The organism is Candidatus Corynebacterium faecigallinarum (genome assembly GCF_052264515.1).
GTDB lineage: Bacteria > Actinomycetota > Actinomycetes > Mycobacteriales > Mycobacteriaceae > Corynebacterium > Corynebacterium faecigallinarum.
Map to the genome: position 1 here is coordinate 1 of NZ_JBQQOC010000018.1, position 57,671 is coordinate 57,671.

A 57,671-nucleotide genomic window follows, 5' to 3' on the forward strand; every position below is an offset into this window, starting at 1 on the left:
AGTTTAATGGCCTGCCCCGCTACGGTGCCCGGTAGTCCAGTGCCGTGGGGGCCTCTTCACGCTCGTCAGCGACATCGTCCTCACCGTCTCCGGGGCGGGGAATACGGTTACCACCGCACTCGGGGTAGGTCCGTTGGCCAGCGCGTCTGAGAAAGGATCAAATACCCGACTGTCACCGGAGTGCAGAGACCGCGTCCGTCATCCTCCGGTGCGCTTCGGTGATCGCTGCCGGAACTCGACTGAACAGTCCCAAGTGCTCGGACCTTGCCAGCATCTCCTCGTTCCACCGCGCCGGGTCGACACGGAGCAGCCGGTCACGGTCGACAGGGCTGAGATCTGCAGGTTCCAGGCCACGGAGATTCAATTCTCCGGCGGAAGGCACCATACCCACAGGCGTGTTCACCCCGTGGACATCCCCTTCCCGGTATTCCAGGATCCACAACAGCGCACGAAGATTCTCCCGGAATCCCGGCCACAGGTAGTGCCCGTCCTGTGGGTCGCGCTGGAACCAGTTCACGTGGGCGATCGTCGGAGGATCAGAAAGCTTGTCGAACATGTCGAGCCAGTGCTGCAGGTAATCTCCTTCACCGTACGACATGAACGGTCTCATGGACATTGGGTCGTACCGGAGGCGGCCCTCCACACCTTCTGCAGCGAACGTCGCCTCAGCCCCGAGAGTGAAACCGTCATAGACGCCGTCAGCCACGCTGTCGACCACGCGGGCAAGCGGCTCGCGGTCCCGGGTCCGTCCACCGAAGATAATCAGGTCGACGGGTACACCCGCGGGATCGTCGGCATCGTCGGCGATTGTGGTGACGTTGGAGAGACCACTCGTGAAACGACCGTTCGGATGAGCCCACGGGTTGCCCTCCTCGCCGGGAGCGCGGTCGTCAATCAGTGTCCCTGTCCAGTCTCTCCATCCGGATGTGTCTTCAGGCGGTTCTGGTGTCCGGCCTTCCCACCACACCTCCCCGGTGTCGTCGTTGTACGCGACATTGGTGAAGATGGTCCCGCTTCCCGGTACCACAGCCTCCATAGCTGCAGGATTGGTCCGATCGTTGGTGTCGCGTGCTACCCCAAAGACCCCGTTCTCCGGGTTCATCGCGTAGAGGCGCCCATCCTCACCCACCCACATCCACGCAATGTCATCACCGTAGAAACTCACCCTGTACCGTTCTCCCAGGGCATCCGGCGGGAGTGTCATCGCCAGATTGGTCTTGCCCGAGGCGCTCGGGAAGCCGCCCGCAACGTGCCAGGTCTTTCCCGTCTCCGTGTCGGTGATCCCCATCAGCATGAACTGTTCTGCAAGGAACTTCCCTGACTCTCTCCCATCATAGGACGCCAACCTCAAGCCGTGGGCGATCTTACCCAGCAGGGCATTTCCACCATACGCAGAACCGTAATGCAGGATCATGCGCTCATCGGCGATGGTGGCGAACATCCGCCGATCCTCCGCAGTACCCTGCCCCAACCTGTCGAGATCTCCGGTAACGTGCACACCACGGACGAAGAAGTCCCCTACGCCTGTGATGTAGTCGGCACCAACGCGTGCCATTCGCATCATCTGGAGAACGACAGTCCGGTCGTCAGTGAGTTCGACGCCGACGCCGTACCGCGCGAGTGGGCTACCGGGCACAGCCATCAGATACGGGACCACATACATCGTTTTCCCTCTCGATGCTCCGGCCATACACCCGACGATGTCACGCTTCACCTCGTCTGCGTGCCTCCAGTTGTTGTAGATTCCCCGGTCAGCAGGATCTGACGTCGCGACGATGGTGCGTTCCTCGGAACGGGCGGTGTCGCGGATATGCGACCGGGAGTAATAGCGGCGATCTCCGGCATACCGGAGTTCTCCAGCCTCAAGTGCCTCGTCTGTGAGACGCTGGTCGTCATCGGCGTCGATGATCTCGATGCGGTCCGGCTCGGTAATCTCCGCCCATTCGCGGATGAAGTCGTGAACTGCAGCGTTCTTGATATCCGCTCCAGTTATCTCCCCGGTGTAGGTCATATCTGTCTTCCTCTTTCCTGTTTTATCGTGTCAGTGAGACTCGCCCCGTCAGAGCATGCAGCTCACGCAGCCTTCGACCTCGGTTCCCGCCATGGCCGTCTGGCGCAGCCGGATGTAGTACAAAGTCTTGATGCCCTTGCGCCAGGCGTAGATCTGCGCCTTGTTGATGTCACGCGTGGTGACCGAGTCCTTGAAGAACAACGTCAACGACAGCCCCTGGTCCACGTACTTCGTCGCCACCGCATAGGTGTCGATGATCTTCTCGTAGCCGATCTCGTAGGCATCCTCGAAGTACTCGAGGTTGTCGTTGTCCATATGCGGCGCCGGGTAGTAGACACGACCGATCTTGCCTTCCTTGCGGATCTCGATCTTCGACGCGATCGGGTGAATCGACGACGTGGAGTTGTTGATGTAGGAGATCGATCCCGTCGGCGGCACTGCCTGCAGGTTCCGGTTGTACAACCCGTCAGCCATCACCGCCGCCTTCAGTTCGGCCCAGTCCTCGTTGGTGGGGACGTGGATCGAGGAGCTCTCGATGATGGCCGCGACCTTCTCGGTGCGCGGCTGGAAGGTCGCGGGGTCGTAGGCGTCGAAGAACACCCCGGAGGCGTAGTCGGAGTTGGCGAAGTTCCGGAACGTCGTGCCACGCTCGCGGGCGATGGCGTTGGACGCCTTGAGGCATTCGTACATCACCGCAGCGAAGTAGACGTTGGTGAAGTCCAACCCCTCGTCCGACCCGTAGTGGATGTGCTCGCGTCCGAGGAACCCGTGCAGGTTCATCTGCCCCAGTCCGATCGCGTGCGATCCGTCGTTGCCCTCACGGATCGACGGCACCGAGTCGATGGCGGTCTGGTCCGACACCGCGGTGAGACCACGGATGGCCGTCGCGATGGTCCGGGAGAAGTCCTCGGAATCCACCGCAGCGGCGATGTTCAACGACCCCAGGTTGCAGGAGATGTCCTCACCGACCTGAGAGTAGGTAAGGTCATCGTTGAACTCGCTGGGGGTGGCGACCTGGAGGATCTCCGAGCACAGGTTGGAATGCGTGATACGCCCCTCGATCGGGTTCGCCCTGTTCACCGTGTCCTCGAACATGATGTACGGGTAACCGGACTCAAACTGGATCTCGGCGAGGGTCTGGAAGAACTGGCGGGCGTTGATCTTCCTCTTGCGGATCCGCGGATCCTCGATCATCTCCTCGTAGTGCTCGGTCACGGAGATGTCGGCGAAGGGGCGCCCGTAGATGCGCTCGACGTCGTACGGGGAGAACAGGTACATGTCGTCGTTACGCTTGGCCAGTTCGAAGGTGATGTCCGGGATGACGACACCCAACGACAACGTCTTGATCCGGATCTTCTCGTCGGCGTTCTCGCGCTTGGTGTCGAGAAACTTCATGATGTCCGGGTGGTGGGCGTTCAAATACACCGCACCGGCCCCCTGACGTGCACCGAGCTGGTTGGCGTAGGAGAAGGAGTCCTCCAGCAGCTTCATCACCGGGATCACACCGGACGACTGGTTCTCGATGTGCTTGATCGGCGCCCCGGTCTCACGCAGGTTACTCAGCAACAGCGCCACACCACCGCCACGCTTCGACAACTGCAGCGCGGAGTTGATGGAACGGCCGATGGACTCCATGTTGTCCTCGATGCGCAACAGGAAGCAGGACACCGGCTCGCCCCGCTGTGCCTTGCCGATGTTCAAAAAGGTCGGCGTGGCCGGCTGGAACCGGCCGCCGATGATCTCGTCGACAAGATGGCCGGCCAGTGTGATGTCACCGTCGGCCAGACCCAGCGCGACCATGCATACGCGGTCCTCGTAACGCTCGAGGTAGCATCGTCCGTCGAAGGTCTTCAGCGTGTAGGACGTGTAGTACTTGAAGGCACCGAGGAACGTCTTGAAACGGAACTTGTGGGAGTATGCGCGCTTGAACAGCGCCTTGATGTCGGCGAACTCGTACTTGCCGAGCACCTCCGGGTCGTAGTACTTGTTGTCGACCAGGTAACCGATCTTCTCTTCCAGGTCGTGGAAGTAGACGGTGTTCTGGTTGACGTGCTGCAGGAAGTACTGGTTGGCGGCCTCACGGTCCTTGTCGAACTGGATCTGACCGTCGGCATCGTACAGATTGAGCAGCGCATTGAGCTGGTGGTAGTCCAGCTGATCTGCCTGCATTGTGGTAGTCATCAGTACTCGCTCTCCGATCCGGACTCTGCGACCGTCCAGTTGAATGACCTGTCCCGGTACAGCGCCGGTGGCCCGGGGGAACCCGGGATCCAGGTGGCCTGTACCGGGCAGATGAACAAGGCACTTCCTGCAACGGGGATGGTCCTGGTCACCCGAGTGAGCAGGCACCCGTACACACCGTCGACCTGGGGAAGCCCCCCGAGACCGGTCTGCCACTCGACCTGCGCAAACCGGTCCGCACCGTGTTCAGCGCATGTCCGTGCAGCCTCGACTCCCTCGGTCGACATCGCGTGGACGAGGACCTGCTCCGCGGCAAGAAACTGCGGCAGCACCGACGCACTCTCCCGGAGAGAGAAAGCGACTGTCGGCGGATCCGAGGACACCGACGTCAACGACGACACCGTCGTACCGACCGGACTACCGTCCGCGTCCCTCGTCGTGACGATCCATACGTCCTGCGGAACGCTCCGGAACAGCGTCCGGAATCCTGCGGCCGTCACCGTCATTCCGAGGACCCCGGGGTCTCGTCGGTGATCACCGTTCCTGCCTTCTTCCCGGATGCCAGGGAGAAGATCGTGTCCAGGTGGATCAGGACGGCACGCTTCGGTTCCTTCATTCCGTTGGCGGCAGCGAACTCCAGGCAGTTGTCCCACGCCGGGCCGTCAGTGACCGCTTCGGCACGGCCGAGGAAGCGGTAGCCGTCGAGCGCCTCACGGTCGATCACAGCCACGGCGACGCGTGACCCTGCCTCAATATTCTCGAGGTGCTGGCCACCGGTGTTCTCGTTGTAGATCAGGGTGTGGTCGTTGTAGACACGGAGCGACCGTTTCGGGCCGATATTCGGGGTTGTCGGGTCACTAACCGTCGCAAGGATCGGCAGCTGGGTTCCGAGCATGCTTTTCATGGGTTCCGTGATCTTTGTCTCGTGGGACATCAGTTCTCCTTCGGTAGTGGGGACAAGGTCACGTCGGCGATCGTAGCACGGTGTTCATTACATGGTACATTGAAGTTCATGCCATTGAACTTCGACTCACGGCGCGGTCCGCTGCTCGTGTACTTCTCTTCGGTGTCAGAAAACACGCGCCGGTTCATCAGCAAAGTCGGTCTCCCATCAGTCCGGATACCCCTGCGACGCGGTGAGCCCCCACTCGCGGTCCGCCAACCATTTGTTCTGGTAACCCCGACCTACGGTGGCGGCGCCGCAGAAAGAACCGTCCCTCGCCAGGTAATCCACTTCCTCAATGAGCCGGAGAACAGGCAGTGGATCCGCGGCGTCATCACCGCCGGGAACACGAACTTCGGTGCCGCCTACTGCGCCGCAGGGCCGATCATTGCAAGGAAGTGTGAAGTACCGGAGCTCTACCGCTTCGAGCTTCTCGGCACCCGACGCGACGTGGACACCGTCCGCGACGGCCTCCTGCGCCAGTGGGACCGACTCTGTGCCGGCCCCCGACCACTACCCCAGCCATAAAGGAGAATCCATGACCTACATCGACCATTCCCAGACTCCCCCGCAGTGGCAGAACGGGTCGGATGTGCCCCTCCGTCCAGTGAACTGGAACCGGATCCAGGACTCCAAGGACCTGGAGATCTGGCAGCGATTGACGAGCAATTTCTGGCTGCCGGAGAAGGTCCCGCTGTCGAATGACCTCAGCAACTGGTGGAGCCTCACCGACCGGCAGCGGACGCTGACCACGCGGGTGTTCACCGGGCTGACCCTCCTCGACACCGTCCAGGCGACCGTCGGCGAGATCAGCCAGATTCCCGACGCCCGCACCGAACACGAGCAGGCCGTCTACGCCAACATCGCCTTCATGCAGGCGGTTCACGCCCGTAGTTACAGTTCGGTATTCAGCACCATGTGCAGCTCAGCCGAGATTCAGGACGCCTACACCTGGTCCGTGGACAATACGGTACTTCAACGCCGTGCCACCGACGTCATGGCCCACTACCGGTCAGACGATCCTCTGAAACGCAAGGTCGCGGCGACCCTGCTGTCGTCCCTACTCCTCTACGCAGGGTTCTACCTGCCTCTGTGGTACTCCAGCCGAGGGGTGATGATGAACACGGCGGACATGATCCGTCTGATCCTGCGCGACAAGGCCGTGCATGGCTACTACTCCGGATACAAGTACCAGCAGGGCCTGGAGGCACACCCTGAGCGCGCTGGAGAAATGGAGGACTTCACCCTGAATCTCACCGCGGAGCTCCTCGCCCTGGAGCGCGAGTACTCCGAGGACCTCTATCAACTCGTCACCGACGAGCCCGGCAACAGGCTCAGGTACTCCGGGGTCGATGCCTTCGTCCACTACAACGCAGACAAGGCCCTGATGAACCTCGGATACGCCCCGCAGTACGACAAGGAATCCGCAGGAGTCGAACCGGAGATCCTCGCCGCACTGTCACCCGAATCCGCCGAGACCCACGACTTCTTCAGTGGCTCAGGCTCCGCCTACGTGATCGGGCGTACCGAGGCGACCGAGGAGACCGACTGGTCGTTCTGACCGCCCTAACTGCCGTCTCGCTACTTCCCCCAGCTGTCCGAGGAGTCCCCGAAGCGGTGCTCCAGCTCACGGCGGAACGTCTCCACCGCAGTGATCAGCCGGTTGTCCGAGTCGCCGACATTGTCCCGTTCCAGGCCGATCATCGGGAACCGGATGTCCGTCGGGATCTCGGAGTCATGCAGGCCGTTCCGACGGGCCAGGATGATGACCTCTTCCGCCGCCGCCAGTGCCGATGGTGCCGAGGGTGCCGAGGGCGTCTCTGTCGGGTTCGTCACCGCGGCGAATGTCGTCGCATGCGGTTCCTCACGGTGTGTCGCCTCCTCCTTGTGCGCCGGCTTCCCCTCACTGACCCGTCCCTCGGCCCACAGGCGGTCCTGCTCGTCACGGGACACCGGACGCTCCACGTCCTCGAAGAGGTACGGCGCCCGTGACCGCATCTTCGCCACGAATGCACCGGCGACATGCCCGATGTCGAACGCGCCCCGCCGGTTCGCGATCTCCGCGTGGAAGAGCACCTGCAGCAGGATGTCCGACAGTTCCGTGCACAGCTCCTGCTGGTCGATCCCGGACTCGTCCTCACCGGGTCCCACCTGGTCGATGACCTCGGCCAGTTCCTCGGTCTCCTCCCGGAGGTAGGCCAGCAACGAGTGGTGGGTCTGGGACTGCTCCCACTCCCCCTGTCGCATCGCACGGGTCATCAACGCCACGGCATCCTCGACCTCGTCCATCACCGACGACGGCACCTCGGTGCGCGAGGTCCGACGCAGCCCGGCCACCGCGGCGGTGTGGTCGTCCGTGCCGACGATCTCCCCGTCCACGACGCCGCCGCCCGAGTAGTCCACGGCTGCCGGTTGCTGCCCGGTCGTCGCAGTCAGCGCCGGGTCCGACGCCGCCTCGATCTCCCGGTCCCCGGCCATCTCCATCAGCAGACTCGGCGCCTTGACCAGCTTGTCCCCCCGCTCGAGGCGCTCCATGACGGCTTCATTGGCGAGGTCGGTGGTGACGATCACCTCGGTGTCGTCCACCGTGTGCCCGCCGAGGTCGGCGATGACCCAACGGATCCGTACGGGCACCTCCTCGGTGTAGCAGACGTCATCACCGAGCAGCGGTACCGCCTCCACAGGCAGCATCGCGGGGAACCTGGGATCCAGCAGCACGACTGACATGGAGGTCAGTGTACCGGGTCACCGTCCGGTCTCAGCGGGTAACCGGCTCCGTGTGTCCGGCCACCGCTGTGACGTCGCGTCGCGGCACGCCCGCCAGGTCGGTCAACACATTGGCGCACCACTGGACCAGGTCGAGGTCGCGCAGGGCGACGGCCCGCATCCCGGACCCCTCCTTCGGCACCGGGACCAGCACCGTCTTGGGTGTCGCCCGGTACGTCGCCGCGGGGAACAGCCGCTTGAGACGCACCTGCCCGGAGTCTGCCAGCGTGATCGGGGAGAAACTGATCTTCGCCCCGGTCTGGACGACCTCGGTGACGTCCAGGTCCCGGCACACCATCCGCAGGCGTGCGACGACCACGAGCCGCTGCACCTCCTCGGGGATGTCACCGTAGCGGTCCCGCAACTCCTCCAGCACCTGCTCCAACGCCTCGTCGTCGGTGGCTTCGGCGAACTTACGGTAGGCCTCCAGCCGCAGCCGCTCGCTGGCGATGTAGGTCACCGGGATGTGCGCGTCGACGGGCAGGTCGATCCGGATCTCCCGTCGTTCCGCCGTGTCCGAACCGTCCACCGTCTCCCCGTCCGCCATCGCACGGAAGGCCTCGACAGCTTCACCGACGAGCCGGACGTAGAGGTCGAAACCGATCCCGGCGATGTGCCCGGACTGCTCGGCACCCAGGACGTTGCCCGCACCACGCATCTCCAGGTCCTTCATCGCCACCGCCATGCCCGCGCCGAGGTCATTGTTCTGCGCGATCGTGGTCAGCCGGTCGTAGGACGTCTCGGTGAGCGTCTCCCCCTTCGGGTAGAGGAAGTAGGCGTAGGCGCGCTCACGCGACCGCCCGACCCGACCACGTAGCTGGTGCAGCTGGGACAGGCCCATATGGTGGGCGTTCTCCACGATCAGGGTGTTGGCGTTGGCGATGTCCAGCCCGGTCTCGACGATGGTCGTGCACACCAGCACGTCGAACTCCCGGTCCCAGAACCCCTGCACGGTGGTCTCCAGCTGTTCCTCGCTCATCTGACCGTGGGCGACGACCACCCGCGCCTCCGGGACGAGCTGCCGGATCCGCGAGGCGGTGTCCTCGATGCTCCTTACCTTGTTGTGGACGTAGAAGACCTGCCCGTCGCGCAGCAGCTCCCGGCGGATCGCCGCGGCCACGTGCTTCTCGTCCTGTGAGCCGACGTAGGTCAGCACCGGATGCCGGTCCTGCGGCGGGGTGAGGATCGTCGACATCTCACGGATGCCCGCCATCGACATCTCCAGGGTGCGCGGGATCGGTGTGGCCGACATCGTCAGCACGTCGACGTGGGTACGCAGCGACTTGATGTGTTCCTTGTGCTCCACACCGAAGCGCTGCTCCTCGTCGACGACGATCAGCCCCAGGTTCTTCCACTGGATACCGGTGCCCAGCAACCGGTGGGTGCCGATCACGATGTCGACAGTGCCGTCGGCCATTCCCGCGAAGATCTCCGTGGACTCCTTCGGCGAGGTGAACCGGGACAGTTCCCGGATCTGTGTGGGGAAGTCCTGCATCCGGTCGATGAACGTGCGGTAGTGCTGCTGCGCCAACAGCGTGGTCGGCACCAGCAGGGCGACCTGTTTGCCGGACTGCACGGCCTTGAACGCCGCACGCACCGCCACCTCGGTCTTGCCGTAGCCGACGTCACCGACGATCACCCGGTCCATCGGCACCGGCTTCTCCATGTCACCCTTCACCGCCTCGATGGCGTTGAACTGGTCCTCGGTCTCGGTGAAGGGGAACGCCTCCTCCATCTGCCGCTGCCACGGCGAGTCCGGGTCGAAGGCGTAACCGGGTGCGGCCTGCCGGGCCGCGTAGAGCTGCACCAGCTCCCCGGCGATCTCCCGGACCGCCCCGCGTGCCTTCTTCTTGGTGTTCTTCCAGTCCGACCCGCCCATCTTCGACAGCGACGGTTTCTCGCCGCCGACATAGCGGGACAGCAGGTCCAGCTGGTCCATCGGGACGTAGAGCTGGTCACCGGGACCACCCCGCTTCGACGGGGCGTACTCCAGCACCAGGTACTCGCGTCGGGACGCGTCCGGCCCCTTGCCGATCGTCCGCTCGGTCATCTTCACGAACTTGCCGATGCCGTGCTGGTCATGGACGACCAGGTCACCCGGGGCCAGGGCCAGCGGATCCACCCGGTTGCGCTTCTTGGCGGGTTTACGGCGCCCGGTCGCACTGGCCTCGACACGGTTACCCGTGACGTCGGACTCGGTGATGAACAGCAGCTCCCGGGTGTCCAGCCCGGCATGTGCCGCGGCCTGGTAGATGCTGACCGTCCCGGTGGCGGGCACCTCGTCGGGGGTGTGCTTCGACCGCCGCATCCTGCCCTGCCCGGTGATGCCGTCAAGGTCCACGCCCACGGCCTCTGCTGCGATCCCGGCCTCCCGGAACCGCCGCAGCATCCGGGCCACGATCGTCGGCGACGGTGCAGCGTAGGCCACCCGTCCGCCGTCCTCCACCCGACGACGGATCGTGGACATCAGCTGGCCGATGGCCTCCATCTCTCCGTGCGGTGCCGGAGCGACGTCGAAGTCGAGCAGCAGCGGCTCAGCATCCCCGTCATCGCCGTCGTCCCAGTCCGCCACACCGGTCGGCGACAACGTCCACCACGGCACCCCCAGCGCGTCCTGCGTCTTCTGCAGCGACTCCATGCTCCGGTACCCCGCCCGGTCCACGTCCCGGTCACCGGAACCGTCGGCGATGGAGCTGACGTCCACCGGAGCGGCACCACCCATCGCCGCGACCTCCCACCCCGCGGCAAGGAACTCGCGACCGGTCGCGATGAGGTCCTCGGCGCGTCGCTGCACGGCGGCCGGTGCGAGCACCACGGTATGGGCGCCGTCGGGCATGAGCTCGGGAAGCGTCTGCATCGGCCCGTCGTAGAGCAACGGGATCAGCGACTCCATGCCCTGCACCGGGGTGTGCTGGCTGATCTTGTCGAAAGCCTCCGCCAGCTCCGGGTTCCCCGCGTTCTCCCGCGCCAGCGACTCCGCCCGCCGGGCGACGTCGTCGGTGATCAGGAGCTCCCGGACGGGATGGGCGAAGACCACCTGCGTGACCGCCTCCGGGATCGTCCGCTGGTCCCCCACCGAGAATGCGCGGACCTCACTGACCTCGTCGCCCCAGAACTCGACACGCACCGGCATCTCCGCGGTCGCCGGGAAGATGTCGAGGATCCCGCCGCGGGTCGCGAACTCCCCACGGCATCCCACCACGTCGGAGTGGGTGTAACCGAATTCCACCAGACGCTTCTGCACCTCGGCGAAGTCGAGTTCCTCGCCTTCCACCAGCCGCACCGGTTCTACCTCCCCCAGGCCGGCCATCACCGGCTGGACCACCGAGCGGGTGGGGGCGACGAGCACCTGCACCTGGCCGTGGGCGAGCCGGTAGAGCGCCTGACGACGTTGCGACACCGTATCCACCCCCGGCGACAGCCGCTCGTGCGGCAACGTCTCCCAGGACGGCACCAGCGCCACCGTGTCCCCCAGCATCGCGGTGAGCTGGGCCGTCAGGTCCTCGGCCTGGCGCCCCGTCGCCGTCACCAGAAGCACCGGGGCATGCTGTGCCAGCGCGCCGACGGCAAACGGCCACGCCGCCTCCGGGCCCTGCAGGTGCAGACGCCGGTCACCGACGTGGGTGACCATGCCCCTCAGCTTCGGATCGGAGGCGACGGAACGCAGCACCCCGGACAGCGGAGGTGTCGGGGTTGTGTGGGTGGCACTCATGGGCAACCATCGTAGTCTGACGACCATCAGGTAGAGTGACCGGTTGACCGGGACGGGCGATCGAGCCCCGGCCCCGGGCATTCCCCCATGGTGTAATCGGCAACACTGCGGTTTTTGGTACCGTCATTCCAGGTTCGAGTCCTGGTGGGGGAGCTTTTCATGTCCGGGAGGGGCGGCCCGTGCACTGAATCTCTCCGCCGCGGCGTTAGACTGTCGGTCATTCGCGTGATCCACCTCCGCAGTCGACCGCCAATGTGTAAGGACACCGCCCATCGTGACTGAACAGAACAAGCCGGTCGCCGTCGTCGTACTCGCCGCCGGTGCCGGGACCCGCATGAAATCCGCCACGCAGAAGACCCTGCACTCCATCGGCGGACGGACCCTGCTGGCGCACAGTCTGCACGCCGCGGACACCGTCTCCCCCGAGCGCATCGTCGCCGTCGTCGGTCACGGCCGCGACCAGGTCGGCCCCGCCGCCGAGACGATCGCCGGCGAACTCAGCGCCCCGGTTGACCTCGCCGTGCAGGAGGAGCAGCTCGGCACCGGCCACGCCGTCCAGTGCGCCATGCCCGCACTGGACGGGTTCGAGGGCACCGTCATCGTGACGAACGCCGACGTCCCGCTGCTGACCGGCGACACCCTCGGTCACCTGCACGCCGCGCACACCGAGGTGCCGACGGCCGTGACGGTGCTCACCACGGACCTGACGGACGCCTACGGTTACGGCCGCATCATCCGTAACGACGAGAACGAGGTCACTGCCATCGTCGAGGAGAAGGACGCCACGGCCTCCGAAAAGGCCGTCACCGAGATCAACTCCGGTGTCTTCGCCTTCGACGCCACCATCCTGCGGGACGCCCTGACCCGGCTGCGCGCCGACAACTCCCAGGGCGAGCTCTACCTCACCGACGTGCTCGGCATCGCCCGCCACGACGGCCACCCGGTGCGCGCCCACCGTTCCGACGACCCCCGTGAACTCGCCGGGGTCAACGACCGGGTCCAGCTCGCCGCCGCCGGTGCCGAGCTCAACCGTCGCACCGTGGAGGCCGCGATGCGCGGCGGAGCGACCGTCGTCGACCCGAACACCACCTGGATCGACGTCGAGGTCACCATCGGCCGCGATGTCACCGTCCTGCCCGGCACACAGCTCAAAGGCACCACCGCCATCGCCGACAACGTCACCGTCGGCCCGGACTCCACCCTCGTGAACGTCACGGTCGGCGAGGCCTCCTCGGTGGTGCGCACCCATGCCATCGATTCCGTCATCGGTGCCCACGCCGAGGTCGGCCCCTTCACCTACCTTCGTCCCGGCACCACCCTCGGCGACCACGGCAAGCTCGGCGGCTTCGTCGAGACCAAGAACGCCACCATCGGCACCGGGTCGAAGGTCCCCCACCTCACCTACGTCGGCGACGCCACGATCGGTGAGCAGTCCAACATCGGTGCGTCCAGCGTCTTCGTCAACTACGACGGTGTCACCAAGCACCACACCACCGTCGGTTCGCACGTGCGTACCGGTTCGGACACCATGTTCATCGCCCCGGTCACCGTCGGCGACGGCGCGTACTCCGGCGCCGGCACCGTGATCAAGGACGACGTCCCCGCCGGCGCTCTGGCGATCACCGAGGGGCGCCAGCGCAACATCGAGGGCTGGGTGGTGCGTAAGCGCCCGGGCACTCCGGCCGCTGAAGCTGCTGAAGCCGCCGGCACTGACGGCGCTGACGGCGCTGACGGCGCTGACGGAAGTTCCGGTACGCAGGCCGGGAACCCCGGCAGATAACCCTGATTGGGTTCAGGCAAAGCCTGCACCCTACACTCATTTCAGCGATAAACTCTGAGATTCCTAACCGCGTAGGAAAGGTCGTAGAACCCGTGTCCCACTGGATCGACAATCAGAAGAACCTGATGCTCTTCTCCGGTCGTGCTCACCCCGAGCTGGGCGAAGCCGTCGCCCGCGAACTCGGCATCGAGCTGACCCCCACCACCGCCCACGACTTCGCCAACGGCGAGATCTTCGTGCGGTTCGAGGAGTCGGTCCGTGGCTCCGACGCCTTCGTGCTTCAGGCTCACCCGCAGCCGCTGAACAAGTGGGTCATGGAACAGCTCATCATGATCGACGCCCTGAAGCGCGGCTCCGCCAAGCGCATCACCGCGATCCTGCCGTTCTACCCCTACGCCCGCCAGGACAAGAAGCACCGCGGCCGCGAGCCGATCTCCGCCCGCCTGATCGCCGACCTGCTCAAGACCGCCGGCGCGGACCGGATCGTCTCGGTGGACCTGCACACCGACCAGATCCAGGGCTACTTCGACGGCCCGGTGGACCACATGCACGCCATGCCGATCCTCACCGACTACATCATCGACAAGTACGGCATGGACGACCTCTGCGTGGTCTCCCCCGACGCCGGTCGTGTCAAGGTCGCCGAGAAGTGGTCCAACGTCTTCGGCGGCGCCCCGCTGGCCTTCGTCCACAAGACCCGTGACATGGACGTGGCCAACAAGGTCACCGCCAACCGCGTCGTCGGTGACGTCGACGGCCGCACCTGCATCCTGCTCGACGACATGATCGACACCGGCGGAACCATCGCCGGCGCCGTGCAGGTGCTGCGCGAGGCCGGTGCCGGTGACGTCATCATCGCCACCACCCACGGTGTCTTCTCCGGCCCGGCCCGCGAGCGTCTCAACAGCTGCGGCGCCCGTGAGGTCATCACCACCGACACCCTGCCCCAGGACACCGAGGGCTGGGACAACCTCACCGTCCTGCCGATCGCCCCGCTGGTCGCCAAGACCGTCCACGAGATCTTCGAGAACGGTTCGGTCACCACGCTCTTCGAGTGATACACTGTCCCTCGTCTCGGCGAGGGCTGGTGCAGAACCGGCCGTTATCGGCGCGAATATGTTCCATGGTGTTCCCCTGGGACTGATCGTACGAACTTCGTGAAGCCGCAGCCTGCCTGCGGCTTTTTTCGTGAGACAGCACAGATGAACGTCAGTTCTTTCCCTATCTTCACTACCCAGGAGGACACCATGTCCAAGAGCAACATCATCCGCATCAGCGCCCTGCCCCGCACCGAGTTCGGCAAGGGTGCCTCCCGTCGTCTGCGTCGCGACTGGCGCGTCCCGGCCGTGCTGTACGGATCCTTCCACGAGCCGTTCCACGTGAGCTTCGACCTGCTCGAGTTCCAGGGCATCGTCCGTAACCACGGCGTCAACGCCATCCTCGAGGTCGAGGTCGACGGCGAGGACAACCTGTGCATGATCAAGGCCGTGGACCAGAACGTCCTGACCCTGGACATCGACCACGCCGACCTGCTCTCCGTCAAGCGCGGCGAGAAGGTCGAGGTCGACGTCCCGGTCGTCGCCGAGGGCGAGGCCGCTGCCGGCACCCAGGTCGTCCAGGACGCCGACGTCGTCACCGTCGAGGCCGACGTGCTCTCCATCCCCGAGGAGATCACCTTCTCCATCGAGGGCAAGGAGATCGGCGACCAGGTCCTCGCCGGCGACCTGCAGATGCCGGCCAACACCTCCCTGGTGTCCGACGCCGACACTCTGATCGTCAACGTCATCGCCCCCGAGGTCGCACCGGAGCCCGAGGAGTCCACCGAGGCCGAGGCTCCCGCCGAGGGCGAGGCCGAGTCCGAGGGCGACTCCGAGGAGTAGTCCTCTCGACGGTCCTACCGTGAGCACGGTCCCCCGGGACCCGTGTGGGAGACTGGAGCAGTGAACAACACTGCCCAGTCTCCTTTTCTCATTGTCGGGCTCGGTAACCCCGGCACCGAGTACGCCGGTACCCGCCACAACATCGGCGCGATGGTCATCGACGAACTCGCCGGGCAGTGCGGTGGCCCGGCCAGGCCGGCGACCCTGAGCGTGAACCGCAAGCTCAACGCCCGGGTCGCCGAAACCCGCCTGGGCGACGAGCGTGTCATCCTGGCCGTCCCGCGCAGTTACATGAACACCTCCGGCGGGCCGGTCAAGGCGTTGGCCACCTACTACCGGATCCCCGCCGACCACGTGCTGGTGATCCACGACGAGCTCGACCTCGACCTGGGCCAGATGAAGCTCAAGAACGGTGGTGGGCTCAACGCTCACAACGGGTTGAAGGACGTGGCGAAGTCGCTGGGCACCCGCGATTTCCCCCGCCTGCAGGTCGGTATCGGACGACCCCCCGGACGCATGGCCCCGGCGTCGTACGTCCTGAAGCCTTTCTCCGCCGCGGAGAACAAGGAGCTGCCGATCGTACTGGCCGATGCCGCGGACCTCGCCGAGGATGTCGCCGTAGGTAGGGTGACCCCATGAGCATCCTGCACAAGTTGATCACCCTGCTGCCGTCGCTCCGCCGCGAGCGGGTGGAGAAGACCGCCGAGTCTGCTCTGCCTCCGGCCCAGTGGCTGGTCATCGGGTTGGGCAACCCGGGGGCGAAGTACGCCGGTACCCGGCACAATGTCGGCTACCTGGCCGTCGACCGGCTGCTGGAACGACGCGGTGCCGACCTGTCGCCGGTGCGAGGGGTCAAGGCGGCCGTGTCCCGGATCGAGCTCGGCGGTGACGGTGCTGACGGTGGTGAGGGTGGTGAGGGTGGTGAGGGCACCGAGGGCGTCCTGCTGGTACGGTCCACCACTTTCATGAACCTCAGCGGTGAGGCCGTCGCCCCGCTCGCGACGTCCTACGGCATCGACGCCGACCACGTCATCGCCGTCCACGATGAACTCGACCTGCCGCCCGGCGTGGTGAAGGTGAAGCTCGGTGGCAACGAGAACGGCCACAACGGACTGAAGTCGATCACCGAGAAGCTCGGCACGCGTGACTACATCCGGGTCCGGGTCGGTATCGGACGCCCCGCCGCCGGCACCGGTGTGGTCGAGCACGTGCTGACCGCGCTCGACGCCGAGCATGACTGGGAGGCCGTCGCCGACACCGCAGCCGATGCGGTGGAGATCATCGCCGGAAAGGGGCTGTCCGCGGCCCAGAATGAGATCCACGGGCGGCGCTGATCTCCCGGGTTCCCGGTCAAGAGTAAAATGCGGGCATGGCTGAATCGTCTCCCCGCTCTCTTTCCGGTTCCCTGCCCCGGTCGTTCCGGGACACCCCCGACACCTTCCTCGCACAGTCACTCGGCGGCTTTGTCGCCTCCCATCCCGATGCCCGCTGGGACGATCACGGATTCATCGCCCGGGCGACCCCGGTCGTCACCGATGCGGGTGGCCCTGCCGTCGCGGTCATCTCCGGCGGCGGTTCCGGACATGAGCCGATGCATTCCGGATTCCTCGGCGAGGGGATGCTCGCCGCCGCGGTCCCCGGCCACCTGTTCACCTCCCCGAACGCCGTCCAGATCACCGAGGCCACCCGCTGGGCCAATGACGCCGGCGGCGGCCGGGGCGTGGTCCACATCGTGAAGAACTACACCGGGGACATCATCAACTTCCGCGTCGCCCGACAGGGACTGCCGGAGGTGGACACCCGCGAGGTCATCGTCGCCGACGACGTCGCCACCGGTGGCTCAGCAGACCCGGAGAGTTCGGACGGACCGGGTCGCCGCGGGACCGGGGCGACGATTCTCGTCGAGAAGGTCGCCGGCGCCGCCGCCCACCGGGGCTACTCGCTCAATGAAGTCAGCCGCGTCGCCCGGACCGTCGCCGACAACTCCCGGTCCATGGCCGCAGCCCTGGCACCGGGGCATCTGCCGACGTCCGGTCGTGACACCTTCGATCTCGACGAGGGTGAGATGGAGATCGGTGTCGGCATCCACGGTGAGCCGGGGGTGGAACGGACCGGCGTCTCCGAGGCCGCCGAGGTGGCCTCCCGCCTGGTCGACGGTATCGTCGACGACCTGGGACTGACCGCGGGAGACTCGGTGATCGGCCTGGTCAACGGACTGGGCGGAACGACCCTCCTGGAGCTGAACCTGGTTTTCGACCATGTGCTGCGCCGCCTCACCGACGCCGGGATCCGGGTCGCCCGCAGCTTCGTCGGCAGTTACGTGACCTCGGTGAACATGGCGGGTGTCTCGGTGAGCCTCACCCGCCTCGGCAAGGGCACCGCGGCCGCAGCAGGCACAGAGATCCTCGATCTGCTCGATGCACCCACCTCTGCCCCGGCATGGCCGCAGACCATCGGTGTCGACCCTGCCCCGGTGGACGCCACCATGCACGTCCCCGAGGACATTCCGGGTGGTGGCCCGGAGGACGGGACCAACGAATGGTTGTCCGCCTTCGTCGCCGGGGTCGTCGGTGCCGTCGACGATCTCACCGAGCTCGACCGGCTGGCCGGCGACGGTGACTTCGGGACGAATATGCAGGCAGCCTTCGGTGATCTACCGCAACCACTGACCGGTTCTGATGCGGACGTGCTGGCGGCGCTGGCCAACCGGCTCTTCGTCCGTGCCGGTGGCACATCGGGTGCGGTGTTCGGAACACTGTTCCGCGAGATGTCCGTCACCGCCGCCGGCGGGGCGGATGCCGGACTCACCGCCGGAGAACTCGCCGAGGCCCTGCAACGTGCCCTCGTCGCCGTGACTGGGCTGGGAGGTGCCGCCCCCGGTGACCGCACCATGGTGGATGCCCTCGCCCCTGCGGCCGCCGCCGCGAAGGACGCGGTGACCGGCGCTGGCGCGTCCTCCCCCGATGCCGCACCAGACCTCGCCGCGATCCATGCGGCGGCGATGGAGGGCGCCCGCTCCACCGCCGACCTGTCCGGCCACAAGGGTCGGGCATCCTACCTCGGCGACCGGGCACGCGGTGTCATCGACCCCGGCGCGCTCGTCGTCGCCTGGCTCTTCGGCGGTGCCGGGGAGATGAACTGAGGACATGGCCCGACACTCCCGGAACAACCGGAGCGCCCAGGGCACGGAGTCCCCGGTAGCCGGCATCTACGAGGGCAGTTCCGGCCCCATCGAGCTCGAACCCGACCCATACCTCGACGACGGCTGGGTGATCAAGGTCAACGGTGTCCCCAGTTCGCACGTGGTGATCGGTGCCCCACGCGAGCTGGTCTTCGAGTACATGCAGTGGATCGCCGTGGCGGTGGAGTCCCATCTGCCGGAGGCTGGGCTGGATCCCGCGACCCTGCGTCTGACCCACCTGGGCGGTGGTGCATGTTCCCTGGCCCGCTACTTCGCCGATGTCTACCCCACCTCACGCAACACGGTGGTGGAGCTGGACCGGGCCCTGGCGGACCTGGTGCGTTCCTCCTTCGACCTACCGCGCAGCCCCCGGGTGAAGATCCGGGTGGACGATGCCTGGGACGTCGCCGAGTCCTTCGTCCCGGACAGTCGGGACGTGATCATCCGCGATGTCTTCGCCGGTGACGTCACCCCGTACGACCTGACGACGGTTGATTTCTTCACGCACTGCCGCCGCGGACTGGCCCCCGGTGGGCTCTACGTGGCGAACTGCGGCGACCACGCCGATCTCCGCGGGGCGAAGGCCGAGCTCGCCGGCATGGCCGAGGTGTGGGAGCACGTCGCCGTCATCGCCGATCCCCCGATGCTGAAGGGTCGACGGTACGGCAACATCGTCCTGCTCGCGTCCGACACCGAACTGCTGGCCGACGCCACACCGGCGATGTCGACGGCGATGTCGACGGCGATGCGACGCCTGCTGGGCGGCGCGGTTCCCGCCCAGTACAAGGACGAGACGTGGACGCGCCGGTTCTTCTCCGGAGCGGCACCGCGTCAGGAGCAGACGTAGCATCGGGGCATGACCTCCGCACCGCAGCACTCCCCTGGCTCACCTGACTCACCTGACTCTCCGTTCACGCGTCCCTCCGTGGCCCTCGGCACCTGGTCCTGGGGGTCCGGCAAGGTCGGTGGTGACACTGTCTTCGGCAACCACCTGGACACCGACGACCTGCGCCCCGTCGTCGAGGCCGCGATGGCGAATGGGCTGACCCTGTGGGACACCGCACCGGTCTACGCCCTCGGCGAGTCCGAACGCATCCTCGGCGAACTGCTCGCCGACCACGACCGCGACTCCTACCAGCTATCCACGAAGTTCACCCCGGGCATCGCCCACCAGTACGACAACTCGATGTCCACCATGCTCGACGCCAGCCTGCAGCGGCTCGGCACCGACCACGTGGACCTGTACTGGATCCACAACCAGGACGACATCGAGAAGTGGACCCCGCAGCTCATCCCGCTGGTTCAGCAGGGCAAGGTCAGGACGGTCGGTGTGTCGAACCACAGCCTGGCCCAGATCGAGCGGGTGACCGAGATCCTGGGCGAGGCAGGGATCCCGCTGTCCGCGGTGCAGAACCACTACAGTCTGCTGTTCCGTGACTCCGAGGACACCGGGATCCTGCAGCACTGCCTGGACACCAACGTGGACTTCTACTCCTACATGGTCCTGGAACAGGGGGCACTGACCGGCGCCTACAACACCGCGAACCCGCTACCGGAGGGCAGCGACCGGGCGGCAACCTACAATGCCGTCCTGCCGCAACTAGAGACTCTCACCACGGCCATGTCGGAGATCGGGGAAGCCCACGGTGGCCTGTCGGTCGCCGAGGTCGCCTCTGCGTGGGCGCTGGGCAAGGGTACCCTCCCGATCATCGGGGTGACCAAGGCGCGGCAGGTGGAGTCGCAGCTACGCGCTGCCCGGGCGGAGCAGTCAGGGGGTCTGACCCAAGCCGAGACCACCCGACTGGAGGACCTGGCAGCAGCGGCGGACCTGCAGGTCCGCGGGGCATGGGAGAAGCCACTGGTCTAGCTGTAGTTCCCCGTGAGGTTGTGAACACGTGCTGAGGGGGTCGCACCTCCGATAGCCGTGTTCACAACCTCACGGGGAACTACACCTAGCACCCGGAACGGTGGGGAGATCGACGCTGGTCTAGTGTCGGGCCTGTTGTCGGGCCATGTGCCGGGCGGCGATCATCCCGAAGACACTCGCCGGGCCGATCGTTGACCCCGGCCCCGGGTAGGTCCGTCCCATCACGGCGGCAGAGTTGTTGCCCGCCGAATACAGACCCTCGATGACACTGCCATCGGCACGCAGGGCCCGGGAGTGCTCGTCACAGACCACACCACCCTTGGTGCCGAGGTCGCCGATGACCAGCTTCACCGCGGAGAAGGGCTTCTTCTCCACCGTGCCCAGGTTCGGGTTGGGGTGCACGTTCGGGTCGGAGTAGTACCGGTCGTAGGCGGAGTTGCCGCGTCCGAAATCGCCGTCCACCCGGCGCGGGCGAAGCCGTTGAACCGCTCGACGGTCTCCCGCAGCACCTCCGGGTCCGCACCGATGCTCACCGCCAGTTCCTCGATGGTGTCCTCCTTGTGCAGCACCCCCTCGGCCTTGAGCGCCTTCGCGCCGGACGGGTCGAGCATGTAGTTGCGCAGGTACTTCAACGCATGGATCTTGTCGGTGACCAGCCAGAAGTCACCGTCCTTGTCGTGCTCCAGCATGTGGTGGCCCAGGTCGACATAGGACTCCGACTCATTGGCGAAGCGGCGGCCCTGCGCATCGACGATGATGCCGTGCGGTACCGAACGCTCACCGAGCACGAACAGCGCCCCGGGTTTCGACGTCGGAGCCACCGACGCTCCCCACCAGGCCTCGTCCAGTAGTTCGGTCGCCGCCCCGGCGTCCACCGCGATCTCCTGACCCGGCCGTGTACGGGATCCGCCCTCCGGCGATCACCATCTCCACCTGACGGTCGGACAGGCGGTGTCGCAGCAGGACGTCCCGGCCGCCGATCGTCGCCTGGACCGTGTCTCCGCCGCGCAGGGCGTCCCGTAGTCCGTCGATGATGACCTCGTCGCCCTGCGATATCTGGTCATGGGCGGCAGGGTCGTCGAACTCGAGTGGGAGAATCCCGAAGTTGGCGAGATTCTGCCAGTGGATACGGGCGAAGGACTTTGCGATCACCGCGCGCAGCCCCAGGTAGCGTGGCGCGATCACCGCATGCTCACGCGAGGACCCCTGCCCGTAGTTGTCACCGGCGACGACCACATGGCCGCCCTCCAGGTCCGCCGTCCGCTCGTAGTAGGTGGAGTCGATACGGGAGAAGCTGAACTCCGAGATCTTCGGGATATTGCTGCGGTACGGCAGGACGCGCGAACCGGCCGGCATGATCTCGTCGGTGGAGACATCGTCGTCCATGACCAGAGCCACCGGAAGATCCAGTTGGTCGTCCAGGGGGTCGAAGTCCGGCAGTGAGGAGATGTTCGGCCCCTTGTCCAGCTCGATCTTCGACGCCTCCTCGGGGGCAAGTGGGGCGAGCAGCATATCGTCCACGGTGCTGAACTTCTCCGGCATCTCCGGCCTGGGGTAGGTCATGTCGTACAACGACTCCAGCTCGCGTGGATCGGTGATCTCACCGGTCAGCGCCGCAGCCGCCGCAGTCTCCGGCGAGCACAACCAGACCGAGTCCTCCTCGGTCCCCGACCTGCCCGGGAAGTTGCGCGGCATGGTGCGCAGGGAGTTCCGGCCAGTGGCCGGTGCCTGGCCCATCCCGATACAGCCCATACAGCCGGACTGGTGGATACGCGCACCGGCGGTCACCAGTGAGGTCAGCCAGTCTCCTGCGATGAGGTCGGCCAGCACCTCCCGCGACGTCGGGTTGATGTCCACCGAGACCTCCCGGGCCGTCTGCCTGCCGTCGAGGATCTCGCCGACGACGGCGAAGTCACGCAGGCCGGGGTTCGCCGAGGACCCGACCACCACCTGGGAGACGTCCTCGTCCCGGACCTCCCGCACCGGCACGACATTGCCGGGCGAGGACGGGCGGGCGATCAGGGGCTCGAGCTCGCCGAGATCGATGTGCTCGGCGATGTCGTATTCTGCACCCTCGTCGGCGACCAGCCTGGTGTAGTCATCGGAGCGTCCCACGGCGTCAAGGTAGTCACGCGCGATGTCGTCGGCGGGGAAGACACTGGCGGTTGCACCGAGCTCGGCACCCATGTTCGCGATGACGTGCCGGTCCATCGCCGTCAACTGTTCCAGACCCGGGCCGTGGTACTCGATGATCCGGCCGACCCCGCCCTTCACCCCGTGCCTGCGCAGCATCTCCAGCACGACGTCCTTGGCGGAGACCCAGTCGGGGAGCTCACCGGTGAGTTCCACGCCCCACACCTCCGGCATGGTCACGTAGAGGGGCTCACCGGCCATCGCCATGGCGACCTCGAGGCCACCGACACCGATGGCCAGCATCCCCAGGGCACCGGCGGCACAGGTGTGCGAGTCGGATCCGATCATCGTCGCACCGGGCCGACCGAAGTGTGCCTGGTGCACCGGGTGTGAGACACCGTTACCTGCCCGGGAGAACCACAGCCCGTAGCGTTGCGCCGCCGACTGGAGGAAGGCGTGGTCGTCCGGGTTCTTCTCGTCGGTCTGCAGCAGGTTGTGGTCGACATACTGCACCGACAGTTCGGTCTTGACCCGGTCCAGCCCCATGGCCTCCAGCTCGAGCATCACCATGGTGCCGGTGGCGTCCTGGGTGAGCGTCTGGTCGACGGTCAGGGCAATCTCACTGCCCGGTGTCATCTCACCGTCGACGAGGTGGTCGGCGATGAGCTTCTGCGCGACATTTCTCCGTGTACTTGTGTTCTCGATCTTTGCGGTCTTCTCGGTCGTCACGGTTATCACTCCAGAAAGTTGTGGATTTCTGTGGATTGCTGTGAATTTCTGCGGATATTCTGTCGTCAGCGGGCTCTCAGGCCTGGCGCGTTCGTCACACACGCTGCCCTGAGACCGTGGTTCCATGCTACGCGGTCACGGTCTTTTCCCCCGCCGGTATGCACGCAGGTAGACTGTTCCGACGTGTCAGACTCCCCTATCACCGCAGAGGCGCACCGCCGCCGTACGTTCGCCGTCATCGCCCACCCCGATGCCGGTAAGTCGACCTTGACCGAGGCCCTGGCGCTGCACGCCCGGGTCATCTCCGAGGCCGGTGCCGTCCACGGTAAGGCGGGACGTAAGTCCACCGTCTCGGACTGGATGGACATGGAGAAGGACCGCGGCATCTCCGTGGCGTCCTCCGCCCTGCAGTTCGAGTACGCGCCCGAGGGCCACACCGGTGAGCCGTACATGATCAACCTCGTCGACACCCCCGGTCACGCCGACTTCTCCGAGGACACCTACCGCGTGCTCACCGCGGTGGACGCCGCGGTCATGCTGGTCGACGGTGCGAAGGGTCTGGAGCCGCAGACCCTGAAGCTGTTCCGGGTGTGCAAGGCCCGCGGCCTGCCGATCATCACCGTGGTCAACAAGTGGGACCGCCCCGGCAAGGAGCCGCTGGAGCTGGTCGACGAGATCGTCACCGAGATCGGCCTGCAGCCCACCCCGCTGTTCTGGCCGGTGGGCGAGGCCGGCGACTTCCGTGGTCTGGCCCGCCTCGACGACGGTGAGGTGGCCGAGTACATCCACTTCCTGCGCACCGCCGGTGGTTCCACCATCGCCCCGGAGGAGCACTACCCCCCGGACGAGGCGTCCGACAAGGAGGCCGAGGCCTGGGACACCGCCGCCGAGGAGGCCGAACTGCTGGCCGCCGACGGCGCGGTGCATGACCAGGAACTGTTCCTGGAGTGCACCACCTCCCCGATGATCTTCGCCTCGGCGATGCTGAACTTCGGTGTGCACCAGATCCTCGACACCCTGTGTGCCCTGGCGCCGCACCCGGAGGCGCGCGAATCGGACCCGAAGGCCGTCGCGGCTGCGGCGTCCTCCGGTGGGGCGGCGATCGTCGAGCGGCGCGAGGTCGGCGACGACTTCGCCGGCATGGTCTTCAAGGTGCAGGCCGGTATGGACACCCACCACCGCGACAAGCTGGCGTTCATGCGCGTGGTCTCCGGCGAGTTCACCCGCGGCATGCAGGTCACCCACGCCCAGTCGGGACGCTCCTTCTCCACGAAGTACGCCTTGACGGTGTTCGGACGTGACCGCAACACGGTCGAGGCCGCCTACCCCGGCGACATCGTGGGCCTGGTCAACGCTGGCGCCCTGGCCCCCGGCGACACGATCTTCGCCGGACGCAAGGTCCAGTTCCGTCCGATGCCGCAGTTCGCCCCGGAGAGTTTCCGGACGCTGCGGGCCAAGACCCTCGGCAAGTACAAGCAGTTCCGCAAGGCTCTGGACCAGCTGGACTCCGAGGGTGTCGTGCAGATCCTGAAGAACAACGCCCGTGGCGACGCGAACCCGGTCATGGCCGCGGTCGGCCCGATGCAGTTCGAGGTGATGCAGGCCCGGATGGAGGTCGAGTACAACGTGGAGACCGTCACCGAGCCGATCCCCTACTCCGTCGCCCGACGCACCGACTCCGCGTCCGCTCCCGAGCTGGGCCGCCAGCGCGGGGTGGAGATCTTCACCCGCTCCGACGGCGAGCTGATCGCCCTGTTCGGTGACAAGTGGAAGCTCGCCTTCGTGGAGAAGGAGCACCCGGAACTCACCATGGAGCCCCTCGTCGCCGACTAGACTTCCGGGTGCTGCACATCATCTACTCGTGCGTTCACCGCACCGGAAGGCTCCATGACCGGAATACAAGACAGCGATCCAGGCCCGGCACAGTCGGCACAGTCGGCACAGTCGGCACGACCGTACGACGTGGTCCTCTTCGGCGCGACCGGCTTCGCCGGCGGTCTCACCGCCGACTACCTGGTCGAGCACCTGCCCAGCTCCGGCAGGATGGCGCTGGCCGGACGCAACCGCGACAAGCTCGAGGCGGTCCGGGACAGGCTGACAGGTATCAACCCGGACGTCTCCGAGATCGGGCTGCTGCACGCCGACTCCACGGACCCCGGCTCGCTGGCCGAGGTCGCGCGCTCGGCGAAGGTCGTCATCACCACGGTGGGTCCGTACCTGGAGTACGGGGCGGGCATCGTCGCCGCCTGTGCCGCGGAGGGGACCGACTACGTCGACCTAACGGGAGAACCGGAGTTCGTCGACCGGATGTTCGTGGAGAACGACGCCACCGCGCGGAAGACCGGGGCCAGGATCGTCCACGCCTGCGGTTTCGACTCCATCCCCCACGATCTCGGGGCCCTGTACACCGCCCGGCTGCTCCCCGGGGACGTCCCGATCGAGATGCGCGGTGTCGTGCGGACCAACGCGACCATGTCCGCGGGCACCCTGCACTCCGCACTGAACCAGTTCTCACGTCTGCGGCCCCTGAAGGAGGCGTCGTCGCAACGCCATGAGATCGAGACCCGCCCCACGGACCGTCGGGCCAAGCTGAAGACGGAGCGCCCGCGACGGGATCCGGTCACGGAGAACTGGTTGATCCCCCTGCCGACGATCGACGGTCAGATCGTGTAGAGGTCGGCACGCACCGTACCGGACATCGAGGACTTCGGCCCGGAGTTCACCTACTCCCACAATGCGGGGGCGAAGAAGTTCCTCGCGGTCCCGGCCTCCATCATCGGCTTCCCGCTCCTCATTGCCGCCGTCCAGATCCCTCCGGTCCGCCGTGCCATCGCCAAGCGGATCGCCGCGGGTGACGGCCCCTCCCAGGAGCGACGGGACCGGACCTGGTTCACCGTGGACTTCGTGGCCACCGCCGCGGACAAGACCGTCAACACCCGGGTGAGCGGCGGGGACCCGGGCTACACGGAGACCGCCAAGATGCTGGCGGAGTCCGCACTGTGCCTGGCATTCGACCATAATCCGGAGCTCGCCGGCCAGCTCACCACCGCGACGGCCATGGGGCAGAACCTCATCGACCGGTTGACCGCGGCGGGGCTGACGTTCGAGGTCCTCAGCTGAACGGCGCTTACAGGAGCTGCAGCAGGCCGAGGCCGATGAGCAGGACGGCGACGATGTAGCCGCCGACCCGGGCCGCGGCCTCCTGATTGTCCTGCACCGTGGCGAAGCCGCGGCCGATCCGGCTGTAGGGGTGGGAGCGGATGTACCCGATCGCCAACGCCGTGAGGAACGGCAGGCTCAGCGCGACCGAGGCATAGGCGATCATGCTGAGGTACCGGGTCGCCACGGTGAAGTCGCCGGCGCTGATCACGGCGATCCCGGCGAAGAAGGGCACCGAGGTCGCCGACTGCACCACGCCCAGGACGAAGCCGACACCGACGGTGACCGGGCTGGGCTTCTTCAACGGCGCCATGATGCGCTGCACCAGCGGGTTGCCCTGGGCGGGCGCAGCACCGGCAGCGCCCTCACCGTCCTCACCGTCCTCACCGTCCTCGCCGTCCCCGGCGGCCGTGCCGTCCTCCCCCAGCGCGCCGCCGTCGCGGACGCGGCGCCCGCTACGCCATGCGAGCACCGCACTCAGAACACCGGTGAGGATCAGCAGCAGGGCGAAGACCGGGGACTCGACGAGCGCGCCGACGGTGTCGCCCAGCCCGTCGAACACCAGCAGGGTCAGCAGCGCCAGGCTCAGCACCCCGAGCCAGTCGCCGAAGACGAGCAGTCCGGCGACCGCACCGTAGCGTCCCCCCTTCTCCCTCGTCGTCTGGGCGAGGCCGACGGCGATGAGCACCCCGATGAGGAGGAAGTTCAGGGTGTCCGCCAGCGCGAGCGTCAGCGCATGCAGCACGGCGGCACCTCCGGTGGGTAATCAGTCACCCGGGACATCCTACACGGGGACTTTCCACGACCCCGGTCAGTGACCGACGCCATACGGAGACCCGATTGTGATGCATGAAATATATATATGCAGTCATTGTGAAACATTGCACAGCGCGTGCAATAATCGGCCGCATGGCTAAATTCCTCTACCGGGTCGGACGATCCGCATACATGAACAGGTGGCGATTCATCGCCGTCTGGCTGCTGGTGCTCATCGGTGCCGGCACCCTGATGTCGACGATGGCGAAGTCCACCTCGATGACCTTCACCATCCCCGGGCTCGAATCCGTCGAGACCCAGGAGGAGATGGCAGAGCTCTTCCCCGAAGGCGGGGACGACATGGAGGCCCCCACCGGCACCATCGTGGTGCGCGCCCCCGAGGGCGGCTCGCTGACCGACGAGGCCACCAAGGCCGACCTCGATGCGCTCATCGCCGAGCTCAAGGAGCAGGACGCCCTCGTCGACACCGACGCGATCGTCGACCCGATGACCGCCGCTGCCGGCATGGAGCAGCAGATGGCCCCCGCCAAGCAGGAGCAGGGGATGCCCGAGGAGCAGATCCAGGCGGATCTGCAGGCCCTCTCCCCGCTCAGCGAGAACGGCCGCACCGGCACGATGACGATCACCTTCGAGGGCGACACCTCGATGGACGTCTCCACCGATGACGTCACCGCCGTCACCGACGTGCTCGACGACGCCGCGACCGAGAACCTCGAGATCGCCTACGGCGGCAACGTCTTCCAGATGCCGGAGATCGGCGCCACCGCCGAGCTGATCGGTATCGCCGTCGCCGCCATCATCCTGATCATCACCTTCGGCTCCTTCGTCGCCGCCGGCCTGCCGCTGATCACCGCCATCGTCGGTGTCGGCACCGGCATCATGCTGATCATGGCCGCCACGGCCCTGACCGACAACATCAACAGCATGACCCCGACCCTGGCCTCCATGATCGGCCTGGCCGTGGGCATCGACTACGCCCTGTTCATCGTCTCCCGGTTCAGGAATGAACTGGTGGCGTTCGCCGGCGGCAACAACATGACGCCGAAGGAACTGGCCGAGGCGGTCAAGAAGACGACCCACGCCGAACGCGCCCACCTGGCCGGACTCGCCGTGGGCAAGGCCGGTTCGGCGGTCTGCTTCGCCGGCCTGACGGTGGTCATCGCACTGGCCGCCCTGTCGATCATCAACATCCCCTTCCTCACCGCCATGGCCCTGGCCGCCGCCTTCACCGTGGTCATCGCCGTCCTCGTGGCGATCACCCTGCTGCCGGCCGTCCTCGGCGCCTTCGGCGCCCGGTCCTTCGCCGGACGCGCCCCGGTGGTCAAGGCCCCGGACCCCGAGGACGAGAAGCCCACCATGGGCCTGAAGTGGGTCCGCCAGGTGCGCAAGCGCCCGGTGATCTTCGCCGCCGCCTCCGCGCTTCTGCTGGTCCTGCTGGCCATCCCGGTGGCCAGCCTGCAGCTGGCCATGCCCACCGACGACTCCGCCAAGCTCGGCAGCCCGCAACGCAACGCCGCCGAGTGGGTCAACGAGGACTTCGGCCCCGGTCGCAATGCCCCGATGATCGCCGTGGTCAAGGACTCCGGGGATGACCCGATGGCCGCCCAGGCCACCTTCGGGGAGGCCGTCGCCACCATCAGCGGCGTCGACGGTGTCGAGAACGCCCAGGTCGCCGGCATGAGCGAGGACGGCACCGCCGCCATGGTCATGATCACCCCGACCACCGGTGGCAACGACGCCCTCACCGCAGACACCCTGCAGTCCCTGCGCGATGCCGAGCCTGCCTTCAAGGACCAGACCGGTGGCACCTACTCCATCACCGGTGTGACCCCGATCTTCGAGGACGTCTCCGACCGCCTCTCCGAGGTGCTCATCCCCTACGTCGCCATCGTCGTGGTGCTGGCCTTCGTCCTGCTGGTCGTGGTCTTCCGCTCCCTGTGGGTCCCGCTGATCGCCGCCCTGGGCTTCGCCCTGTCGGTCGCCGCCACCTTCGGTGTCACCGTCGCGGTCTGGCAGTGGGGCTGGCTGGGCATCACCAACGACCCGCAGCCGATCATCTCCTTCCTGCCGATCATGCTCATCGGTATCGTCTTCGGCCTGGCCATGGACTACCAGGTGTTCCTGGTGACCCGCATGCGCGAGGGCTACGTCCACGGCAAGACCGCCGGCAACGCCGTCTCCAACGGATTCAAGCACGGTGCCCGCGTGGTGACCGCCGCCGCACTGATCATGATCTCGGTGTTCTCCGCCTTCATCCTGATGGACGAGCCGTTCATCGCCGTGATGGGCTCCGCCCTGGCCATGGCCGTGCTGATCGACGCCTTCGTGGTGCGCATGACCATCGTCCCGGCCGTCCTGTTCCTGCTCGGCGACCGCGCCTGGAAGCTGCCGGCATGGCTGGACAAGATCATCCCGTCCGTCGACGTGGAGGGCACCACCCTCGAGGGCATGGAGGCCACCACGGACGAGAAGAAGGCCGTCGAGACCGCCCCGAGCAATGGCTGACCACGACCAGGCCCCTTCGCTGCGCGAGCAGAAGAAGCTGGAGACCCGCAGGGCCCTGGCCCGTGCGGCCGCCGGGCTGCTGCACCGTGAGGGTTCCGACGGCATGACCGTCGCCGCCATCGCGGAGCAGGCCGGCGTGTCGCCGCGGACGTTCCACAACTACTTCCCGCGGCGTGAGGACGCCCTGCTGTTCTTCGTCGAGGACACCATCCGCGACTGGCGCGAACAGGTCGAGGCGGCACCGGCGGACGAGTCCGCGGTGCACATCATGCAACGACTGATCGCCGAGCGGGTCAACGCCGACGACATCCGCGACAGCGGTGGTCTGCTCAGCCTGATGGTCGTCGGCGAGCACCTGAGCTACCTCACCGGGCCGAAGGAACGCGACCAGGTGAAGCTCGTGGCGGAGGGCCTCGTCGAGGCGCTCCATCGGCGCTGCGACGGCACGGTGAGCCCCCACGCCACCGGGCTCATGATGGTCTCCACCATCGTCGCCGGCTCCTTCGCTGTGGAGAACCTGCTGCGCGAGAACCGGCGTTGCTACGGGGACAGCGCCCCGTTGCTCCCCACCGACCGCCGCCCGTCGGAGATCCTCGAGGAGAGTTTCCGCCTGCTGCGCGACGGGTTCGGGGCGTAGCCGGCTACGGCCCGCCCACCCCGGTTCGCCGGAATTCCCACTCTGCACCCCGCCCTACCGGGCGGGGTGTAGACTTTTCTGCCGTAAGCATTCTCAGGGCGGGGTGGAATTCCCCACCGGCGGTGAAAGCCCGCGAGCGCCACCTCCACCAGGTGGGTCAGCAGATCCGGTGTGATTCCGGAGCCGACGGTCACAGTCCGGATGGGAGAGAAAGGCGGACACCTGCATGCAGGACGTCCTCATCACGTTCCTCAACGCCCAGTGGACGATCGGCGACGCACCGATCCTCTGGCGCGAGATCATCGGCAATGGCTTCGGCATCGCCTCCGCGATCGGCGGGATGCGCCGGGTCGTGTGGGCCTGGCCGGTCGGCATCGTCGGCAACATCCTGCTGTTCACCGTGTTCCTCGGCGGTGTCTTCCACACCCCGCAGGACCTGGACCTCTACGGTCAGGCCGGCCGGCAGGTGATGTTCCTCATCGTCAGCACCTACGGCTGGTGGCAGTGGTCCCGCGCCAAGCGCGGCGGAGTCCGCGAGCCGGAGGAGACCGATCCGTCCCGCTCGATCCTCAGCGAGCCGGCCGAGACCTACGAGGCGGTGCAGCCACACTGGGCCACGCCCCGGGAACGCCTGTTCATGCTCGTCGTCGCCGTCGTCGGCACCTGCGGTTTCGCCTGGGTGTTCAGCGCGCTGGGCTCCTGGGGACCGTGGGCGGACGCCTGGATCTTCACCGGGTCCATGCTGGCCACCTACGGCATGGCGAAGGGCTGGACGGAGTTCTGGCTGATCTGGATCGCCGTGGACATCGTCGGGGTGCCGCTGCTTCTGAGCGCGGGCTACTACCCCAGTGCGGTGCTGTACCTGGTCTACGGTGCCTTCGTCCTCTGGGGCTTCGTGGTGTGGCTGAAGGTGCAACGGCGGGAGCAGATCCGGGCTGTCCCGGGGAACCAGGACCAGACGATCAGTCCAGCGCAGTCCTGAACTCCGCGACCTGTTCATCGGTGACCTCGGCGACGCTGGCCGGCACGAAGTGTGCGTCCCGGTCCTTGTCGACGAGCACTGCCCGCACGCCCTCGGCGAAGTTCGGCTGCCGTCGCAGCAGACTGCCGATCGCCAGTTCGGCGTCCAACGCCTCGCGCAACGTCGACCTCGAGGAGTGATCCAGTAGCACTGCCGCGGCTACCAGCGACAGCGGGTTCGCCGAAGCAAGCAGGTCACGGACCTGATCGACGAACTCCCCGGTGGAGGTCTCGATCCGCTGGGCGATGTCCCGCCAGTCCGACCCACCGAAGGTCTCGGTGATCCAGTTCAAGTTCCGGGCCAGCTCGGAACGTCCGGTGACCTCGTCATGGGCGGCGGTGCCGGGGACGACCTCCGGGTCGCCCAGCCGTTCGCCCGCCTCCAGGGCGTCGGCGACGGCGTCGATGTCGTCGACCAGGTGGGTGGCCAGTCCGCTCCACAGCAGGTCGTCGGTGGTCATCCGGTAGGCGGTGGTGGCGAGGAACAGTCCGACCGCGGCGCGGGAGGCCTCCGGGACGTGCGGCAGATGGGTGAAGACGTGGGAGATACCGACATCCGTGACGAAACCGATCGCCATCTCCGGCATCGACTGCCAGGTCCGCGGGGTGATCACCCGCTGGTCGGCGTGGGCGGAGACCCCCAGCCCCCCGCCCATGGTGATGCCGTTGACGAGGGCGACGGTCGGCGTGGGGAACTCCGCCAGCGCCTGGTTCATCTGGTACTCCTCGACGAAGAACCGGTCGCCCGGGCCGTAGTCCCCGGTGAGGTCGGTCTCCCGCACCGAGCGCACGTCCCCGCCGGAGCAGTAGGCCTTCTCCACCGCCGACCGCAGGACGACCTGCTCGACCGCGGCGTCCTCCCGGAAAACCTCCAGCGCCTCGGCGATCGAGGTGATCATGGCGTGGTTCAGGGCGTTGAGTGCCTTAGGACGATCCAGCGTGATGACACCGGTGCTGTTGACGCGCTCACATGTGATGTCGTTCATGCTCCCCATGGTGGCATGACTCCCCTCACTGCCGCCGCCGGAGCACGTGCTACGGGGGTGCCCGGGACTGGCGGATAACGACCCCGGAGGCCGACTGAAAAATCGGGTGAATCCCGAACACCAAAGCCTGATTGGAGTCACTGTAGTTTTGATACTGTGAAGCGCAACACTTCAACGGCAAACACTTTATGGATGGAGACACCATGACTACCGCGCCCACCGGGAGCAACACACCTCAAGCCGTCGTACTGGACCCGGAGATCCAGTCCGTCGGCCACATGCTGCGCCACCGGATCAGCGAGACCCCCGACCGGCGCGCGTACAGCTTCCCCGATGACAACGAGAACTGGGAGGCCGTCACCTGGGGCGAGCTCGGCGCCCAGGCCTCCGAGGTCGGTGCCGGACTGATCTCCCTGGGCATCGATCCCGAGGAGCGCGTCGCCATCGCCTGCGCCACCCGTTACGAGTGGGCCCTGGCGAACTACGGCATCATGTACGCCTCTGCGGCAACGGTCACCGTCTACCCCACCACGATCCCGGAGGATGTCCAGTTCATCCTGGACGACTCCGACACCCAGGTGGTCTTCGTCGAGGATACCGAGCAACTGGAGAAAGTCACCGCCCTGCGCGAGGAGCTGCCCAAGGTCCGCGGCATCATCCTGCTCACCGGCGAGTTGCCGGCCGAGGCCGACCCCGAGTGGGCCATCAGCCTCGACGACCTGCGTCGCCGCGGCGTCGAGCACCTGGACGCCAACCCCGGATGCATCGACGAGCGGATCGACTCCACCCGCCTGGAGCACCTCGCCACCCTGATCTACACCTCCGGAACCACCGGCCGTCCGAAGGGTGTGCGACTGCCACACCGGGTGTGGGTGTTCGAGGCATACGCGGTGGACGCGACATCCAACACCGGTGACGAGAAGATGCTGACCATCGACGACAAGCAGTTCCTCTGGCTGCCCCTGGCGCATGTGATGGGCAAGCTGCTGCTGGTGCTGCCGATCCACTTCGGCTTCGAGACCGCCATCGACGGACGGTTGGACAAGATCGTGTCCAACCTGGGGGTCGTCAAGCCGACATTCATGGGTTCGGCGCCGCGCATCTTCGAGAAGGCCTACAACGGTATCGCCACGATGATGGCCACCGACGGCGGGATCAAGGAGAAGCTTTTCCACTGGGCCAGCCGCGTGTGCGTCCAGGTCTTCGACGCCGACAACGGTGTCGGCTCGGCCAGCGGCTGGGTGCGCTTCCAGGCGAAGCTGGGCGACAAGATCATCATGTCGAAGATCCGGGAGCGTTTCGGTGACAACGTCCGGTACTTCATCTCCGGTTCCGCCGCGCTGAACACCGACATCGCCCGCTGGTTCGGTGCCGCGGGAATGCAGATCCTCGAGGGCTACGGGCTGACCGAGACCAGTGCGGCGAGCTGCCTGACCCGCCCGGAGGTGTACGCGGCCGGCCGCGTCGGACCGCCCCTGGAGGGCATCGAGGCCCGGATCGCCGAGGACGGGGAGATCCAGCTGCGCGGCCCCGGAGTGATGGACGGCTACCACAACAACCCGGAGGCGACCGCCGAGGTCCTCGACAGCGAGGGCTGGTTCAGCACCGGTGACATCGGCGAGATCGACGACCTGGGACGGGTGAAGATCACCGACCGCAAGAAGGAGCTCTTCAAGACCTCCAACGGTAAGTACGTCGCGCCCGCCCAGATCGAAGCACAGTTCAAGGGCCTGTGCCCGGTCGCCAGCCAGATGGTGGTCATCGGCAACAACCGCAACTTCGTCTCCGCCCTGGTTACCTTGGACGTCGATGCCATCACCGCCTGGGGCGAGCGCAACGGTGTCACCGGCGACTACGCCACCATCGTCAGCTCCCCGGAAGTGGAGAAGCTGGTGCAGGGCTACATCGACGAGTTGAACACCCACCTGAACCGGTGGGAGCAGATCAAGAAGTTCACCGTCCTGCACCGCGACCTCGCGGTGGAGTACCAGGAGCTGACGCCGTCGCTGAAGCTGAAGCGCAAGGTGGTCGACGAGCACTTCGGCCGTGAGATTGACGCGCACTACGCCGAGGGTGCGGCCTAGCTGTACTTCCCGGGGCCGCCGAGTCTGCCGGGGCCGAAGGTGAAGAAACCGGCCGGACCTTCGTGGTCCGGCCGGTTATCTTGTGCCTCGCTCCCGCTGCTTCTCCAGGCTGGTTACTTCTCCAGGCTGGTTATTTCTCCAGGTTGGCCGCGACGTCCGGCACGTACCGGAACTCGGTGCGCGGCGGGCGCTCGTAGTCACTGCTGGATTCCGGACGATCCGGAATCTCCGGCGGGGTGTGCTCCACCCGCTCCCACGGCACCGACGACAGCAGGTGGCTGATCACGTTGATCCGGGAGCGCTTCTTGTCCTCGCTCTCCACCGTGTACCAGGGGGCGGTCGGTGTGTCGGTGTGGGCGAACATCTCGTCCTTCGCCCGGGAGTAGTCCTCCCAGCGGGTGATCGACTGCAGGTCCATCGGCGAGAGCTTCCACTGCCGCAGGGGATCCTCACGGCGGGAGGTGAACCGGCGGATCTGCTCATCGTCGGACACCGAGAACCAGTACTTGCGCAGCATGATGCCGTCCTCCACCAAGAGACGCTCGAAGATCGGCGCCTGGTGGATGAACCGCCGGTACTCCTCGGCAGTGCAGAAGCCCATCACGCGCTCGACACCGGCACGGTTGTACCAGGAGCGGTCGAAGATCACGATCTCCCCGGCGGTCGGCAGCTTCTCCACGTAGCGCTGGAAGTACCACTGACCTTGCTCGCGGGACGTCGGCGCCGGCAACGCCTCGACCCGGCAGAATCGGGGGTTGAGGTACTGGGTGAGACGCTTGATGGCCGAACCCTTACCAGCGGCGTCGCGGCCCTCCATGATGATCACCACTCGGGCGCCGGTCTCCCGCACCCACTGCTGCATGTCGACCAGGTCGGCCTGCAGCTTCTTGAGCTGCTTGTTGTAGGCCTTCTTCTTCAACTTCGGCGGGGTGACGCCGGGTTCTCCGGACGGGACCTCTGCGGGCATGGTGGCTTTCTTTGTGCGCGACGACATGCTGCCTGATTCTACCGGCGAGGACGGAATGGTGGGTGAATCACGCACGCTCCACCGATGGAAGAGATCGAAGATAACCTCTTGACGAACATGCGTTCGGACAGTAGTGTCGTATGCAATATCAAGTAAATATTCGGGGACAAGTAATCGATACTATGTGCGACGAAGCTCGTCGCTGGATGGGCGAAGGAGGGCACTGACCATGGGAACCGCCACGTTGCCCTCCGTCGGAAGCACCACTGAGCTTCTCGAGGCGATCGGAAACTCGGGGAGGCCGCCGAAGCGATCATCGCACACGGCCCGGACACGTGGGAGAGGCTCTGCCTCCACGACCGGAACGCGGCGATTAAGCAGCTGGAACGTGCCCGCAAGAAGCTTAGCGCCGCCGATGCCGCGTACATCACCAGTTACGAGGAGTACTTCCCCGCCGGCCCCCGGCGACGCGCCCGACTGATGTCCCGCATCTTCAACACCACCCTCAGTGATGCCCGCACCCGCCTCGCCGCCGCCCAGCACCTCAGCGAACGGCCGGACCCGTGGAGCGCCGACCCGTCAGCTCCCCACCCTGACCACATGCCCCATATCGCGGAGGCAGTGGCCTCCGGCGCCATGGACGGTTCCACCGTCGAGATGATCGACAAGCAGATCCGGGCACTTCCCGAGTCCGTCCAGGACGAGATCACCGCAGCAGCCGACGAACCCATCGCCACCCTTGTGACCTGCCAGGGGCCGGACGTCGTGCGCTCACTGCGCCACTTCCTCCTGGACTTCGTCGGTGCCGAGGAGCCATACACCGAAGAAGACCACCAGCGGAAGCGCTCGCTGACCATCGGCTCACAAGGAACTCACGGAATGACACCGATCCGTGGGCTTCTCACCCCAGAGCTGAGCGCGAAGATGCACCGGCTGATGGCCGACCATGCAGGCACCGGGGGAATCGGGCACGACGACAAAACCGGGGAGAACGGGGATCCAGGAAACAACGGGGGCGATGACGGCACCAGCTCGGCAGACGACCGCTCCCCTGAACAGCGTCGCCATGATGTCCTCGAGGCGCTTGTGGACAGTGGCTACGGACCGGGGAAAGTCCTGTCGACAGGCCGGGGCACCACGACAATCGTGGCAGTCATGTCGATCGACCAGATTGCCTCGCGCAAGGGTGCTGCGCTCAGCGATGTCGGTGTGCACATTCCGGCAGCGACACTCCTGAACAAGCCCGAGAACCTGCAGGCCTACCTGCAGATACTCGACCTCGAAGGGCGGACGCTGTCATTCGGACGGTCTCGCCGGCTGGGCTCGGTCGACCAGTATCTCGCACTTCTCGGCGAGGAAGGCATCAGTTCAGCCCCCGGGACCGACTCCGCACCAGCCTATTGCCACGTCCACCACATCGACGGGTGGTCCGAGGGAGGTATGACGGATCTCGACAACCTGACCTTGGTCTCGCCTGCCATGCATGCTCAGGTGGATGACTCCCGCACCGACGAGAACAGGTGGTGGACCAGGGTCGCCCGGCGCGACAGTGGCCGACGGGTCGACTGGATTCCCCCGGTGACCGAAAGTTCCGACCGGGAACCACAGCACAATGACCATCCCACCGTGTGGCGCAATCCAGGGAATGCGCTCAGGAGGGAAGTTCGCGATGCCCTTGATGACGATGCTCCCGACCACGACAATCCGGATCGCGACATACCGGACCACCCCGACACAGACGAGGACGACCCGGACCACAACCGCCCGGACGACAGCCGTCCAGACGATGTCGCCTGAGACTGACGGCTGAATACTACCTGGAGAAGATCTACTCCACGGAAAACTCAGCCATCCGCTCCCACTCGTTCTTGCCCGGGATGCTGGTGTTGATGATCTGCGGAGTCTCCTTCAGCACCGTGGGGAACAGTTCACAGGCGGCCTTGAAGTGGTCGCTCTGCACGTGCGCCACATCGCTGCCGTCCTTGAACGCCTCCACGAGAAAGTACTCCGACGGATCATCGGTACCGCGGAACCAGTCGAACCACAGGTTGCCCTCCTCAGCGCGGGTGGCCTGGGTGAACTCGTCCACCACATCACGGAAGTTCTCGACATACTCGGGCAGCGGGCGGAAACGAACGTTAATCATGATCATGGCCACGATTCTACACGCCCAAAACACCACGAACTCCGGCCCCGCAGCTGCCCCAGCCACGGTCCCCGGCCCCGCAGCACCTCTGCGGCCGGTCAGTCGTTGTCGACGCCGACTTCCTTCTCCGGCCCCTGATCCTCCATGGCCGTCTCCAACTGTTCACGTAGTTCTTCCAGGTCGTCCAACGAGAAACGGTCCTCGCCGGCGACGGCAACCAAGCCGTCGAGCACCGTGGTGCCGTAGTTGTGACCGTGCCCGTTGGGGACGTTGCCGGCCCGCGGCAGATCCAGGGTGACCTGCCAGAAAGTGATGATCGGCATCCAGCGCATGGTCGGCGACCGGTCGAACCCTGCCGGCTCCTTCAACCAGTCAGGTTCGCGGAACAGCAGGTCCGGCGACCACCAGACCACCGGGTCCGAGGGGTGCTGGACATACAGCACCCGGGGGTCGTTCCAGGTGCCATCCTCCCCATCCGGGTCATCGATCCACTCCTGGACCTGCTGACCGTTCTCGGCGAAGCGGACCATCATCCCACCCGAGTACTGCGGGGCAGCCTCGTAGGTCCCCGGATCGCGACGCGTCACCAGGTCACTCCACAGCTCATTGCTGTTCGGCGGGCCCAGCCACAACACCCCGTCCACGGAAGCTGCGATGTCGCGGATACCGGAGAAAGCGCCCTCTCCTGCACTGGTTCCCATCGACTCGCCGTAGACGTAGATCTTCGGCCGCTCGTCCTCCGGCAGGGTATGCCACCAGTCGACCACCGCGGTGACCAGCTCCTTGCCAGCGTTACGCACCTGATCGCGGTCGGAGATGAACTGGATGGCACTGGGCAGGTAGGAGTACTGGTCAGCCGCGATGGCAGTGTCACCGTCGAACATCAACTCGAAGGCCTGCGCAGCAGTCGGGTTGACCCAGCCGGTGCCGGTGGTCGGTGCGATCATCAGCGCCTCCCGGTCTGCGGCACCGGTACGTTCCAGCTCGGAGACAACGTTCAGTGCCCTGTCACGGTCGGTGTCACCGTTGTTGAGTCCGGCGTAGACCCGGATCGGCTCACGGGAAGGACGCCCGGTCAGCTCCTCAAGTTCGTCCTTGTACAGCCCCAGGCCGGTGAACCTGGTTCCGTAGGCGCCAAGCTCCTCCCAGGTGTTCGGCGACCCCGGCCCGCCGGAACGCTCACTGACATGGGGCTTGACCAGGTCCTCACGGATCTCCGTGTCACGGACCGAGAAGATGTTCTCGCTGACCCGCACGATGGTGCCGGGCAACACCTGGTCCACGACCAACACCGTGACCATGGCCACGGCGGACCAGGACAGGACAAGTTTCAGACCGTAACGGGTGTGTTGGCCAGGAACTGCACCGGCGAGGATGATCGTGAGCCGGCCAATCGCATTGCCTACCAGGTACAGCAGCGCCCACAGCACCAGGCCGACCGGCAGAACCAACAGGAACTCGGCGGCAGTGTACGCCTGATCATCCATGATCCCGGCGATTTCCTGTTGCCAGCGCACCGCGATAAGAACCCACACCACCAGGGCAATGACGATGGTGGCCAGCAGCCCGAGCCTGAACCACCGGAACCAGGACCGTTCCGAGATCCGCCCCCTCGACCTCCTGGACAGTGAAACAGACAGGGGCTCGACCAGGTCGCGGATCCACATCACCCAGATCCACTGCAGAAACACACCGATGAGGTGCCCTGTGGCGGCAGATAGGCCGGCCGCGACGCCCTGGAACAGCCAGTCGCGCGGCAGCAGGGATGGTGTCAGTGACAGGGCGAACATCAGCCCACCGACGATCAGCCCCCAGTGGCTCGGCTCCAGCAGTCGACGGAAGAAGGAGCGGGGCTCAGAGTGTTTCCGTCGGACAATCACGCCATCGTCATCTTCGTGGACGATGTGCGTGCCCTCCTGCGGCGCTGATTCACTCACCTTCCGCCTACGCTCCATTCCTTATTGCAGGCGTCGCGGTTACCTCGTGCCTGATACGTCAGTTCAACTAACCCCACCCTACCAACCTGCGGGAACTGTCCACTGCCATTATCGGACACCGCAGTCGGACGTTGCAGTCGGACGTTGCAGTCGGACGTTGCAGTCGGACGCCGTGGTCGGACGCCCCGGCCGAACGTTCAGCGACCGTGCCCGGCTTCCCGCTGCTCGGCGATCTCCAGCCAGCTCATCTCGAGTTCCTCGTGTTCGTCACGCGCGGCGGTGAGCTGACGGTCCAGGCCAGCCAGCAGAGCGGTGTCGACCTGTCCATCGGCCGGGGCGGCGGCATCGGCGAGTCGGTTGTTGAGATCACCGATGGTGCTGTCGAGTTTGGACATCTTGCGCTCCAGTGCACCGAGTTCCTTCGCCAGCGCCCGGTCCTCCTGCGCAGACAGGGCCGGAGCCGCTGCAGTATCAGACCCGGAGCCAGCCCCGGCACCGTCGACTCCGCCAGCACTACCAGCACCACCGGCTCCACCGGCACCACCGGCTCCACCGCCGAGATCCATGTTCCCGCTGTGGCGCTGTTCCGCGGCCGCCTGGGTCGCCCGAGCATCCAGGTACTGCTGGATCCCGCCAGGCAGGTTCGTCAGATTACCGTCGCCGAACAGTGCCCAGGTGGTGTCACAGATCCGCTCGACCAGGTACCGGTCGTGCGAGATGACGACCATGGTGCCGACCCAGCCGTCGAGTAGGCTCTCGAGTTCCTGCAGGGTGTCGATGTCCAGGTCGTTGGTGGGCTCGTCGAGCAGCAGGACGTTCGGCTCGGCCATCAGCACCCGCGTCAGCTGCAGTCGACGTCGCTCACCACCGGAGAGGTCACCGACCGGGGTTCGTTGCCGCTTCGGGGAGAATCCCAGGCGTTCGGCCAGCTGGGAGGCGGTGAGTTCCTTGTCGCCGATCTGCACCCGGGTGGCGACGTCCTCCACCGCGTCGATCAACCGACGCTGCGGGTCGAGGTCGTCGAGCTCCTGACGCAACCATCCGATCTGCACGGTGCGTCCCTCGATGCGCTTCCCCTCGGAAAGCTCGTACTCCCCTGCCAGGGTGCGCAGCAGGGTGGTCTTGCCGGAACCGTTGACACCGACCAGGCCGACTCGTTCGCCGGGCCCCAACCGCCATGTCAGGTCGGAGACCAGGGGTCGGCCATCCGGGGTCTCGATGGTGGCGTCCTCCAGCTCGATGACCTTCTTGCCGAGGCGTCGGGTGGCGAAGCTCATCAGCTCGACCGAGTCACGCGGGGCCGGGACGTTCTTGATCAGGGCCTCGGCGGCCTCCACCCGGTAGCGCGGCTTGGAGGTCCGGGCCGGGGCACCGCGACGCAGCCAGGCGAGTTCCTTGCGTGCCAGGTTCGCGCGACGCTGCTCGGCGGCGTCGGCCTGCCGGGCCCGCTCGGCGCGGGCGAAAGTCCAGTCGTTGTAACCGCCCTCGTAGACGTCGACCACACCGTCATGCACCTCCCAGGTGTGGTTGGCGACAGTGTCGAGGAACCAGCGGTCGTGGGTGACCACGACCAGGGCGCACCGCCGGGACAACAGGTGCTCGGCCAGCCACTGCACACCTTCGACGTCGAGGTGGTTGGTGGGCTCGTCGAGGATCAGCAGGTCCAGGTCCTGCACCAGGGCAGCGGACAGGCCCACCCGTCGGCGTTCGCCGCCGGACAGGGCGTCCACCGGCGCGTCGAGGCCGGTGCCGTCGCCGAGGTCGAGGATGCCCAGCCCGTGCAGCACCGACCTCACCCGCGGGTCGGACGCCCACTCGTAGGTCTCCAGTCCCAACGGCTCCACCACCGAGGCACCGATGGTGTCGCCGACCAGCACACTGTCCTGACTGACCCGGGCCATGCGCAGGTCGTTGTTGCGCGAGACCCGGCCGGCATCGGCGGTGTCCGCCCCGGAGAGGATCTTGAGCAGGGTGGATTTGCCGCCACCGTTGAGTCCGACGACCCCGATCCGGTCGCCGACGTTGATTCCCAGGCTCACCCGGTCGAGCAGGGTGGTGAGCCCGTAGCTCTTCTCGACGTTCTCCAGGTTGATCAGGTTCACCGGGCTGCCGGTGGTGCGTGCGTCGGCCATGGTAGGTCGCAGCGGTCCTCTCGTTGTCGGTCGGGGTCGGTCGGGGTCGGTCGGGGTCGGTCGGGTCTCTGGTGTACTCAGGACGCTCGGGGCTCCGGAACTCAGTCAACCAGCCGCGCCCCGTGCGGGCTGGAGGTGGCGGTGGCGGTCGCGACGGCGCGTCCGCCGACGCCTTCGGCCGCCAGGGTGGTCGCCACGTCCACCGCCTGGGCCCGGTCCCGGCACAGCATGGCCACCGTCGGCCCCGATCCCGAGACCACACAGGCCAACGCACCGGCATCCTGTCCTGCGGCCAGGGTACCCCGCAGGTCCGGACGCAGACTGATCGCGGGGGCCTGCAGGTCATTCACCGCATGGCGCAGGTGACCGGCCAGGACGTCCGGATCGCCGCTGAGCAGTGCCCGTTGGACGTCCTCGGGGGCCGGGGCCCGGACGTCCGGACGCTCCCCGCGGGCTGCGGCGTCGCGTTGGGTGTCGAGCCGGGCGAAGACCTCGGCGGTGGACAGTCCCCGCGGGTCCATCACCAGTGCCCAGTGGTAGCTACCGCGGATCATGACCGGGACCAGGTCATCGCCGATGCCACGACCCAACGCGGTGCCACCACGCAGGCAGAAGGGCACGTCCGCGCCGAGGCTCACGGCCATTGCGTGAAGTTCCTCCGGACTCGGTGCCGGCGTCTGGTCGAAGCCGTGGGCGGCTGCCCGGGGTCCGTGCAGCAGTTCGACGGTGGCGAGCAGGGACGCCGCCGCATCGGCTGACCCGCTGGCCATGCCACCGGCGACGGGGACCTGCTTGTCGATCGACACGCTCAGCGACGGAACCGGCGCGGCCCGGTTGTGGTCACGGTGGTCCCGGTGGTCACGGTGGTCAAGATGACTGACGTGGTCGAGATGGTCACGGTAGCGGTCCAGCACCAGCGTGGCCGCCCGTAGCGCTAGATTGCCCTCGGCAGTGACTTTTCCTGCGTCACGTCCGGTCACGCTGCCCAGAGTCACCCTGCTCCCCGGTGTCATCCCTGCGGGTCCCCCGTCGTCGACGGCCACGGTGACGGTCTCGGTGAGGTCGAGGGCGTGGAAGACCGTCTCCAGCTCGTGGTACCCGTCATCCCGGACATCACCGACCGAGAGGTGCAGGTTGACCTTGCTCTGCGCCGTGGCACTCACCGCGTAGGCGGAGAAGGTGTACTCGGCGAGGTCCGGGAGGCTCACGACGATCCGCGCCGATCCAGCGACGCCACCGCCAGCCGCACGAATGCGGCGGTGTCCAGCTTCTCGCCGCGCTCCCGCGGGTCGATACCGGCGGCGGTGAGGACCTCCTCAGCCTCTGGTCCGGAACCGAAGTAGCCGGACAGCGCGGCGCGCAAGGTCTTGCGACGCTGCAGGAAGGCGGCATCCGTGACGGCGAAGAGTTCGGAACGCAGGACGTCCTCCCCCAGACGCTCCAGCTCGGTCTGCCAGGGCCGGTCCTCGTCGGCCCAACGGTCGATGCGCACCAGACCCGAGTCGATCTTCGGCGCCGGCCAGAAGACGTTCTTGCCGATCACCCCGGCCCGACGCACCCGGCCATAGAAGCCCGCCTTGACGCTGGGCACGCCATAGACCTTGCTGCCGGGGTCGGCGGCCAGCCGGTCGGCGACCTCCAACTGCACCATGACCAGCACCCGGCGGATGCTGGGGAAGATCTCCAGCAGGTGCAGCAGCACCGGCACAGAGACGTTGTACGGAAGGTTCGCCACCAGCGCGGTCGGCGGGGTGTCGACGAAGGCGGGGTTGTCCGCGGCGATCTTCAGCGCATCCGAGGTGACCACGGTGAGGTCATCGGCTCGCGACGGGGCGAACTCGCCGACGGTGCGCTCGAGCCGTCCGGCCAGGCGCGGGTCGATCTCCACCACCGTCAGCTGCCCGACGGCCTCCAGCAGCGCCAGGGTAAGCGACCCGAGACCGGGGCCGACCTCCACGACGTGATCGTCCTCGGCCAGGTCAGCGGCGGTGACGATACGACGCACCGTGTTCGGGTCGATGACGAAGTTCTGCCCCAGCCTCTTCGTCGGTGTCACGTCGAGCTCGGCGGCCAGTTCACGGATCTCGCCGGGGCCGAGCAGCCGGACGCCAGCACTACCGTCGCCGCCGCTGCCGTCGCTTTCCGCGCTGTTGAAAGTATCCACAGCTCCCCAGGATAGCCGCAGCAGCGGCCGGAGTTACCAGCCAGGGAGACTAACCAGGGTAACTGGCCTGGATGATTAGCTCAGGCCCATCTTCGAGGTGCAGGCTGGCCACGCGCCCCAGCCCTGGCCCGCCTGGACCTTCTCGGCCACGGCGATCTGCTCCTCGCGGGTGGCCATGTGCGCCTCGGGGGCGTACTCGTGGCCGCCGAAGGCCGCCCAGGTGGACGGGGTGAACTGCAGGCCACCGGAGAAACCGTTGCCGGTGTTGATCGACCAGTCGCCGGTCGCCTCACACTGAGCCAGCTCGTCCCACACCGATCCATCGGCGACGGACGGTGCACCGGAGACACGCTTGGTGCCGCGGACGACCACGCGCTCGGTGGCCGGCTCGAGCTCCTCGCGATCGATGACCTCACGGTCGGTCTCCTCGCCGTTGACCTCGGTGACGCGCACGGTGACGCGCTCCTTACCGGCGGAGCCCTTCTCGATGACCTTTTCCTCGCCCTCGGGCATGTCAGGGTCCTCGGTGACCTTCTCCGGCGGGTCGAAGGGCCGCTCCTCTTCGCGCTCCTCGGTGGCAACACGATGGACCTCGACGTGGGTGCCCTGCTCCAGCGGGGCGTCGGCGGCCGGGGTGACCTTGTCGTCCGGACCCAGCGGTGCGCCACGCATCTCGAGCATCTCGCCGACGGTGGACGCGGCCATGCTCAGACGGGCGGGGTCCTTGCCCGGGGCTCCGTCGTTGAGGGTGAACTCACGCGGGGTGGTGATGTCGAGCTCCATGCCATCGGTCGGGATGGAGGAGTTCGCACCGGCAGACAGGGCGGCGTTGGCGTTGTCGTAGCCCAGCTCAGCGAGAAGTTCGGAGACCGTGAGCGACGTGGTGTCGATGTCGCGCAGCTGGCCGTCGACGGTGACGGAGACCTGGCGGGCGGAGCGGACGGAGATGGTCGAGTTGTTCTCGACCGACTCGTCGAGACCCGGGGTGATCAGGTCTTTGTCGGAGAACTCGATGTCGTTGTCGGCGAGCAGGTCGCGGACGTCACCGGACCAGGCGGTGGTGTTGATCTGTTCCCCGTTGACGTCGAGGCTGACGTCCTTGTGGTTGGTGGCGGCAACGGTGCCACCGACGGCGAGGACGGCAAGCATGCCGCCGGTCGCCATGCGCAGCGGCATGGAGTTGGTGGTGTTGATCCGGTGAAGGCTGGACTTCTTCTTGGGGGACACTCGTTATCTACCTCCGGCGGCGCTGCGGGGCGCGCCGCCACTTTCTAGCGTCTGCGGTTAGACGTCTCGATTCCGTAACTTCGATAACGATACGGTAACGATCGCCCGCAGGCCAACCCATTGGCGAATATTCCCCGGAAAATGTCGCCACCCTCACACGTCATGGAGAACACGGGGCAACTGTGGTCACAGCCGTCTCATGCACCACTTTTCTACCGTGGCGCATCACCCGCGAATCACGCGGGAGTCACGCACGAATCACGCGCCCATCACGGGGCGCCCTGTGTGGCGTGGCGCGCGACGCACCACCCGGGGTATCAGATGCCGTAGAGCGTCCGGGCGTTCTGTGTGACGATCTCGCCAGCCTCCTCCGGTGAAATACCGCGGGCCTCTGCGAGACAACGCGCGGTGTAGCCGACGAAGATCGGTTCATTCCGCGCCCCGCGGAAGGGCTCCGGGGTCATGTACGGCGCATCGGTCTCCACCAGGATCCGGTCAGCCGGCACCAGTGCGGCGGCCTCGCGCAGTTCACCGTTGCGCTTGAAGGTGACGTTGCCGCAGAAGCTGAGGTAGTACCCGCGGTCGATCGCCTCGCGGGCGACCTCCAGCGGCGAGGAGAAGCAGTGCAGCATCACGGTGAGGTCGTCCGGCGCATCATTGAGCACGCGCATCAGGTCGTCGTCTGCCTCACGGTTGTGGATCATCAGCGGCTTGCCGACCTCGTGGGCCAGGGCCATGTGCCAGCGCAGCGCCTCCTCCTGCGTCTCCAGGTCGGCGGTGTCCTCCGGGTCGTGCGTGATCCAGTAGGTGTCCAGGCCGGTCTCCCCCACCGCCACGCAGCGATCGTCGGCGACGAGGTCACGAATCCGGGTGCGGACGTCCTCGGTGAGCTCGTGGGAGCGGGTGGGGTGGACAGCACAGGCCGCATAGACCCGCTCGTCGTGGTGGGCGGCCTGCAGCGCAAGCTCTGCCTCCTCAATCCCGTCACCGACGGTGCAGATCCCCTGCACCCCGGTCGCCGCCGCCCGGTCGACGATCTCCCGCACCTCGTCGGCGGTGGTGGCCTTGCAGGACGCCAGGTGGGTGTGGGCGTCGAAGAGCTGCGGCAGCGGCTCGGGCGGGACAGGGGTCGGACGCTTCTTCTTGGCGGACATGCCAGCTAGCGTAGTTGCAACTAGTCCGTCTCGACGCGGGCCCACTCCGGGCCGGTCTCGGCGAGCTCGGCGTCCAGCTTGGTGAACAGCGGGGACGGCTTGGACAGCGGGGAACCGGCGACCAGTTCGGTACGACCCCAGTGGGCCTGCTGCTCGTCGTAGTCACCCATGATCACCGGGTAGCTGCGTCCGGCCTCCGGCAGGCCCACGCCGACCGGGGTGCGCGGGGAGTCGTCGGTGACCTCCACGACCTTCGGCTGGGCAGCCCACACGCCGGTGCCGCCGAGGGTCTCGAAGACCTGCTGGGCGGAGAACGGCAGGTACGGGGTCAGCAGGGTGTTGGCGTCCGAGACGATCTGCAGCGCGGTGTGCAGGACGGTGGCCAGACGGTCACGGGCCGCCGGATCAGCGGCAGTGTCCTCCGTCCCCTTCGCAGCCTTAGCCAGCTTCCACGGCTCCTGGGCGGCGATGTACTGGTTGCCGCGGTCCACGATGCGCATGGCCTCGGCGATACCTGCCTTGAACCGCGAGTGCTCCAGGCACTCCCCGACCTTGGCGAACGCTGCGGCAGCATCGTCCAGCAGATCGCGGTCCTCGTCGGTGAACGACCCGGCCACCGGGATCTCCCCGAAGTTCTTGTGCGCCATCGACACCGTGCGGTTGACCAGGTTGCCCCAGCCGTTGGCCAGCTCGGTGTTGATCCGGCGGACGAACTCGTCCCAGGTGAAGTCGGTGTCCATGTTCTCCGGACCCGCGACGGCGATGAAGTAGCGCAGGGCGTCCGGGCCGAAGGTCTCCAGGAAGTCGCGGACGTAGATCACCACGCCCTTCGACGAGGAGAACTTCGAGCCGGACATGGTGAGGAACTCCGAGGAGACGACCTCGGTCGGCAGGTTAAGCTCACCGAACTCGCCGGCCTCACCACCCTTGGCGCCGGAACCGGCGTAACCGAGGAGCTCACCGGGCCAGATCTGGGAGTGGAAGGTGATGTTGTCCTTGCCCATGAAGTAGTAGGACAGGGCCTCCGGGTCGCCCCACCACTTGCGCCATGCCTCGGGGTCACCGGTGCGGTAGGCCCACTCGATGGAGGCGGAGAGGTAGCCGACGACCGCATCGAACCACACGTAGAGCTTCTTGGCGTTGTTGTCCTGCCAGCCCTCGATCGGCACCGGGACGCCCCAGTCGATGTCGCGGCTCATCGCCCGCGGGCGCATGTCCTTGAGCAGGTTCAGCGAGAAGTTCAGGACGTTGGGACGCCACCCTTCGCGCTCGCCCAACCACTCCGACAGGGCGTCGCCCAGGGCCGGCAGGTCGAGCATGAAGTGCTCGGTCTCGACGAAGTCCGGGGTCTCGCCGTTGATCTTGGAGCGCGGGTCGATCAGGTCGGCGGGGTCGAGCTGGTTACCGCAGTTGTCGCACTGGTCACCGCGGGCGTCGGTGGCACCACACAGCGGGCAGGTGCCCTCGATGAAGCGGTCGGGCAGGGTACGGCCGGTGGACGGGCTGATCGCACCCGTGGTGGTCTGGAGGACCATGTAGCCGTTGTCGTTGAGGCCGCGGAACAGCTCCTGCACCACCGCATAGTGGTTACGGGTGGTGGTGCGGGTGAACAGGTCGTAGGACAGGCCGAGTCCGGCGAGGTCCTCGACGATGATGCGGTTGTAGCGGTCGGCGAGCTCCTGGACGCTCACGCCCTCCTTCTCCGCCTGGACCAGCAGCGGGGTGCCGTGCTCGTCGGTGCCGGAGACCATCAGCACCTCGTTGCCCGACATTCGCTGGAACCGGGCGAAGACATCGGACGGGACGCCGAATCCGGCGACGTGTCCGATGTGACGGGGACCGTTGGCGTACGGCCAGGCGACAGCGGTGAGGACGTGTTTCGACATGCCAACAGAGTAACCCCTGGTGTGCCGTCGTGGCACACCAGGGGTTACTTGGCTGCAGCGCGGACTGGATACCGTCCACCGAGGCGCCGGATGCAGCGCCGGGTACCGCTCAGCCGGTCCTACTTCGTCGGCTTCTTGGGCTCCTGTTTCTCCCGGTTGCGCTTCTCCCGGGACTGGCGGGCCCCGGCTGTCTCCTGGTGGCGACGCTCACGTGCCAGACGCAGGCCGAAGGCGCGCTTCTGCTTCTCGTCGAGGAACATCGGGTCCTGGGACAGGCCCTTGTACAGCGCCAGACACAGGAACAGGATCAGGATCACGAAGGGGCTGGCCGCCAGGATCGTCACGGTCTGCAGGCTGTCCAGGGCCTCCTCACCGCCGGAGACCAGCAGCACCACCGCGAGGAGGCCGGTCATCAGACCCCACAGCACGGTGATCTTGCGGTCGGCCACCACTTTGCCGTTCTGGCTCATGGTGCCCATCACGGTGGACGCAGAGTCCGCCGAGGTGATGAAGAACGTAGCCAGCATGATCATCGCGATGATCGAGGTGAGCCCACCCAGCGGCAGGTCGTACAGCAGGTTGAACAGCATGGTCTCGGAGGTGCCGTCGCCGTAGATGTCGGAACCCTGGTCCTGCTTGTGGATCGCGCTACCACCGAAGATGGAGAACCAGACGACCGAGACCGCGGTCGGGACCAGCAGAACCACGAGGATGAACTCGCGGACGGTACGGCCGCGGGAGATACGGGCGATGAAGGTACCGACGAACGGGGACCAGGAGATCCACCATGCCCAGTAGAACAGGGTGTTGCCTGACAGCCACTCGGCCATACCCGGCGCGGAGTCGGCGGTGCGTCCCGCCATGCCGAAGAACTCCTGGATGTAGTTGCCGAAGGAGGTCGGGATGGTGTTCATGATGACCACGGTCGGTCCGAGGACCAGAACGAAGAACGCCAGGATGGCTGCGAGCACCATGTTGAGGTTCGACAGGTACTGGACACCCTTGCTCACACCGGAGAAGGCGGAGATCAGGTAGCACACGCCGAGGACACCGATGATCAGCAGCAGCCAACCCGTACCCGGGTCATGGACGATGTCGGTGGCGTCGAGGCCCGAAGCAATCTGCAGCGCACCCAGGCCCAGGGAAGCGGCGGTACCGAATACGGTGGCGAAGATCGACAGAACGTCAATCAGCTTACCGAGCCAGCCCTCGGCCCGGCGAACACCGATCAGCGGGATGAAGGCGGAGCTCAGCAGCTGCTTACGTCCAAGGCGGAAGGTTCCGTAGGCGATGGCCAGGCCGACGATGGCGTAGATCGCCCAAGGGTGCAGCGTCCAGTGGAACATGGTGGTGGCCATGGACACCGGCACACTCTCCGAGGCCTCACCGGGCACACCGTTGATGTAGAAGTTCATCGGCTCAGCGGTGCCGAAGAACATCAGGCCGATGCCCATGCCGGCGGCGAAGAGCATCGCGATCCAACTGGCCGCGTTGAACTCCGGTCGTTCATTGTCCTGGCCAAGTCGCACATTGCCGAACTTGCTCAGCGCCACCCACAGGATGAAGAACACGAAGATCGTTCCGGCGAGGACGTACACCCAACCGAAGTCCGTCACCACGAAGTCGAGGGCCTGGTTGGCCACGCTGGCGAAGTTGTCGGGTGCGGCAAGGGCCCACACGAAGACGGCGGCGACGATCAACCCGGCGAAGAACACGACGGCCTTGTCGACCTTCGCGTTCTTGTCCTCTGCGGGCGGGGGCAGCATGCTGTCGATCGCGACCGGGGAGATCTTCTCCTTGCTCAGTTCCTGAGCGGTGAGATCATCAATGGAGGTCCCAGCGACGTCTGCCTGATCCGACGAGGCACCGGAAACCTCCCGGTTCTCGTCGTTCTCTGGATACTCTTCTGAAACGGACATGCGGTCTACTGTGCCATAGTCTGTGGACACACACCGATCCGGTACGGAAGTTGCGCGATTTTCATCAGCGTCCGCGGGCGTCGAGAACCGCCTCGTAGAGCTCGCGCTTCGAGACTGACCCAGCGGCTGACCCAGCGCCTACCCCGGCGCCAGCCTGGGCCGCCACCTCCCGGCAGGCGTCCTTGAGCCGCACGCCGGACGCCACCTTCTCCTCCACGAGCGGGACCAGGTCAGCCACTTCTACCTGCCCGGACCCGTCGGCACCGGCCGCGGAGATGACCACGGTGATCTCACCGCGCACCCCCTCCTCCGCCCAGGCCGCCAGCTCGGCGAGGCTGCCGCGCCGGACCTCCTCATAGGTCTTGGTCAGCTCTCGGCACACCGCGGCCTCCCGCCCGCCACCCAGCACCTCGGCGGCGGTGGTCAGGGTGGCGGCCAACCGGTGCGGGGACTCGAAGAAACTCACCGCGCGCGGCGAGTCCCGCACCGACTCCAGCCAGGTCCGCTTGGCGCCGTCCTTGCGGGGCGCGAAGCCGTCGAAGGCGAAGTGGCCGACACCGACCCCGGAGAGGGCCAGGGCGGTGGGGACCGCCGACGGGCCGGGCAGGCAGGTCACGGGCACGCCGGCATCCTGTGCCGCGGTGACCAGTGGGAACCCCGGGTCAGAGACCGAGGGCATGCCCGCATCGGTGACCACCAGTACCCGGGCCCCGGTTCGCGCCCGCTCCACCAGTCCGGACGCCCGGTCGGACTCATTGTGGTCGAAGTTCGACACCATCTGCCCGGTGATCCCCACCCCCAGCGCGGTGGCCAGCGCGCGGGTGCGGCGGGTGTCCTCGGCGGCGATGACGTCCGCACTGCCCAGGGCGTCGATCAGCCGGATCGAGGCGTCCAGCGGGTCGCCAAGCGGAGTGGCCGCAAGGATGATCCCGCCGCGGGGACACGGCCGCTGTTCGGCTGCGCGCCGGGTCAACTCGGTCAGGTCTGCCGGTGTGCTCTGGCTCATGACCTGCAGACTCTACCGGCCAGCGCCGGGACGCTGCAGCCTGGCGTATAGGATGGCGTCCTGTGACACCGACCACCAGCAACGACGCCGGTGCCGACACCGTCAACGACGCCGGGTCAGGCGCCGGCCGCCGCGACGCACCGCGCGCCCTGCGCGCCCTGCGGCGCGTCCTGCGGCGCGTCCTGCGGCGCGTCGCGTCCGGCCCGCGTCGCTGGTGGTGGATGCTCGGCATCCTCGGTGCCCTCGGTCTACTGACCCGCCTGTGGGGGCTGTCGCACCCGACCGACCGGGGTGTGCCGGTGTTCGACGAGAAGCACTACGTGCCCCAGTCGTGGCAGGTGCTGCGCGGCACCGACAACCTGTTGATCGGAGGGATCGAGGACAACCCAGGCTTCGGCCTGGTCGTCCACCCTCCCCTGGCCAAGCACCTCGAGGCGATCGGGATCGCGGTCTTCGGCAACAACCCCTGGGGCTGGCGTATCGTCACCGCGCTCCTCGCCGTCGGGGTCATCCTACTCATCGCCGCCTGCGCCCGTCGGCTGAGCAACTCCGACTGGATCGGCTTCGCCGCCGGGATCATCGCCCTGTGCGACGGGATCCTCTTCGTCACCGGGCGCTCGGCGATGCTCGACCACATGCAGGTCTTCTTTACCCTGCTGGCGGTGTACCTGCTGCTGCACGACCACCGGCAGTTGGAGGACCGGTTCATCCTCGTCGCCGCCGAGCACCGTATCGGCGACTTCCCGCCGGGTCCTCGGCTGGGTTTCCGGTGGTGGCGGTTCGCCGCCGGGGTCGCCCTGGGATGTGCCCTGGCGGTGAAATGGTCCGGGCTGTACTACATGGCCTTCATCGGCCTGACCATCGTCGGCGTGGACTGGTGGCGACGGCGCCGCTTCGGGGTGCAGCGTCCCTTCCGCGGCACCCTGGTCCACGACTGTCTGCCCGCCTTCGCCTCGGTGGTGCTGGTGCCGGTCGGGGTATACCTGCTGTCCTTCCGGTCGTGGTTCGCCTCGGAGACCGGGGTGTTCCGCCACGAGCTGGAGTCGGGCAACGAGCGGATCGCCGGCTGGGGCCTGGGCTTCCTGCCGGAGTCCGTACAGAACTTCATCTACTACCACGTATCGGTCCTGGGTTTTCATTCCGAACTGACGAACTCCAACGACCACGTCCACCCGTGGGAGTCCAAGCCCTGGGACTGGCTGGCCAGCACCCGGGCGTTGCTGTACCACTCCACCACCGGCGACGACGGGTCCAAGGAAGTGGTGCTGCTGGTCGGCACCCCGGTGATCTGGTTCCTCACCGTCCCGGTGCTGCTGTGGGGACTGTGGCGGATGCTGCGCCACCGGGAGATGGTCTGGCTCGTCCCGGTGCTGGGTTACCTCGCCGGATTCCTGCCGTGGCTGATCAACACCGACCGCCAGATGTACCTCTTCTACGCCACCGCACTGGCACCCTTCCTCATCATCGGGATCGCCCTGGTGCTGGGACAGGTCTCGGATCTGGCGATCCGTCGGGACGCCCGTGCCCCTGATTCGCAGGTGTCACCGGTCAAGGCTATGGTGCTGGGACGCACCGGCCAGCTGGTGGTGGTCATCTACCTGGTGCTGGTCGTGGCGATGTTCCTGTTCTTCCTGCCGGTCTTCACCGGCATCCCACTGAGCCCGACACAGTGGAGCTGGCGGATGTGGCTGCCGGGCTGGACCTGATCCGGCAGAACCAGTCGGTCAGTCCGGCCGGTCGCCGGGGCGCCAGGACGAGTGCCGTTCCACGTCATTGGGACTGTATCCGACGGGACGTGCCGACAGCATGCGCAATGACTGACGCAGCGGGGCGACGGCATGGTGCCGGGCCAGCCACACGCTGACCAGCGCGGCGCAGGACGCCAGGTGCAGCAGCAGGCCGAGGATCTGGGCGACGTCCACCGCACCGTCCATCACCCCCAGGACCACGTCGCGGGTGGCGAAACCGGCGGTGAAGCCCCACAGTGCCACGAACACCGGCAGCAGACCGGGGCCCGCCGCCGGACGTAACGCCCCCCACAGCAGTCCCGCCGCCAGTGCGAAACGTACCGCCGCGGCGTCCACCACCAGTCGGGCGTAGTCGGGATCCGAGGAGTTGCCGACCGCACCACCGGCGCCACCGGCACCACCATCGCCACCACCACCGTCGCTACCGCCGATGAATTCGGCACCGGGACCGGTGACCCCGACGAGCAGCAGCACCGCCCAGACCACATACCCCACCGCACAGGCCAGCAGAACCAGCCGGGCGATGACCAGCGGAAGGCCCCGGTTCCGCAGCCGGTGCGACAACTGTGGGGTGTCGTCGGCGATCTGCGCCATGTGCTCGGCCAGGGCACCGGGGTCGGTGGGCGCGGGCGGGGTCTCCGGGGCCAGTGACATGCGCAGCCGACGGTTCAGGTCACTGGCGTCGGCGAACCACTGCTGGCACGGCTCGCAGGCCGCCAGGTGGGCGTCGACGGTGTCGTCCCCCAGCCCTGCCGGCCCGGGTTCCCCGTCGAGCCGCGCCGAGAGTGCGGCACGGACCTGTTGGTGGATATCGGTGGAGGTCATCTTTTAGCGGCTACCCCCCTCATCCGAACCGGGACAGCGCCTTGTCGAGGCTGGCGCGTCCGGCACCGAAGACCACCAGGACCACGCAGGCGGCGAAAAGCACGAGGACCAGTTCGGCGCCACCGTCTGTGACGAAGATCCCCTCCCCCAGGTGCACGAAGTAGAAGGCGGCCACCATGTCCAGGGCCAGCACACCCGCGGCCGCCGGGGTGAGCATGCCGAGGATCAGCAGGGCACCGCCGAGCATCTCGACGACAGAGACCACCCACACCGACAGGGTGGCCTGGGGGATGTTCATCTGTTCCCACATCGCCGCGGTCTCGTCCGCACCAGTCTGGAACACCTTGTCCCAACCATGCGCGATGAAGACGACCCCCAGGGCGACACGGAGCAGCAGCAGGGCGGCATCACGCACGGCAGGATTGTTCATGGTGCTGTCAGACTACCTTCCGGGGGTACGCGGGGATCACACCGCGCGGATGTGGCCGCGGGGGCCGAGCCCAGCGTCGCCGTACCCGTCGTGCCCGTCGTGTCCGCCGTGCCCGTCGTACCCGCCATCGGCGGCACCCATGAAGTCCATCTCATCGAGGTTGACGAAGGTCGGGTCGACGTCGTCAGTCTCGAGCACAACCGCGCCAGGACGGATCAGCCGATCGGGCACGCCCAGCTCACGGTCATCGGTGCTGCGCACACCCTGGCGGGCGCGGCGCATACGGGCCATCCGGCGCTGGTGCAGCCGGGCTTCCTCGACAACCTGGCGACGCAGGAAGTAGAGGTAGGCGCCGGTGAGCGAGACGGTGGCGCCCACGGCCAGCCACATCCACCCGCCGAGCACGACCGCCGACACCACGGCGACGACACACAGTGCCGTGAGCACTGACAGCACCCGCTTGCGTCGGGTCTGCCGCATCTCCGCGAGATGTTGGGAGGCCACCGGGTCGTAGAAGCCACGGCCCCGTCGGGTCGCGGCGTAGTCCAGCTCCTCCTCGGAGTTCTCCCCGCGAGCGTCGGAGTCCTGGTTCCCGGGGGTGTCGGACGCACTGTCTGCATCGTTTCCGCCAGACACAGCTGAGGGCGCAGAAGATGCAGAAACCACGATGTCGCCACCGCGGATATAGGCCTCCGGCACGTCGCTGACGACCTCGTAGTCGTCTTCCACATCCGGCACCGCAGCCAGCACGGCTGCCACATCGGCGCCTGGGTCGGTGTCTGGTTCTGCGTCGACATCCTCACTGTCGGAGTAGACAGTGTCGTCAGCGTCGGTGTCGGTGTAGTCGGCGTCCGTGTAGTCAGCCTCTGCATCCGCGTTGTCCGCGTCAGCATCCTCGGCGACCGCGGTGAAGACGGTGTCCTCGGCCGGTGCGTCCTCCATCGCGGCCGACATCTCGACCCGATGAGCACGGCCAGCACGGCCAGCACGGGCGGCCTGGTTGCCCTGATCGGCAATGACCGGCTCGAACTCGCCGGTATCCTCCTCGTCCAGCGGACGGTAGTCCACGATCTCGCCGTCAACGATGCCCGGCACCGTCACCAGTTCCTCGGCGACCTCATCGCTCCGGTCGTGACGCCGGCGGCGCACCAGGCGGGAGAGCATCCTGGGGCGGCCACTGTCGTCATCGACGACGACATCCACCGGCTCGGCGTCCACCAGCTCGATCTCGTCGTCGACGTCGGCGTGATAGAGACTCTCCGCCGGAAGGGGACGCTTCCGGTGGCGTTCGATGTCGTCTCCCCCGGCATGCAGGACACGGGTCTCGGACAACGCTGGCGAGGTCCGACGCACCGGCGACTGGTTGCGCAGGAACAACGGAGCCAGCAGCAGGAGCCAGACAACTGCGATCAGAATCAGGGAGCTGATGGAACCGGTCACGGGCAACCCTTCCTTTACACCGGCGCGGACCCGACGAGGGGTGGGACAGTGTCACCGACCCTACGTGTCAGCGTCCGGTCGAGCGCGCAGGCGCGCCGGGGGAAAAATCACGTCCGTCACTCGCGTCCCAAAGTACAGACTCCGAGAAACAGGCCCCGAGAAACAGGCTCCGAGGATCAGGCACCCGGCCGACGGTCCCGTCCCAGCAGGGAGACCACCCCGCCGGGGACCTCCTCGGTGGTCAACCCGACCAGCAGGTGGTCGCGCCACTGCCCGTTGATGTGCAGGTTGCGCACGAGTCGCCCCTCCTCGCGGAAACCGATCTTGGCCAGCACACGGCGGGACGCCTCATTCGACTCCAGGACAGTGGCCTCCACCCGGTGTATCCCGCCGTGGATCATGGCATGGTCGACCCCCAGGGCGACGGCGGCGGTGGCCACCCCCTGCCCCGAGTACCCGGAGTACACCCAGTAGCCGATCCAGCAGCTGCACACCACCCCGTGCTGGATGTTCCCCAGGGTCAACTGGCCGGCGAATTCACCGTCCACCTCGATGGCGAAGGGCATGACCTGACCGTCGTTGGCGAGGGCGGACAGGCCGGAGACATTCGCACGCCAGACCGCCTTGGTGTGTGATTCGCTCCACGGCCCCGGCACCGTCGGTTCGACCGGACGCAGCAGGTGTTCGTCGGCGATGCGGTACTGCGCCCACCGGGTGCCGTCGCGGCGTCCCAGCGGTCGCAGCCTCACCCGGCCGGCATGGGTGGTCACCGTGGCGGTCCTCGCCGGCCAGCCGGGGTGCCGGCTCGGCAGTGAGGTCAGGGAAGACAGGAAAGACAGTCCGGACGGCATGGCGGCGGTCCTCCCCTAGGACCGGTTGGTCAGGAACATCACGTCCACGACCTCGCCGGGCTCCAGGTGCGTGTGGTCCTCGGGCACCATGATCAGGCAGTTCGACTGCCCGTGGCTGCCCAGCAGGTGGGTCGGTTCCCCCGGCGATGCCGCGCCCAGCGGGTCGACCAGGAACTCCTGGGTCTGCCGGTCACGCATCAGCTGCGCGCGGATGAACCCACGGCGGGCCGGGGCGGACTCGATCCCGGCGATGGTCCTGGCCTGGACGACCCGGCGTGAGGTCTGGCGCTGGCCACGCAGGATCTGCACCAGCGGACGCACCATCACCTCGAAGGACACCAGGGCCGCACTCGGGTTGCTCGGCACCAGGAAGGTCGGTACCCGGTCGGCACCGAGGACACCGAACCCCTGGACGGAGCCGGGGTGCATCGCCACCCGCGAAGTGTCGAGGTCACCGAGTTCGGAGAGGATCTCACGCAGCCGGTCGCTGGAGGCCCCGCCCACGCCACCGGCGATGACCAGGATCTCCGACCGGATGAGCTGGCCCTCGATGATGTCGCGGATCCGCCGGTCCTCACCGGCGAGGATGCCCAGCCGGTTGACGTCGGCACCGGCCTCGCGACCGGCGGCGGCCAGGGCGTAGGAGTTGACGTCGTGGACCTGCCCCAGCCCAGGCTCTCGGTCAATGTCGACCAGCTCAGGGCCGAAGGAGAGGACGGTCATCCGCGGCCGCGGATACACCAGCACCTTGGAACGTCCGATGGCGGCGAGCAAGCCCACCTGGGCCGCGCCGATCACGGCGTCCTGTTCGACGACCACGTCGCCTGGCTGGGCGTCGGCGCCGGCGCGGTGCACGAAGCCACCGGCGGAGACCGGACGCAGGGCCTCGGTGCGACGTCCGTCGTCCTCGGCCCAGTCCAGCGGCACCACGGCATCGGCGAGAGTAGGCAGCGGCGCGCCCGCCTCGACACGCACCGCCTGCCGCGGCTGAAGCCGTACCGGACGGTGCGAGCCAGCGCTGATGTCACCGACGACGGGTAGCCGGGCCGACGGAACCTCGGGATCACCGCTGCCGGCGTGCCGGACGTCCACCGAGCGCACCGCATAGCCGTCGACGGCGGCCTGGTCGAAGCCCGGCACCGAGGTCTGCGCTTCGACCTGCTCGGCGCAGCGCAATCCCAGTGCCTCGGAGATGGCGGTGCGCACCGGCTCGGGGGTCACTGCCGCGGCGCTGATCATCGCCAGCTGCTCCTCAACAGTTCTCAAGGTGGTCCGTCCTCCGTCGGGGTCTGGTCAAGTACGTCCCAGAATCCTACCGCCTGGCGCCGCCGGATCTGAGGAAGCCCGCCGGACGTGTCCGGCGGGCTTTCCCGCCGAGTCAGGCCGAATCAGGCAGAATCAGGCAGCGTCACGCAGCGCTACTCCTCCAGCCGGTTCTGCAGCCACCGCTTCAACGAGGGGCCGTATGTCTCACTGTCCAGCGCGAAA

At 66.8% G+C, this 57,671-nt stretch carries 45 protein-coding genes, 1 tRNA gene, 1 pseudogene and 1 riboswitch (1 of these 48 running past the window's edge); of the genes and pseudogenes, 20 read left to right on the forward strand and 27 right to left on the reverse strand.

Annotation, left to right across the window (positions count from 1 at the left end):
• Nucleotides 1-172 precede the first annotated feature (172 nt).
• From ACTXPP_RS10025 to ACTXPP_RS10040, 4 genes are read right to left on the reverse strand one after another with little or no spacing between them, the layout of a single operon-like run.
• Nucleotides 173-2,011 (reverse strand): phosphoenolpyruvate carboxykinase (GTP), encoded by a 1,839-nt coding sequence (locus ACTXPP_RS10025; RefSeq protein WP_301494503.1) that lies wholly within the window; start codon nucleotides 2,009-2,011, stop codon nucleotides 173-175.
• Between the two features lie 48 nt (nucleotides 2,012-2,059).
• On the reverse strand, nucleotides 2,060-4,192 hold the full coding sequence (gene nrdE, locus ACTXPP_RS10030; RefSeq protein WP_301494505.1) for a class 1b ribonucleoside-diphosphate reductase subunit alpha: 2,133 nt from the start codon (nucleotides 4,190-4,192) through the stop codon (nucleotides 2,060-2,062).
• Nucleotides 4,192-4,698 carry a flavin reductase family protein gene (locus ACTXPP_RS10035; RefSeq protein WP_301494507.1) on the reverse strand — a complete coding sequence of 169 codons (507 nt, stop codon included), beginning with the start codon at nucleotides 4,696-4,698 and terminating at the stop codon, nucleotides 4,192-4,194. The genes nrdE and ACTXPP_RS10035 overlap by 1 nt, the downstream gene beginning before the upstream one ends.
• Nucleotides 4,695-5,126, reverse strand: coding sequence for a pyridoxamine 5'-phosphate oxidase family protein (locus ACTXPP_RS10040; protein WP_301494509.1), 432 nt, complete (start codon nucleotides 5,124-5,126; stop codon nucleotides 4,695-4,697). Before ACTXPP_RS10040 ends, ACTXPP_RS10035 begins: the two co-directional genes overlap by 4 nt.
• Before the next feature lie 78 nt (nucleotides 5,127-5,204).
• Between ACTXPP_RS10040 and nrdI the strand changes: the two genes are divergently transcribed.
• Together nrdI and nrdF are read left to right on the forward strand one after the other, a co-directional pair.
• The gene (gene nrdI / locus ACTXPP_RS10045) at nucleotides 5,205-5,663 is read left to right on the forward strand and encodes a class Ib ribonucleoside-diphosphate reductase assembly flavoprotein NrdI (protein ID WP_301494511.1); all 459 of its coding nucleotides are present in this window, start codon (nucleotides 5,205-5,207) and stop codon (nucleotides 5,661-5,663) included.
• Between the two features lie 10 nt (nucleotides 5,664-5,673).
• Nucleotides 5,674-6,696, forward strand: a complete 1,023-nt coding sequence (gene nrdF, locus ACTXPP_RS10050) for a class 1b ribonucleoside-diphosphate reductase subunit beta (RefSeq protein ID WP_301494513.1) — start codon at nucleotides 5,674-5,676, stop codon at nucleotides 6,694-6,696.
• A 20-nt stretch (nucleotides 6,697-6,716) separates the two neighbouring features.
• On the opposite strand, the gene ACTXPP_RS10055 is transcribed toward nrdF, so the two are convergent.
• Nucleotides 6,717-7,862, reverse strand: coding sequence for a MazG nucleotide pyrophosphohydrolase domain-containing protein (locus ACTXPP_RS10055; RefSeq protein ID WP_301494515.1), 1,146 nt, complete (start codon nucleotides 7,860-7,862; stop codon nucleotides 6,717-6,719).
• 31 nt (nucleotides 7,863-7,893) lie between these two features.
• The gene (gene mfd, locus ACTXPP_RS10060) at nucleotides 7,894-11,613 is read right to left on the reverse strand and encodes a transcription-repair coupling factor (protein WP_301494516.1); all 3,720 of its coding nucleotides are present in this window, start codon (nucleotides 11,611-11,613) and stop codon (nucleotides 7,894-7,896) included.
• Nucleotides 11,614-11,694: 81 nt separating this feature from the next.
• Between mfd and ACTXPP_RS10065 the strand changes: the two genes are divergently transcribed.
• The 9 genes from ACTXPP_RS10065 (at nucleotide 11,695) to ACTXPP_RS10105 (ending at nucleotide 20,321) form a co-directional block, all read left to right on the forward strand.
• Nucleotides 11,695-11,766 (forward strand) — tRNA-Gln (locus ACTXPP_RS10065).
• Between the two features lie 121 nt (nucleotides 11,767-11,887).
• Nucleotides 11,888-13,393: a bifunctional UDP-N-acetylglucosamine diphosphorylase/glucosamine-1-phosphate N-acetyltransferase GlmU gene (gene glmU, locus ACTXPP_RS10070; RefSeq protein WP_301494518.1), complete on the forward strand. Its 1,506-nt coding sequence runs from the start codon at nucleotides 11,888-11,890 to the stop codon at nucleotides 13,391-13,393.
• Nucleotides 13,394-13,485: 92 nt separating this feature from the next.
• The gene (locus tag ACTXPP_RS10075) at nucleotides 13,486-14,451 is read left to right on the forward strand and encodes a ribose-phosphate diphosphokinase (protein WP_443342018.1); all 966 of its coding nucleotides are present in this window, start codon (nucleotides 13,486-13,488) and stop codon (nucleotides 14,449-14,451) included.
• Between the two features lie 189 nt (nucleotides 14,452-14,640).
• Nucleotides 14,641-15,273 (forward strand): 50S ribosomal protein L25/general stress protein Ctc, encoded by a 633-nt coding sequence (locus ACTXPP_RS10080; protein WP_441609487.1) that lies wholly within the window; start codon nucleotides 14,641-14,643, stop codon nucleotides 15,271-15,273.
• Nucleotides 15,274-15,333: 60 nt separating this feature from the next.
• Complete coding sequence (gene pth / locus ACTXPP_RS10085) at nucleotides 15,334-15,912, forward strand: aminoacyl-tRNA hydrolase (protein WP_441583551.1); 579 nt, start codon at nucleotides 15,334-15,336, stop codon at nucleotides 15,910-15,912.
• Nucleotides 15,909-16,607 carry an aminoacyl-tRNA hydrolase gene (gene pth, locus ACTXPP_RS10090; protein ID WP_443342020.1) on the forward strand — a complete coding sequence of 233 codons (699 nt, stop codon included), beginning with the start codon at nucleotides 15,909-15,911 and terminating at the stop codon, nucleotides 16,605-16,607. The genes pth (ACTXPP_RS10085) and pth (ACTXPP_RS10090) overlap by 4 nt, the downstream gene beginning before the upstream one ends.
• A gap of 35 nt (nucleotides 16,608-16,642) precedes the next feature.
• A complete protein-coding gene (locus ACTXPP_RS10095) occupies nucleotides 16,643-18,415 on the forward strand; it encodes a dihydroxyacetone kinase family protein (protein ID WP_301494527.1) in 1,773 nt (590 codons plus the stop codon).
• A gap of 4 nt (nucleotides 18,416-18,419) precedes the next feature.
• The gene (locus ACTXPP_RS10100) at nucleotides 18,420-19,301 is read left to right on the forward strand and encodes a spermidine synthase (protein ID WP_301494529.1); all 882 of its coding nucleotides are present in this window, start codon (nucleotides 18,420-18,422) and stop codon (nucleotides 19,299-19,301) included.
• 9 nt (nucleotides 19,302-19,310) lie between these two features.
• The gene (locus ACTXPP_RS10105; protein WP_301494531.1) at nucleotides 19,311-20,321 is read left to right on the forward strand and encodes an aldo/keto reductase; all 1,011 of its coding nucleotides are present in this window, start codon (nucleotides 19,311-19,313) and stop codon (nucleotides 20,319-20,321) included.
• Between the two features lie 120 nt (nucleotides 20,322-20,441).
• Here the strand turns inward: ACTXPP_RS10105 and ACTXPP_RS10110 are convergent.
• Together ACTXPP_RS10110 and ACTXPP_RS10115 are read right to left on the reverse strand one after the other, a co-directional pair.
• Nucleotides 20,442-21,205, reverse strand: a pseudogene (locus tag ACTXPP_RS10110) (FAD-binding protein); the annotation flags it as partial.
• A complete protein-coding gene (locus tag ACTXPP_RS10115; protein WP_301494535.1) occupies nucleotides 21,099-23,183 on the reverse strand; it encodes an aconitate hydratase in 2,085 nt (694 codons plus the stop codon). The pseudogene ACTXPP_RS10110 and the gene ACTXPP_RS10115, both read right to left, overlap by 107 nt.
• Nucleotides 23,184-23,366: 183 nt before the next feature.
• On the opposite strand from ACTXPP_RS10115, the gene ACTXPP_RS10120 reads away from it, so the two are divergent.
• The 3 genes from ACTXPP_RS10120 (at nucleotide 23,367) to ACTXPP_RS10130 (ending at nucleotide 26,303) form a co-directional block, all read left to right on the forward strand.
• Nucleotides 23,367-25,016 carry a peptide chain release factor 3 gene (locus ACTXPP_RS10120; RefSeq protein ID WP_301520237.1) on the forward strand — a complete coding sequence of 550 codons (1,650 nt, stop codon included), beginning with the start codon at nucleotides 23,367-23,369 and terminating at the stop codon, nucleotides 25,014-25,016.
• 54 nt (nucleotides 25,017-25,070) lie between these two features.
• The gene (locus tag ACTXPP_RS10125) at nucleotides 25,071-25,856 is read left to right on the forward strand and encodes a saccharopine dehydrogenase family protein (RefSeq protein WP_443342022.1); all 786 of its coding nucleotides are present in this window, start codon (nucleotides 25,071-25,073) and stop codon (nucleotides 25,854-25,856) included.
• Between the two features lie 222 nt (nucleotides 25,857-26,078).
• Complete coding sequence (locus ACTXPP_RS10130; protein WP_443342024.1) at nucleotides 26,079-26,303, forward strand: hypothetical protein; 225 nt, start codon at nucleotides 26,079-26,081, stop codon at nucleotides 26,301-26,303.
• Nucleotides 26,304-26,310: 7 nt separating this feature from the next.
• Here ACTXPP_RS10130 and ACTXPP_RS10135 read toward each other — a convergent pair whose 3' ends face one another.
• The gene (locus ACTXPP_RS10135; RefSeq protein WP_443342026.1) at nucleotides 26,311-27,087 is read right to left on the reverse strand and encodes a GAP family protein; all 777 of its coding nucleotides are present in this window, start codon (nucleotides 27,085-27,087) and stop codon (nucleotides 26,311-26,313) included.
• A 164-nt stretch (nucleotides 27,088-27,251) separates the two neighbouring features.
• Between ACTXPP_RS10135 and ACTXPP_RS10140 the strand changes: the two genes are divergently transcribed.
• The 3 genes from ACTXPP_RS10140 to ACTXPP_RS10150 all read left to right on the forward strand — a co-directional run bounded on the left by ACTXPP_RS10140 (nucleotide 27,252) and on the right by ACTXPP_RS10150 (nucleotide 31,243).
• Nucleotides 27,252-29,624: an MMPL family transporter gene (locus tag ACTXPP_RS10140; protein WP_301520239.1), complete on the forward strand. Its 2,373-nt coding sequence runs from the start codon at nucleotides 27,252-27,254 to the stop codon at nucleotides 29,622-29,624.
• Nucleotides 29,617-30,261 carry a TetR/AcrR family transcriptional regulator gene (locus ACTXPP_RS10145; protein WP_301520240.1) on the forward strand — a complete coding sequence of 215 codons (645 nt, stop codon included), beginning with the start codon at nucleotides 29,617-29,619 and terminating at the stop codon, nucleotides 30,259-30,261. The genes ACTXPP_RS10140 and ACTXPP_RS10145 overlap by 8 nt, the downstream gene beginning before the upstream one ends.
• An 85-nt stretch (nucleotides 30,262-30,346) precedes the next feature.
• A riboswitch (FMN riboswitch) is annotated at nucleotides 30,347-30,478 on the forward strand.
• A 9-nt stretch (nucleotides 30,479-30,487) separates the two neighbouring features.
• Nucleotides 30,488-31,243 (forward strand): nicotinamide mononucleotide transporter family protein, encoded by a 756-nt coding sequence (locus ACTXPP_RS10150; RefSeq protein ID WP_301498040.1) that lies wholly within the window; start codon nucleotides 30,488-30,490, stop codon nucleotides 31,241-31,243.
• Here the strand turns inward: ACTXPP_RS10150 and ACTXPP_RS10155 are convergent.
• Nucleotides 31,224-32,267, reverse strand: coding sequence for a 3-hydroxyisobutyryl-CoA hydrolase (locus tag ACTXPP_RS10155; RefSeq protein ID WP_301520241.1), 1,044 nt, complete (start codon nucleotides 32,265-32,267; stop codon nucleotides 31,224-31,226). The genes ACTXPP_RS10150 and ACTXPP_RS10155 overlap by 20 nt on opposite strands.
• A gap of 203 nt (nucleotides 32,268-32,470) precedes the next feature.
• Here ACTXPP_RS10155 and ACTXPP_RS10160 point away from each other — a divergent pair, with 203 nt between their 5' ends.
• A complete protein-coding gene (locus ACTXPP_RS10160) occupies nucleotides 32,471-34,351 on the forward strand; it encodes an AMP-dependent synthetase/ligase (RefSeq protein ID WP_301498036.1) in 1,881 nt (626 codons plus the stop codon).
• A 130-nt stretch (nucleotides 34,352-34,481) separates the two neighbouring features.
• Here the strand turns inward: ACTXPP_RS10160 and ppk2 are convergent, their stop codons facing one another.
• The gene (gene ppk2 / locus ACTXPP_RS10165; protein ID WP_441609501.1) at nucleotides 34,482-35,345 is read right to left on the reverse strand and encodes a polyphosphate kinase 2; all 864 of its coding nucleotides are present in this window, start codon (nucleotides 35,343-35,345) and stop codon (nucleotides 34,482-34,484) included.
• Between the two features lie 354 nt (nucleotides 35,346-35,699).
• On the opposite strand from ppk2, the gene ACTXPP_RS10170 reads away from it, so the two are divergent.
• Complete coding sequence (locus ACTXPP_RS10170) at nucleotides 35,700-37,115, forward strand: HNH endonuclease signature motif containing protein (protein WP_443342037.1); 1,416 nt, start codon at nucleotides 35,700-35,702, stop codon at nucleotides 37,113-37,115.
• 31 nt (nucleotides 37,116-37,146) lie between these two features.
• On the opposite strand, the gene ACTXPP_RS10175 is transcribed toward ACTXPP_RS10170, so the two are convergent.
• The 10 genes from ACTXPP_RS10175 to rsmI form a co-directional block, all read right to left on the reverse strand.
• Nucleotides 37,147-37,470, reverse strand: a complete 324-nt coding sequence (locus ACTXPP_RS10175) for a putative quinol monooxygenase (RefSeq protein ID WP_301520243.1) — start codon at nucleotides 37,468-37,470, stop codon at nucleotides 37,147-37,149.
• Nucleotides 37,471-37,562: 92 nt separating this feature from the next.
• Entirely contained in the window at nucleotides 37,563-39,401 is a 1,839-nt protein-coding gene (locus ACTXPP_RS10180; protein ID WP_441609505.1) for an alpha/beta hydrolase, read from the reverse strand.
• A gap of 197 nt (nucleotides 39,402-39,598) precedes the next feature.
• Nucleotides 39,599-41,533: an ABC-F family ATP-binding cassette domain-containing protein gene (locus ACTXPP_RS10185; RefSeq protein ID WP_441609507.1), complete on the reverse strand. Its 1,935-nt coding sequence runs from the start codon at nucleotides 41,531-41,533 to the stop codon at nucleotides 39,599-39,601.
• 101 nt (nucleotides 41,534-41,634) lie between these two features.
• Entirely contained in the window at nucleotides 41,635-42,741 is a 1,107-nt protein-coding gene (locus ACTXPP_RS10190) for a 4-(cytidine 5'-diphospho)-2-C-methyl-D-erythritol kinase (protein ID WP_441609509.1), read from the reverse strand.
• Entirely contained in the window at nucleotides 42,738-43,697 is a 960-nt protein-coding gene (gene rsmA, locus ACTXPP_RS10195; protein WP_441609511.1) for a 16S rRNA (adenine(1518)-N(6)/adenine(1519)-N(6))-dimethyltransferase RsmA, read from the reverse strand. The genes ACTXPP_RS10190 and rsmA overlap by 4 nt, the downstream gene beginning before the upstream one ends.
• Before the next feature lie 75 nt (nucleotides 43,698-43,772).
• Nucleotides 43,773-44,924 carry a resuscitation-promoting factor gene (locus tag ACTXPP_RS10200; RefSeq protein WP_301520245.1) on the reverse strand — a complete coding sequence of 384 codons (1,152 nt, stop codon included), beginning with the start codon at nucleotides 44,922-44,924 and terminating at the stop codon, nucleotides 43,773-43,775.
• A gap of 317 nt (nucleotides 44,925-45,241) precedes the next feature.
• Entirely contained in the window at nucleotides 45,242-46,078 is an 837-nt protein-coding gene (locus tag ACTXPP_RS10205; RefSeq protein WP_441609513.1) for a TatD family hydrolase, read from the reverse strand.
• Nucleotides 46,079-46,098: 20 nt separating this feature from the next.
• Nucleotides 46,099-47,964: a methionine--tRNA ligase gene (metG, locus tag ACTXPP_RS10210; protein WP_441609515.1), complete on the reverse strand. Its 1,866-nt coding sequence runs from the start codon at nucleotides 47,962-47,964 to the stop codon at nucleotides 46,099-46,101.
• Nucleotides 47,965-48,083: 119 nt separating this feature from the next.
• Complete coding sequence (locus ACTXPP_RS10215; RefSeq protein ID WP_443342031.1) at nucleotides 48,084-49,883, reverse strand: BCCT family transporter; 1,800 nt, start codon at nucleotides 49,881-49,883, stop codon at nucleotides 48,084-48,086.
• A 64-nt stretch (nucleotides 49,884-49,947) separates the two neighbouring features.
• Nucleotides 49,948-50,889 carry a 16S rRNA (cytidine(1402)-2'-O)-methyltransferase gene (gene rsmI / locus ACTXPP_RS10220; RefSeq protein ID WP_301497736.1) on the reverse strand — a complete coding sequence of 314 codons (942 nt, stop codon included), beginning with the start codon at nucleotides 50,887-50,889 and terminating at the stop codon, nucleotides 49,948-49,950.
• A gap of 221 nt (nucleotides 50,890-51,110) precedes the next feature.
• Between rsmI and ACTXPP_RS10225 the strand changes: the two genes are divergently transcribed.
• Nucleotides 51,111-52,595 carry a dolichyl-phosphate-mannose--protein mannosyltransferase gene (locus ACTXPP_RS10225; RefSeq protein ID WP_443342038.1) on the forward strand — a complete coding sequence of 495 codons (1,485 nt, stop codon included), beginning with the start codon at nucleotides 51,111-51,113 and terminating at the stop codon, nucleotides 52,593-52,595.
• 18 nt (nucleotides 52,596-52,613) lie between these two features.
• Here the strand turns inward: ACTXPP_RS10225 and ACTXPP_RS10230 are convergent, their stop codons facing one another.
• The 6 genes from ACTXPP_RS10230 to ACTXPP_RS10255 all read right to left on the reverse strand — a co-directional run.
• Nucleotides 52,614-53,462, reverse strand: coding sequence for a zf-HC2 domain-containing protein (locus tag ACTXPP_RS10230; protein WP_301497115.1), 849 nt, complete (start codon nucleotides 53,460-53,462; stop codon nucleotides 52,614-52,616).
• 19 nt (nucleotides 53,463-53,481) lie between these two features.
• Nucleotides 53,482-53,892, reverse strand: coding sequence for a DoxX family protein (locus tag ACTXPP_RS10235; protein ID WP_301497113.1), 411 nt, complete (start codon nucleotides 53,890-53,892; stop codon nucleotides 53,482-53,484).
• A gap of 36 nt (nucleotides 53,893-53,928) precedes the next feature.
• Nucleotides 53,929-55,332 carry a divisome protein SepX/GlpR gene (gene sepX, locus ACTXPP_RS10240; protein WP_443342034.1) on the reverse strand — a complete coding sequence of 468 codons (1,404 nt, stop codon included), beginning with the start codon at nucleotides 55,330-55,332 and terminating at the stop codon, nucleotides 53,929-53,931.
• A gap of 176 nt (nucleotides 55,333-55,508) precedes the next feature.
• On the reverse strand, nucleotides 55,509-56,183 hold the full coding sequence (locus tag ACTXPP_RS10245) for a GNAT family N-acetyltransferase (protein ID WP_301497110.1): 675 nt from the start codon (nucleotides 56,181-56,183) through the stop codon (nucleotides 55,509-55,511).
• 15 nt (nucleotides 56,184-56,198) lie between these two features.
• The gene (gene glp, locus ACTXPP_RS10250; RefSeq protein ID WP_301520944.1) at nucleotides 56,199-57,449 is read right to left on the reverse strand and encodes a molybdotransferase-like divisome protein Glp; all 1,251 of its coding nucleotides are present in this window, start codon (nucleotides 57,447-57,449) and stop codon (nucleotides 56,199-56,201) included.
• Between the two features lie 152 nt (nucleotides 57,450-57,601).
• A protein-coding gene (locus tag ACTXPP_RS10255; RefSeq protein ID WP_301520945.1) for a UTP--glucose-1-phosphate uridylyltransferase crosses the window boundary here: on the reverse strand, nucleotides 57,602-57,671 show its 3' end. The gene runs 890 nt beyond the window's last position; only the last 70 of its 960 coding nucleotides appear in the window; its start codon lies off the right edge, out of view; the stop codon is at nucleotides 57,602-57,604.

Coding starts and splice junctions, on each gene's coding strand:
- ACTXPP_RS10025 (WP_301494503.1), bottom strand. CDS start 2,011: ATGACCTACACCGGGGAGATAACTGGAGCGGATATCAAGAACGCTGCA.
- nrdE (WP_301494505.1), bottom strand. CDS start 4,192: ATGACTACCACAATGCAGGCAGATCAGCTGGACTACCACCAGCTCAAT.
- ACTXPP_RS10035 (WP_301494507.1), bottom strand. CDS start 4,698: ATGACGGTGACGGCCGCAGGATTCCGGACGCTGTTCCGGAGCGTTCCG.
- ACTXPP_RS10040 (WP_301494509.1), bottom strand. CDS start 5,126: ATGTCCCACGAGACAAAGATCACGGAACCCATGAAAAGCATGCTCGGA.
- nrdI (WP_301494511.1), top strand. CDS start 5,205: ATGCCATTGAACTTCGACTCACGGCGCGGTCCGCTGCTCGTGTACTTC.
- nrdF (WP_301494513.1), top strand. CDS start 5,674: ATGACCTACATCGACCATTCCCAGACTCCCCCGCAGTGGCAGAACGGG.
- ACTXPP_RS10055 (WP_301494515.1), bottom strand. CDS start 7,862: ATGTCAGTCGTGCTGCTGGATCCCAGGTTCCCCGCGATGCTGCCTGTG.
- mfd (WP_301494516.1), bottom strand. CDS start 11,613: ATGAGTGCCACCCACACAACCCCGACACCTCCGCTGTCCGGGGTGCTG.
- ACTXPP_RS10080 (WP_441609487.1), top strand. CDS start 14,641: ATGTCCAAGAGCAACATCATCCGCATCAGCGCCCTGCCCCGCACCGAG.
- pth (WP_443342020.1), top strand. CDS start 15,909: ATGAGCATCCTGCACAAGTTGATCACCCTGCTGCCGTCGCTCCGCCGC.
- ACTXPP_RS10095 (WP_301494527.1), top strand. CDS start 16,643: ATGGCTGAATCGTCTCCCCGCTCTCTTTCCGGTTCCCTGCCCCGGTCG.
- ACTXPP_RS10100 (WP_301494529.1), top strand. CDS start 18,420: ATGGCCCGACACTCCCGGAACAACCGGAGCGCCCAGGGCACGGAGTCC.
- ACTXPP_RS10105 (WP_301494531.1), top strand. CDS start 19,311: ATGACCTCCGCACCGCAGCACTCCCCTGGCTCACCTGACTCACCTGAC.
- ACTXPP_RS10125 (WP_443342022.1), top strand. CDS start 25,071: ATGACCGGAATACAAGACAGCGATCCAGGCCCGGCACAGTCGGCACAG.
- ACTXPP_RS10140 (WP_301520239.1), top strand. CDS start 27,252: ATGGCTAAATTCCTCTACCGGGTCGGACGATCCGCATACATGAACAGG.
- ACTXPP_RS10145 (WP_301520240.1), top strand. CDS start 29,617: ATGGCTGACCACGACCAGGCCCCTTCGCTGCGCGAGCAGAAGAAGCTG.
- ACTXPP_RS10150 (WP_301498040.1), top strand. CDS start 30,488: ATGCAGGACGTCCTCATCACGTTCCTCAACGCCCAGTGGACGATCGGC.
- ACTXPP_RS10155 (WP_301520241.1), bottom strand. CDS start 32,267: ATGAACGACATCACATGTGAGCGCGTCAACAGCACCGGTGTCATCACG.
- ACTXPP_RS10160 (WP_301498036.1), top strand. CDS start 32,471: ATGACTACCGCGCCCACCGGGAGCAACACACCTCAAGCCGTCGTACTG.
- ppk2 (WP_441609501.1), bottom strand. CDS start 35,345: ATGTCGTCGCGCACAAAGAAAGCCACCATGCCCGCAGAGGTCCCGTCC.
- ACTXPP_RS10175 (WP_301520243.1), bottom strand. CDS start 37,470: ATGATCATGATTAACGTTCGTTTCCGCCCGCTGCCCGAGTATGTCGAG.
- ACTXPP_RS10185 (WP_441609507.1), bottom strand. CDS start 41,533: ATGGCCGACGCACGCACCACCGGCAGCCCGGTGAACCTGATCAACCTG.
- ACTXPP_RS10205 (WP_441609513.1), bottom strand. CDS start 46,078: ATGTCCGCCAAGAAGAAGCGTCCGACCCCTGTCCCGCCCGAGCCGCTG.
- metG (WP_441609515.1), bottom strand. CDS start 47,964: ATGTCGAAACACGTCCTCACCGCTGTCGCCTGGCCGTACGCCAACGGT.
- ACTXPP_RS10215 (WP_443342031.1), bottom strand. CDS start 49,883: ATGTCCGTTTCAGAAGAGTATCCAGAGAACGACGAGAACCGGGAGGTT.
- rsmI (WP_301497736.1), bottom strand. CDS start 50,889: ATGAGCCAGAGCACACCGGCAGACCTGACCGAGTTGACCCGGCGCGCA.
- ACTXPP_RS10225 (WP_443342038.1), top strand. CDS start 51,111: ATGCTCGGCATCCTCGGTGCCCTCGGTCTACTGACCCGCCTGTGGGGG.
- ACTXPP_RS10230 (WP_301497115.1), bottom strand. CDS start 53,462: ATGACCTCCACCGATATCCACCAACAGGTCCGTGCCGCACTCTCGGCG.
- ACTXPP_RS10235 (WP_301497113.1), bottom strand. CDS start 53,892: ATGAACAATCCTGCCGTGCGTGATGCCGCCCTGCTGCTGCTCCGTGTC.
- ACTXPP_RS10245 (WP_301497110.1), bottom strand. CDS start 56,183: ATGCCGTCCGGACTGTCTTTCCTGTCTTCCCTGACCTCACTGCCGAGC.